Below are 55925 nucleotides of genomic sequence, written 5' to 3'. Positions count from 1 at the left end.
AGCGGGTGGTGACCGACGGCAAGTACGTCACCGCCGCCGGGGTCTCCGCCGGCATCGACATGGCGCTCACCCTGGCCGGACGGATCGCGGGCGACGACCACGCCCAGGCCGTCCAACTCGCCACCGAGTACGATCCGCGGCCGCCCTACGCCGCCGGGTCCCCGGACAAGGCTCCGGCCCACCTCGTGGAGCGGCTGCGCGCCCGGAGCCGCTTCATCCTGACGCAGACACGCTCCACGTGAACCTCGGATGCCGCCGCTCCAGGAACGCGGCGACCCCTTCCACGGTGTCGGGGTTGCCGCGGGCCCGCTCGGCCCAGTGGGCGTCCCGGTCGGTGCGGCCGGCCGCGAACTCCTTCGCCGCGGCCTGGGTGAGCTGCGAGCGCGAGACCAGCACCCCGGTCAACTCCGCGACCCGTTTGTCCAGTTCGTCCTCCGGCAGCACCTCGTCGACCAGCCCGCTGCGCAGCGCCCGCCCCGCGTCGATCAACTCGGCCGAGAACAACAGGTACTTGGCGGTGGCCGGACCCACCAGCGACACGAGGCGGCGGGTGGAGGAGGCAGGGTAGACGATCCCCAGCCTCGCCGGAGTCACCCCGAACAGCGCGCCCTCCTCCGCCAGCCGCAGATCGCAGGCGGCGGCGAGCTGCGCCCCGCCGCCGACGCAGTGCCCGCGCACGGCGGCCACGGTCGGCCTGGGGAACGCGGCGAGCGCCTCCTCGGCCGCCACGGCGAGTGCCTGCGCCTGCTCCGGCGAGCCCTGCAGCGTGCTGATGTCCGCCCCCGCGCAGAAGGTCCCGCCCGCGCCGGTGAGCACCAGCACCCGCACCGCCGGGTCGCGCGCGAGCGCGTCCAGGAGTGCCGGGAGCCGCCGCCACATCGCGGCGGTCATGGCGTTGCGCTTGGCCGGGTGGTCGATGACGACGGTGGCGACGGCGCCGGAGACATGGTGGGACAGCTGGGGCTCCATGGCCCGGATGCTATGCGCCGGGTCCCTGCCCACCAAGGTCGGGGCCCACGGCCCGGGAGTGTTACGGGTCTCATCCAGCGGGGACAAAACAGGTGAGAACCAGACAAATCCAAGAGGGCCGAGGTGGCGGTGATGGCCAAGTCCGGCAGACGCAGGGACAGTGCGAGCAGACTCCACCGCGGCTTCGGCCTGCTCGCCGTCCTCGGTGTGATCCTCGTCATCGGCGGACTCGTCGGACTCCTCTACACCGCCGTGGCCACGCTGACCTCCATGCTGCTGTTCGGCTGGCTGCTGCTGATCGGCGGGATCGTCGGGCTGCTGCACGCGATCCAGGCTCGCGGCACCAGCTTCTTCTGGCTCGGCGCCGTCGTCGCCGCCCTGAACATCGCGGCCGGTGTCGTCGTCATCCGACTGCCGCACGCAACGGCCGCCGCGCTCACCATGTTCGCCGCTCTGCTGTTCCTCTCCGCGGGCCTGTTCCGGCTGGCCGGCGGCCTGGTCGTGCGCGGACCCCAGCTCGGCTGGACGCTGCTCCTCGGCGCCTTCGACCTGCTGCTCGGCGTCCTCGTCCTCGGCTCGTGGCCGAGCAGTAGCCAGTACGTCATCGGGGCCTTCTTCTCACTCGCCCTGCTCTTCGACGGCCTCGGCCTCGTGGCCACCGGCTACGGCGGCCGCCGTGTGGTCGGGCTCGTCTCCGACCAGGAGCAGCCCAAACGCGTACGACCCGATTAGTTCGCGAACCGGCGTCCGGGCGGCCGGAACCAGTCCCACACGTGACTGTGTCATACGCACTCGGTCAGAAACCGTTCGATAGACGCTGACTTGTGTTCAGGGCCGCGGAGCGCAGCGCATCGTTACCAACACTCGACGTGTGGTGACAATCGAGCGCGAGGGTGGCGACCGGACGATGGACGACCACGGGCGCGGGGACGGCCCGCGCCCAGCGGGGGGCGCCGAGCGGCCGCCCGATCCGCTGCCCTACGAGGGCATCTGGCGCTTCACCGCCCCCGCGGTGGACGCCTCGGTTCCGCAGGCCCGGCACGCCGTTCGGGACCTGCTGCTGCGCCAGGGCGTGCCGGTCTCCGACGACCTGGTGCACGGCCTGCTGCTGATCGTCTCCGAGCTGGTCACCAACGCGGTCCGGCACGCGGCGCTGCTGTCGCCGACGCTGGCCGTGGAGGTCGCCGTCGGAGCCGAGTGGGTGCGGGTGTCCGTGGAGGACAACCACCCGTACCGCCCGACCGCGCTGGAGGCCGATCACGGCCGGACCGGCGGCCGGGGCCTGCTACTGGTCCGCGAGGTGGCCCGGGAGGCGGGCGGGACGGTCGACGTGGAGCACACCGCGAGCGGCGGCAAGGTCATCTGGGCCGCCCTGCCGCTCAAGCCCCCGGCGTTCCTGTAACGGCGCGGGCCCGCGCCTCCGCCCCGACGGTGCGGAGACACAGGCCCGCGGCCCTGCTCCCGTCACCAGCCCGCGGACGAACCCGTCAGCTCCCTGATCGCCGGACGGGCCGCGTCCAGGACGGTCATGAACCAGGCCGAGAACGGGTCGCGGGTGTGCCGCTCCGCCAGCTCCGCCGCCGTCACGAACGCGGTCCCGGCGACCTCCTGCGCGTCGGGCGAGAGCGGCGCCTGCACCAGGCCGACGAACAGGTGGTTGTACTCCTGCTCGACCAGGCCCGAGGCGGGGTCCGGGTGGTGGTAGCGGACCGTGCCCGCCTCCGCAAGCAGCGAGGGCGACACACCCAGCTCCTCGAACGTGCGCCGGGCCGCGGCGGCGAACGGCGCCTCGCCCGGGTACGGGTGGCCGCAGCAGGTGTTGGACCACACACCGGGGGAGTGGTACTTGCCGAGTGCCCGCTGTTGGAGCAGCAGCCGACCGTGCTCGTCGAAGAGGAACACCGAGAACGCGCGGTGCAGCTGCCCCGGCGGCTGGTGGGCGGCGAGCTTCTCCGCCGTACCGATCGTCACACCCTTCTCGTCGACCAGTTCCAGCAAAATCGCCTCTGCGGTGCCATTGGACGAGCTGTGCGTCGCGGTGGCAGGTGTGATCGGCATACCCATCCTTCGCCTCGGTCTTCGCACCCCAAGTCTGCCGTACGAATCCGGCACTCCCGGCACTTCCCGGCACGTCCGCGCGCGGCGCGGCACCGGAAGTCGGACCCGGTAGATCATCGTGCCCGGCCGGTGGGGCGCGGAACCGCCCCCCACCCCCGAACACCCGAGCGGGGTGTCAGTGGCACAGCCGCGCCTCGTGTTCCGCGTGGCCGCCCGGCTCCAGCTGGAAGGTGCAGTGCTCGACGTCGAAGTGGTCGCCGAGGCAGCCCTGCAGCTCGTGCAGCAGCTTCTCGTGGCCCACGGCGCTCAGCACGTCCGAGCCGACCACCACGTGCGCCGACAGGACCGGCATCCCGGAGGTGATCGTCCATGCGTGCAGATCGTGCACGTCCTCCACGCCGTCCAGCGCCAGGATGTGCGCCCGTACCTCGGCCATGTCGACGCCCTTCGGGGCCGCCTCCAGCAGCACGTCCAGCGTCTCGCGCAGCAGCTTCAGCGTCCTCGGCACGATCATCAGGCCGATGGCGAGCGAGGCGACCGGGTCCGCGCGCTGCCAGCCGGTGGTCAGGATCACCACCGCCGAGACCAGCACCGCGAACGAGCCGAGCGCGTCCGCCGCCACCTCCAGGAAGGCACCGCGCACGTTCAGGCTCTCCTTCTGTCCGTGCATCAGCACGGACAGCGACACCGAGTTCGCGACGAGCCCGATCAGGCCGAAGACGACCATCAGACCGCCGTGGGTCTCCGCGGGCGTCACGAACCGCTGGGCGGCCTCGTACAGGACGTATCCGCCGACCCCGAGCAGCAGCAGGCAGTTGGCCAGGGCGGCGAGGATCTCCGCGCGGGCGTAGCCGAAGGTGCGGTTGGCGCTGGGCGGGCGATTGGCGAAGTGGATCGCGAGCAGCGCCATGCCGAGGCCCACCGCGTCGGTCGCCATGTGCGCCGCGTCCGCGATCAGCGCGAGCGAGTCGGCCACCACACCGCCGACGAGCTCCACCACCATGATCGTGAGCGAGATGCCCAGCGCGATACGCAGACGGCCGCGGTACGCGGCCGCGGCCGTACCCGTGGCCGGCGCATGGTGGTGCGCGTGCCCGTGGTCGTGCCCTGCCCCCATGGAAACCGCCCTTCCGTGCTCCGTCCGGCACGCCCCAGTGAACTACGGGTGGGGGGTATCGGGCAACGCGGCATTGAACACCGTTGTCATGTGCCCTGACCTGCGGAAACGTTCCGCAGGTCACGGTGGGTGCGACCCTACTTCACGGCCGTTCCGGTACGGCTCGAGCGCGGCCTCACCGGCGGTGGTGCAGTTGCCAGCCACGCCAGGCCGACTCCACCATCTCGCGCACCCCGCGCCCGGCCCGCCAGCCCAGCCGCTCGGCGGCCCGCTCGGCCGAGGCGACCGCACGCGGCGCGTCCCCCGGCCGGCGCGGCTCCACCACGGGCTCCCGGCGGTCGCCGCTGACCTCCCCGATGACCGTGATCAGCTCGCGCACCGAGACGCCCTCGCCCCGCCCGATGTTCAGCGTGAGATCGCCGGACAGGTCTCCGTCGGCGAGCCGCAGCGCCGCCGCGAGGTGCGCCTCGGCGAGGTCGGCCACGTGCACGTAGTCCCGGATACAGGTGCCGTCCGGCGTCGGATGGTCGTCGCCGAAGATCCGCGGGGCCTCGTCGCGGGTGAGCCGGTCGAACACCATCGGGACGATGTTGAACACGCCCGTGTCCGCGAGTTCCGGCGCCGCCGCGCCCGCCACGTTGAAGTACCGCAGGCACACCGTGGAGATCCCGTGCGCCCGACCCGCCGCCCGCACCAGCCATTCGCCGGCCAGCTTGGTCTCGCCGTAGGGGTTCACCGGCGCGCACGGGGTGTCCTCGGTGATCAGCTCCACGTCCGGGTTGCCGTACACCGCCGCCGACGAGGAGAACACCAGCCGGCGGATGCCGGCCCCGGCGACCGCGTCCAGCAGCGTGGCAAGCCCGCCGACGTTCTCCCGGTAGTAGTGGGTCGGCCGCGCCACCGACTCGGCGACCTGCTTGCGCGCCGCGAGGTGGACGACGCCGGTCACGCCGCACTCCTGGAGGACGTCCTTCAGCCGGTCCCCGTCCAGCGTCGAGCCCTCGACCAGCGGAACGTCCGCGGGCAGCCGCGCGGGCACCGCCGCCGACAGGTCGTCCAGCGCCACCACGCGCTCCCCGGCGGCGGCCATGGCCCGCGCCACGTGCGCCCCGATGTATCCGGCCCCGCCGGTGATCAGCCAGGTCATGGTCGTCCACCTTATGCGTCCCGTGCACCTGTCCCGGTTGCCCGGTTCTGCGCCGACGGGTTTGTGAGGCGGGCCCCGGATCCCCGATGATGATCGCGGCGAAGGCCGGGGCAGCCCCCGTGGGCCGGGCCGTGAACGGCCGGTGAACACGGGCTTCCGGCCATCCGATAGCCTCTGCCGACATGCCCGCCGGGGTGCCGTCGGCAGGGCGCCCCACCATGCGAGAGACCGGTGCCCCCGCGCCGGCACCCAGGGAGTGAGTTCGGTTGTCGACCGCCATCGTCACCGGTCAGCCGGTCCCCGGATCGTCCCTCGAGAACGATCTGCGGTCCCTCGGCTTCGACGTCCGGGTGGCAGCGGACGGCGCCGAGGCCGCGACCCTGCTGGCCACCGCTCCGGCCGGCGACCGCGTGGCCCTGGTCGACGCCCGCTTCGTCGGCCACCGGCACGCCCTGCGCCTCGGCCTGACCGACCCGCGCTTCCCGCTGTCCGCGGTCCCCGGCGCCGTCACGGCCCAGTCGGCCGCCCGGCAGGTGCTGACCCGGGCCGTGGCCCGCGAGACCACCGTCGGCAGCGTCACCGCGCAGGCAGGTGCCCCCGCGCGAGCGGAGACGAGCGGGGGGGAGGCGGACGGCCTCGCCGACCGTGTCGTCACCACCCTCGACGCCGAGGGCTGCGAGGTGCACCGGCCGGAGCTGGGCAGCCTGGTCGCCGCCGTCCCCGACGACCCGCAGGCCCGCAACGAGGCACGGCAGGCGCTCGCCGCCGTCGACGACGAGGCCGTACGCCTCCGGTCAGCCGTGAAGTCCCGCGACGGCTTCTTCACCACCTTCTTCATCAGCCCTTACTCGCGCTACATCGCCCGCTGGTGCGCCCGCCGGGGTCTCACCCCCAACCAGGTCACCACCGCCTCGCTGCTCACCGCCCTGATCGCGGCCGGCTGCGCGGCGACGGGCACGCGCGTGGGGTTCGTCGCGGCCGGCGTGCTGTTGATCGCGTCCTTCGTGCTGGACTGCACCGACGGCCAGCTCGCCCGCTACGCCCTGAAGTACTCCACGCTCGGTGCCTGGCTCGACGCCACCTTCGACCGGGCCAAGGAGTACGCCTACTACGCCGGCCTCGCGCTGGGAGCGGCCCGCGGCGGCGACGACGTGTGGGCCCTCGCGCTCGGCGCGATGGTCCTGCAGAGCTGCCGGCACGTGGTCGACTTCTCCTTCAACGAGGCCAACCACGATGCCACCGCCAACACCAGCCCCACCGCCGCCCTCTCCGACAAGCTGGACAGCGTGGGCTGGACGGTGTGGGTACGCAGGATGATCGTCCTGCCCATCGGCGAGCGCTGGGCGCTGATAGCGGTCCTCACCGCGGCCACCACCCCGCGGATCACCTTCTACGTCCTGCTCGTCGGCTGCGCCTTCGCGGCGACGTACACCACGGCCGGTCGCATTCTGCGTTCGCTGACCCGCAAGGCGCAGCGGACGGACCGGGCGGCTGGGGCCCTGTACGACCTCACGGACTCCGGGCCGCTCGCCGTGCTGTGGTCCAAGCCGCTCAGGCCCCGGGGCGGAGTCCGCGCCTACACGCCGCTCGTCCTCGCCCTGTTCGGAGTCGCGCTCCTCGCCGTGGGGGTGCTGTGCTTCGGTCCGCCGGGCGCTGTCGCGGGGGGCTGGGCCTACGTGCTGTTCTCCGGCGGTGCGATCACGCAGCCCCTCAATGGCCCGCTCGACTGGCTCGTCCCCCCGCTCTTCCGGGCCGCCGAATACGGCACCGTCCTGGCACTGGCGGCCGAAGCGCACGTGAACGGAGCCCTTCCCGCGGCTTTCGGCCTGGTGGCGGCCGTCGCCTACCATCACTACGACACGGTGTACCGCATCCGCGGCAACGCCGGAGCGCCCCCGGCCTGGCTGGTGCGCTCCATCGGGGGGCACGAGGGGCGGACGCTGCTCGTCACCGTCCTGGCCGCGGTGCTCACCGCCCCGCAGTTCACGGTCGCGCTCACGGTCCTCGCCGTGGCCGTCGCCCTCGTGGTGCTCGTCGAGAGCATCCGTTTCTGGGTCTCCGCAGGAGCCCCAGCCGTACACGACGAAGGAGAACCCGCATGATCGGCCTCGTGCTGGCGGCCGGCGCCGGACGGCGTCTGCGCCCCTACACCGACACCCTGCCCAAGGCGCTGGTGCCGGTGGGGCCCGCGGGCATAGAGGGCGAACCGACCGTGCTGGACCTCACCCTCGCCAACTTCGCCGAGGTCGGCCTGACCGAGGCCGCGATCATCGTGGGCTACCGCAAGGAGGCCGTCTACGAGCGCAGGGCGGCCCTGGAGCGGAAGTACGGCCTCAAGCTCACCCTCATCGACAACGACAAGGCCGAGGAGTGGAACAACGCCTACTCGCTGTGGTGCGGCCGTGACGCCCTGAAGGACGGCGTGATCCTCGCCAACGGCGACACCGTCCACCCGGTCTCCGTCGAGCGGACGCTGCTCGCCGCGCGCGGCGAGGGCAAGAAGATCATCCTCGCCCTCGACACCGTGAAGTCCCTCGCGGACGAGGAGATGAAGGTCGTCGTCGACCCCGAGAAGGGCATGACGAGGATCACCAAGCTGATGGACCCCGCCGAGGCGACCGGCGAGTACATCGGCGTCACCCTGATCGAGGGCGACGCCGCCCCCGAGCTGGCCGACGCGCTGAAGACGGTCTGGGAGACCGACCCGCAGCAGTTCTACGAGCACGGATACCAGGAGCTGGTCAACCGCGGCTTCCGGATCGACGTGGCCCCGATCGGCGACGTCAGCTGGGTCGAGATCGACAACCACGACGACCTCGCCAGGGGACGGGAGATCGCGTGCCGCTACTGACCCGGCTGATTCCCTCGCCGGTCGTCGTGGACATCCGTCCGGGTGCCCTGGACGACCTGGCCTGCGTCCTCGCCGACGAGCGCATCGCGCAGTCCGGACGGCTCGCCGTCGCCGTCAGCGGCGGCTCCGGCGCGAAGCTGCGCGAGCGGATCGCTCCCTCGCTGCCGGGCGCCACCTGGTACGAGGTCGGCGGCGGCACCCTCGACGACGCGATCCGGCTGGCCGGCGAGATGAAGTCCGGCCACTACGACGCGGTCGTCGGTCTCGGCGGCGGCAAGATCATCGACTGCGCCAAGTTCGCCGCGGCCCGCGTCGGCCTGCCCCTGGTGGCCGTACCGACGAACCTCGCGCACGACGGCCTGTGTTCGCCGGTCGCCACGCTCGACAACGACGCCGGACGCGGTTCCTACGGTGTGCCGAACCCGATCGGGGTCGTCATCGACCTGGATGTGATCCGCGAGGCTCCGGCCCGCTTCGTCCGGGCCGGCATCGGCGACGCGATCTCCAACATCAACGCGGTCGCGGACTGGGAGCTGTCCAACCGCGTCAACGGGGAGAAGATCGACGGTCTCGCCGCGGCCATGGCCCGCCAGGCCGGCGAGGCGGTGCTGCGGCACCCCGGGGGCATCGGCGACAACGACTTCCTCCAGGTGCTCGCCGAGGCGCTGGTCCTCACCGGGATCTCGATGTCGATCTCCGGCGATTCCCGGCCCGCCTCCGGCTCCTGCCACGAGATCAACCACGCCTTCGACCTGCTCTTCCCCAAGCGGGCGGCCGCCCACGGCGAGCAGTGCGGGCTCGGCGCGGCCTTCGCGATGTACCTGCGCGGGGCGCACGAGGAGGCGGTCCACACGGCCGGGGTGCTGCACCGGCACGGGCTTCCGGTGCTGCCGGAGGAGATCGGCTTCACCGTGGACGAGTTCGTCCGCGCCGTGGAGTTCGCCCCGGAGACCCGCCCCGGCCGTTACACGATCCTCGAACACCTCGACCTCAAGACGAACCAGATCAAGGACATCTACGCCGACTATGTCAAGGCCATCGGTAGCTGAACTCCGTCCGGTCGTCCACCCCGCGGGGGTGAAGGACCGGCGCAGCGGTGAGCACTGGATGGGACGCCTCTACATGCGCGAGGTGTCCCTGCGGGTCGACCGCTACCTGGTGGGCACCAGGGTCACGCCCAACCAGCTCACGTACCTGATGACCGTCTTCGGCGTGCTCGCGGCCCCGGCCCTGCTGGTGCCGGGGATCTGGGGCGCCGTGCTCGGTGTGGTGTGCGTCCAGATGTACCTGCTGCTGGACTGCGTCGACGGCGAGATCGCGCGCTGGAAGAAGCAGTACTCGCTCAGCGGCGTCTACCTGGACCGGGTCGGCGCCTATCTCACGGACGCCGCGGTGCTCACGGGCTTCGGGCTGCGCGCCGCCGACCTGTGGGGGAGCGGCCGTATCGACTGGCTGTGGGCCTTCCTCGGCACCCTGGCCGCGCTCGGCGCCGTCCTCATCAAGGCCGAGACCGACCTGGTGGGCGTCGCCCGCCACCAGGCCGGCAAGCCGCCGGTCAAGGAGGCCGCCGCCGAGATGCGCTCCTCCGGCATGGCGCTGGCCCGCCGTGCCGCCGCGGCCCTGAAGTTCCACCGGCTGATCCTCGGCATCGAGGCGTCCCTGCTGATCCTGGTCCTCGCGATCGTCGACCACGCGCGCGGCGACCTGTTCTTCTCCCGGCTGGGTGTGGCGGTGCTGGCCGGCATCGCGCTGCTGCAGACCCTGCTGCACCTGGTGTCCATCCTCGCGTCCAGCAGGCTGAAGTGAGTGGCGTGAAGGTCGGCGCCGTCGTCATCACGATGGGCAACCGGCCCGGGGAACTGCGGGCCCTGCTCGACTCGGTCGCGGCGCAGGCCGGCGACCCGGTCGAGGTGGTCGTCGTCGGCAACGGCTCGCCGGTCCCGGAGGTGCCCGAGGGCGTGCGGACGATCGAGCTGCCCGAGAACCTGGGCATCCCCGGCGGTCGCAATGTCGGCATGGAGGCCTTCGGGCCCCGCGGCCAAGATGTCGACATATTGCTCTTCCTCGACGACGACGGGCTGCTCGCCCGGCACGACACCGCCCAGCTGTGCCGTGAGGCCTTCGAGGCCGACCCGAAGCTCGGCATCATCAGCTTCCGCATCGCCGACCCGGAGACCGGCGAGACCCAGCGCCGCCACGTGCCCCGGCTGCGCGCCTCCGATCCGATGCGCTCCTCGAGGGTCACCACCTTCCTCGGCGGCGCGAACGCCGTCCGCACCCGCGTCTTCGCCGAGGTCGGCGGCCTGCCGGACGAGTTCTTCTACGCCCACGAGGAGACCGACCTGGCCTGGCGGGCACTGGACGCCGGCTGGATGATCGACTACCGCTCCGACATGGTGCTGTACCACCCGACGACCGCGCCCTCGCGGCACGCGGTCTACCACCGCATGGTCGCCCGCAACCGCGTCTGGCTGGCCCGGCGCAACCTCCCCGCGCCTCTGGTGCCCGTCTATCTCGGCGTGTGGCTGCTGCTCACCCTGGTCCGCCGTCCCTCCCGCCCGGCCCTGCGGGCGTGGTTCGGCGGCTTCCGGGAGGGCTGGACCACGCCGTGCGGCCCGCGCCGCCCCATGAAGTGGCGCACGGTGTGGCGGCTGACCCGACTGGGCCGTCCGCCGGTGATCTGACCGACCCGGCTGGGCCGGCTCCGGGCGATCTGAGAAGCTTCTCTTACCGAAGAGAGCAAGCTTCTTACCCGAGAGAGTCCGGATTTCCACTCGTGAGTCACACAACGCATGACGGCGGAGTCGCGGTGAGTGCGATACCGACGCCCGACGAGGGGCTGACGGCTGCGGAGCTCGCCGCCAAGTACGGGCTCGCCGTGAGCGGCGCCCGCCCCTCCCTGCCCGAGTACGTCCGCCAGCTGTGGGGGCGGCGCCACTTCATCCTGGCCTTCTCCCAGGCGAAGCTGACGGCGCAGTACAGCGAGGCCAAGCTCGGCCAGCTGTGGCAGGTGGCGACGCCGCTGCTGAACGCGGGCGTGTACTACTTCATCTTCGGCGTGATCCTGCACGCGAGCCGTGGCCTGTCCCAGGACGTGTACATCCCGTTCCTGGTCACAGGCGTGTTCGTGTTCACGTTCACGCAGAGCTCGGTCATGTCCGGCGTCCGCGCGATCTCGGGCAACCTGGGGCTGGTGCGGGCCCTGCACTTCCCGCGCGCCTCACTGCCCGTCTCGTTCTCGCTGCAGCAGCTCCAGCAGCTGCTGTTCTCGATGATCGTGATGTTCGTCGTCGCGATCGGCTTCGGCAGCTACCCGAGCCTCGCCTGGCTGCTGATCGTGCCGGTCCTGCTGCTGCAGTTCCTGTTCAACACCGGGCTCGCGCTGATCGTGGCCCGGATGGGCGCCAAGACGCCGGACCTCGCACAGCTGATGCCGTTCATCCTGCGTACCTGGATGTACACCTCCGGTGTCATGTTCTCCATCAGCAAGATGATGGAGGGCCGCTCCGAGATCGCGGTCCGGCTGCTCCAGGTCAATCCGGCCGCGGTCTACATGGACCTGATGCGCTACGCGCTGATCGACGGCTACGGCGCCTCGAACCTGCCGCCGCACGTGTGGGCCATCGCGCTGTTCTGGGCGGTGGTCGTCTTCGCCGGCGGCTTCGTGTACTTCTGGAAGGCGGAGGAGCGGTACGGGCGTGGCTGAGCAGCACACCGGGGACCGCCGCCCCACCGTCATCGCGGACGACCTGCACATCGTCTACCGCGTCAACGGCGCCAGGACCGGCAAGGGCAGCGCGACGGCGGCCCTCAGCCGCATCGTCGGACGGGGCTCGGACGACGCGGCGCGCGGGGTCCGCAGGGTCCACGCCGTGCGCGGCGTGTCCTTCGTCGCCCACCGCGGCGAGGCCATCGGCCTGATCGGCTCCAACGGCTCCGGCAAGTCCACGCTGCTGCGGGCCGTAGCCGGCCTGCTGCCGGCCGAGAAGGGGAGGGTCTACACCGACGGCCAGCCCTCGCTGCTCGGTGTCAACGCGGCCCTGATGAACGACCTCACCGGCGAGCGCAACGTCGTCCTCGGCGGGCTCGCCATGGGGATGTCCCGGGAGCAGATCAGGGAGCGCTACCAGGAGATCGTGGACTTCTCGGGTATCAACGAGAAGGGGGACTTCATCACCCTGCCGATGCGCACGTACTCCTCCGGCATGGCCGCCCGGCTGCGGTTCTCCATCGCCGCCGCCAAGGACCACGACGTCCTCATGATCGACGAGGCGCTGGCCACCGGTGACCGCAAGTTCCAGAAGCGCTCGGAGGAACGCATCCGGGAACTGCGCAAGGAGGCCGGCACGGTCTTTCTGGTCAGCCACAACAACAAGTCCATCCGCGACACCTGTGACCGCGTCCTGTGGCTGGAACGCGGCGAACTGCGCATGGACGGGCCGACCGAAGAGGTTCTGAAGGAGTACGAGAAGTTCACGGGCAAGTGACCCGTTTCGGCCAGGGCCCCGCCGGAATCCGTCCGGCGGGGCCCCGCGTCCGCAACGGAATCGTCAACTCCGTTTGATGTCAGGAATCTTGGAGCCAATCGGTGTGTTGTTGTGATGTGCAGGACACCCCGACGGACCTTGCTGCGTTGTACAACGTAAGCTGTACCGGTGCCGGAAAGCGGCAAGTGGGGCCATAATGCGCGACACCCCACGCCGGGGCGACCCCGCGAATTGCCGGGCGGCGTGTCCGAAATAGTGTGTATTGGGTCGGCAGTGTAGAACGGGAGATGTGACGGCAATGGCTACGGAAACTCCCCAGCTCAACGCAGCATGTGCCGTCCCCGCGCCGGGCAGCGTCCGATGACGGCGACCGAGACGGCGCAAGACCCGGAGCGCGCCACCCTCGACAAGGCCACGAGTGAGAACTTCCCCGTGGCCCCCTTCTTCCTGCCCAGGTCCTGGCGCGCCGACCTCATGGCCGTCTACGGCTTCGCCCGCCTCGTCGACGACATCGGCGACGGTGACCTCGCGCCCGGCGGCGCCGACGCCCGCCTCCTCGGCGTGTCGGCCACGGAGGCCGAGGACCGCCTGGTCCTTCTCGACGCCTTCGAGGCCGACCTGCGCCGCGTCTTCGACGGCACCCCGCGCCATCCGCTGCTGCGCCGGCTGCAGCCCACCGTCCGCCGCCGCTCCCTCACCCCCGAGCCCTTCCTCGGACTGATCGCCGCCAACCGTCAGGACCAGCTCGTCTCCCGTTACGAGACCTACGACGACCTCCTCGCCTACTGCGAACTGTCCGCCAACCCCGTCGGCCGCCTGGTCCTCGCCGTCACCGGCACCTCCACCCCCGAGCGGGTCCGGCACTCCGACGCGGTCTGCACCGCGCTGCAGATCGTGGAGCACCTCCAGGACGTCGCCGAGGACCTGCGCCGTGACCGGATCTACCTCCCGGCCGCGGACATGAAGCGCTTTCACGTGCAGGAATCCGATCTTGGCGCGAAAACCACGGGCGCATCGGTGCGCGCCCTGGTTGCATACGAGGCACAACGCGCCCGTGATCTGCTGAATGAAGGCGCCCCCCTGGTGGGTAGCGTCCACGGCAGGTTGAAGCTGCTGCTCGCAGGGTTCGTGGCGGGGGGGAGGGCGGCGATCCGGGCGATCGCCGCCGCCGATTACGACGTACTTCCCGGCCCGCCTCGACCCGGCAAGATCCAGTTGCTGCGTGAGGCGGGCGTGATCCTGCGAGGAGAGGGGTGATCCGGACCGTGGATTCTCCGTCGCACGTGTCCGCACCGGTACTCGCCGCCTACAGCTACTGCGAGACCGTCACCGGGCAGCAGGCGCGCAACTTCGCCTACGGCATCCGCTTGCTGCCCACGCCCAAGCGCCGCGCCATGTCGGCGCTGTACGCGTTCTCCCGGCGCGTGGACGACATCGGCGACGGCGACCTGGCCGACGCGGTGAAGCTGAAGCGGCTCGAGGACACCAGGGCGCTGCTCGCCCGGGTCCGCGCGGACGAGGTCGAGGAGGACGACACCGATCCGGTCGCCGTCGCCCTCGCCCATGCGGCACGCGCTTTCCCGATCCCGCTCGGCGGCCTCGACGAGCTGATCGACGGCGTCCAGATGGACGTGCGCGGCGAGACCTACGAGACCTGGGACGACCTGAAGGTCTACTGCCGGTGCGTCGCCGGTGCCATCGGCCGCCTCTCGCTCGGCGTCTTCGGCACCGAACCGGGAACGCGCGGCACCGAACGGGCAGCCGAGTACGCCGACACGCTCGGCCTCGCCCTGCAGCTGACCAACATCCTCAGAGACGTCCGCGAGGACGCGGCCGGCGGCCGTACCTACCTGCCGGCCGACGACCTCGCCAAATTCGGCTGTTCGGCCGGATTCGACGGGCCGACCCCACCGGAGGGCTCCGACTTCGCGGGCCTCGTGCACTTCGAAGTGCGACGGGCCCGCGCCCTTTTCGCCGAGGGCTACCAGCTGCTGCCCATGCTCGACCGGCGCAGCGGCGCCTGTGTGGCCGCCATGGCCGGCATCTACCGCCGGCTGCTGGACCGCATCGAGCGCGACCCGGAGGCGGTGCTGCGCGGCCGGGTCTCGCTGCCCGGACGCGAGAAGGCGTACGTCGCGGTACGCGGTCTGTCGGGTCTGGACACCCGGCATGTGACCCGCCATGTCTCCCCCCGTTCCGTCAGGAGGCGCGCCTGATGGAACGCACCGGACCGGGAGACACGCGGCAGGCAACCCTCCGCTGCGGCGTGGCGTCCCTGACTGCGACGGCCGAGCGTGCACCGTTCACTGTGCACGCTCGGACCCCGAAGGGGCGCGGGGCCGTCCCGGACACGTGGCTGCGGCCGCGCGGCCGCGACCAGCCACGCCGGCCCGCCGGGCGGCCGACAGCGCCGCACGGCACGGCCCGCGGAGCGCTCGCGCTCGTACGGAAGGACGCACCATGAGCGACGGCTCACGCCTCGCACAGCCGCACGGCACCGCGGGAGCGGACCGCGCGGCGGCCCGTAGCGCCGTCGTGGTCGGCGGCGGGCTCGCCGGGATCACCGCGGCGCTCGCGCTCGCCGACGCGGGCGTCCGTGTCACCCTGCTCGAAGGCAGGCCCCGGCTGGGCGGGCTCGCCTTCTCCTTCCAGCGCGGCGACCTGACCGTCGACAACGGCCAGCACGTGTACCTGCGCTGCTGCTCCGCCTACCGCTGGTTCCTCGAGCGGATCGAGGGCGCGGAACTGGCACCGCTGCAGGACCGCCTGGACGTGCCCGTCGTCGACGTCGCCAAGCCCGAGGGCAGGCGGCTCGGCCGGCTGCGGCGCGACCCGCTGCCCGTCCCCCTCCACCTGGGACGAAGCCTGGCCGCCTATCCGCATCTCTCGCTCGCCGAGCGCGCCGCGGTCGGGCGGGCCGCACTCGCGCTGAAGGGGCTCGACCTCACCGATCCCGCCCTGGACACCCAGGACTTCGGCAGCTGGCTGACCGCGCACGGCCAGTCGGCGCGCGCCGTCGAGGCCCTGTGGGACCTGGTCGGGGTCGCCACCCTCAACGCGGTCGCGGGCGACGCCTCGCTGGGGCTCGCCGCGATGGTGTTCAAGACCGGTCTGCTGTCCGACCCGGGCGCGGCCGACATCGGCTGGGCCCGCGTCCCGCTGGGCGAACTGCACGACCGGCTGGCGCGCAAGGCGCTCGACTCCGCGGGCGTCCGTACCGAGGTCCGTACACGCGTCACCTCCGTCTCCACCAACGAAAACGGCACCTGGAGCGTTCAGGTTCCCGGCGAGCGCCTGGAAACGGACGCCGTCGTCCTCGCCGTTCCCCAGCGCGAGGCCCACGGCCTGCTGCCGCCCGGCGCCCTCGACGTCCCCGAGCAGTTGCTCGCGATCGGCACCGCGCCGATCCTCAACGTCCATGTCGTCTACGACCGCAAGGTGCTCGCGCGGCCCTTCTTCGCCGCCCTCGGCACCCCCGTGCAGTGGGTCTTCGACCGCACCGACGCCTCCGGACTGACCGAAGGTCAGTATCTGGCGCTGTCCCAGTCGGCCGCGCAGGCGGAGATCGACCTGCCCGTCGCCGATCTGCGCGAGCGCTATCTGCCGGAGCTTGAACGGCTCATTCCGGGTACCCGGGGCGCCGTGGTGAGGGACTTCTTCGTGACCCGGGAGCGCACGGCCACGTTCGCGCCCACCCCCGGCGTCGGGCGGCTGCGGCCCGGCGCGCGCACCAAGGCCCCCGGCCTGTACCTGGCCGGAGCGTGGACCGCCACCGGGTGGCCCGCGACCATGGAGAGTGCGGTCCGCAGTGGAGTGAACGCGGCCGACGCCGCGCTCAGCGCCCTCGGCCGGCCCCGCCCCCGCCACCTCTTCGAGTTCGAGGAGGCGGCCTGATGCCTGATCAGGAGCCCGCGGCAGGCCCCCGCACCCCCGGTACCGCAACAAGAGGAGAGACTGTGCCCACTGTGCCCCCGGCCTCGACGCCCGCCCCGCGGGCCGCGGTGGACGTGACCGCGCTGCTGGAGCGCGGCCGGACCCTGGCCACTCCGGTCCTGCGTGCGGCCGTCGACCGGCTGGCGTCTCCGATGGACACCGTCGCCGCCTACCACTTCGGCTGGATCGACGCCGCCGGCAACCCTGCCGACGGCGACGGCGGCAAGGCCGTGCGCCCCGCGCTCGCCGTGCTCTCCGCCGAGGTCACCGGCGCCGCGCCCGAGGTGGGAATCCCCGGCGCCGTCGCCGTCGAACTCGTCCACAACTTCTCGCTGCTGCACGACGACCTGATGGACGGCGACGAGCAGCGCCGGCACCGCGACACCGTCTGGAAGGTGCACGGCCCCGCCCAGGCCATCCTGGTCGGCGACGCCCTGTTCGCCCTTGCCAACGAGGTTCTGCTGGAGCTCGGCACCGTCGAGGCGGGCCGCGCCACCCGCCGGCTCACCACCGCCACCCGCGCCCTGATCGACGGTCAGGCGCAGGACATCTCCTACGAGCACCGGGACCGCGTCAGCGTCGAGGAGTGTCTGGAGATGGAGGGCAACAAGACCGGCGCGCTGCTCGCCGCGTCCAGCTCCATCGGCGCGGTCCTCGGCGGTGCGGACGACGCCACCGCCGACGCGCTGGAACGCTACGGCTACCACCTGGGCCTCGCCTTCCAGGCCGTCGACGACCTGCTCGGCATCTGGGGCGACCCGGAGGCCACCGGCAAGCAGACGTGGAGCGACCTGCGCCAGCGCAAGAAGTCCCTGCCGGTCGTGGCCGCCCTCGCGGCCGGCGGCCCCGCCTCCGAGCAGCTCGGCGAGATCCTTGCCGCGGACGCCAAGAGCAGCGACTTCGAGAACTTCTCCGAGAAGGAGTTCGCGGCCCGCGCGGCTCTCATCGAGCAGGCCGGCGGCCGCGACTGGACGGCCGGGGAAGCGCGCCGTCAGCACACCGTCGCCATCGAAGCCCTCGACGCCGTCGACATGCCCGACCGGGTGCGGGAGTCCTTCACGGCGCTGGCTGACTTCGTCGTCGTACGAAAGAGATGATCACTATCGGTCGAACACGCCTCGCGTAGTCGCCGGCCGGTGTCCGAGGATCTACCCGAGGACACCGGCCGACGGCGGACCCACAGCAGCACGACTCGCACGACTGCACGAAGGGGAAGCCATGACAGCGACGACCGACGGAAGTACCGGGGCGACTGTGCCGTCCCGCGCTGCCGCGGCCAGCGACACCACCCTCATCACCCCCGAGACGGCCGGGGTACAAGAAGCCGCCGCCCGCGCCGCACGGCGTGCCACCGACTTCCTGCTCGCGCGGCAGGACGCCCAGGGCTGGTGGAAGGGCGACCTGGAGACCAACGTCACCATGGACGCCGAGGACCTGCTGCTCCGCCAGTTCCTGGGGATCCGCGACGAGCTGACCACGCAGGCCACCGCGAAGTTCATCCGCGGCGAGCAGCGTGAGGACGGCACCTGGGCCACCTTCTACGGCGGGCCCGGAGAGCTGTCCACCACCATCGAGGCCTACGTCGCCCTGCGCCTGGCCGGCGACGCGCCCGACGAGCCGCACATGGCGAAGGCGTCGGCCTGGATCCGCGAGCGCGGCGGCATCGCCGCCTCCCGGGTCTTCACCCGGATCTGGCTCGCCCTGTTCGGCTGGTGGAAGTGGGAGGACCTGCCCGAACTCCCGCCGGAGCTCATCTACTTCCCCACCTGGTTCCCGCTCAACATCTACGACTTCGGCTGCTGGGCGCGGCAGACGATCGTGCCGCTGACCATCGTCTCCGCCAAGCGCCCGGTGCGCCCCGCGCCGTTCCCGCTGGACGAGCTGCACACCGACCCGGCCAACCCCAACCCGCCGCAGCCGCTCGCCCCGGTGACGAGCTGGGACGGGCTGTTCCAGCGGCTCGACAAGGTTGTCCGCGGCTACCGCAAGGTGGCCGTGCGCAGACTCCGCAGGGCCGCGCTGAACTCCGCCGCCCGCTGGATCGTCGAGCGGCAGGAGAACGACGGCTGCTGGGGCGGCATCCAGCCTCCGGCGGTGTACTCGGTCATCGCCCTGCACCTGCTCGGCTACGACCTCCAGCATCCGGTGCTGCGCGAGGGACTCGCCTCGCTGGACCGTTTCGCCGTCTGGCGCGAGGACGGCGCCCGGATGATCGAGGCCTGCCAGTCGCCGGTGTGGGACACCTGCCTCGCCACCATCGCGCTCGTCGACGCCGGGCTGCCCGCCGACCATCCGCAGCTGGTCAAGGCGGCCGACTGGATGCTCGGCGAGGAGATCGTCCGGCCCGGCGACTGGTCCGTGCGTCGGCCGGGGCTTCCGCCGGGCGGCTGGGCGTTCGAGTTCCACAACGACAACTACCCCGACATCGACGACACGGCCGAGGTCTCCCTCGCGCTGCGCCGGGTCAGGCACCACGACCCCGAGCGCGTGGAGAAGGCCATCGGGCGGGCGGTGCGCTGGAACCTGGGGATGCAGTCGAAGAACGGCGCGTGGGGCGCCTTCGACGTCGACAACACCAGCCCGTTCCCGAACCGGCTGCCGTTCTGCGACTTCGGCGAGGTCATCGACCCCCCGTCCGCCGACGTCACCGCGCACGTGGTGGAGATGCTCGCCGCCGAGGGGCTCGCGCACGACCCGCGCACCCGGCGCGGCATCGACTGGCTGCTCGCCGAACAGGAGCCGGACGGCTCGTGGTTCGGACGCTGGGGCGTCAACTACATCTACGGCACCGGCTCGGTGGTGCCCGCGCTGACCGCGGCCGGGCTGCCCGGCTCGCACCCGGCGATCCGGCGGGCGGTGGCCTGGCTCGAGAGGGTGCAGAACGACGACGGCGGCTGGGGCGAGGACCTGCGCTCCTACAAGTACGTCAAGGAGTGGAGCGGCCGGGGCGCCTCCACCGCCTCGCAGACCGCGTGGGCACTGATGGCGCTGCTCGCGGCGGGGGAGAAGGACTCCAAGGCCGTCGAGCGCGGCATCCAGTGGCTCGCCGGCACCCAGCGCGAGGACGGCACCTGGGACGAGCCGTACTTCACCGGCACCGGCTTCCCGTGGGACTTCTCCATCAACTACCACCTGTACCGGCAGGTCTTCCCGCTCACCGCGCTCGGCCGGTACCTGCACGGCGACCCCTTCGAACGCGGCGTCCTCGTCCGCACGCCACTGCCCGAGGCGAAGGGGAGCTGACGTGACCACCCGGCCCGCCTCCGTCCCGCTGCTGGTCGCCTGCGCGCTCGGCATCGAGCACCTCGCCCTGCGCACCGGGGACAGGAGCGGGGCGGACGGGCCGGTCACCTTCCTCCGTACGGGCATGGGCCCCCGCGCGGCGGAACGCTCCGTCGTCCGGCAGCTCGCGGACCCGGCACTCGCCGACGCGGCCGTACTGGCCACCGGTTTCTGCGCCGGTCTTGCCCCCGGCATGCACCCCGGCGACCTGGTGGTCGCCGAGCAGACCCGGGACCCGCGCGGCAGCGTGGCCTGTGTGGGCACCGAACTGCTGGTCAAGGAACTCGTGCGCCTCCTGCCCGGACGCACGGTCCACACCGGCCCGCTCACCGGCTCCGACCACGTCGTGCGGGGACACGAGCGGTCCGACCTGCTCGCGACCGGTGCGATCGCGGTCGACATGGAGTCCGCGGCCACGCTCCGTACGGCCGTGCGCGACGGTGAGCGCCCCGTCGCCGCCGTCCGGGTGGTCGTGGACGCTCCCGAACATGAACTCGTCCGGATCGGCACCGTACGCGGCGGAATATCGGCTTTCCGCGTTCTTCGATCTGTTCTTCCCGCATTTTTCGAATGGCACCGTTCTTTGCCGCTCCCCCGGAGGTGAGCCAGATGGCCATGCCGTTGCGTCAGTCCATCAAGGTCGCTACATACCTGGCCGAACAGAAGCTGCGCAAGCGGGACAAGTTTCCGCTCATCGTCGAGCTGGAGCCGCTCTTCGCCTGCAACCTCAAGTGCGAGGGCTGTGGCAAGATCCAGCACCCGGCGGGCGTGCTCAAGCAGCGCATGCCGGTCGCCCAGGCCGTGGGTGCGGTGCTGGAGTCCGGTGCGCCGATGGTCTCCATCGCCGGTGGCGAACCCTTGATGCATCCTCAGATCGACGAGATCGTCCGCCAGCTGGTGGCCAAGCGGAAGTACGTCTTCCTGTGCACCAACGCGATGCTGCTGCGCAAGAAGATCGACGAATTCAAGCCCTCTCCCTACTTCGCCTTCGCCGTGCACATCGACGGGCTGCGCGAGCGGCACGACGAGTCCGTCGCGAAGGAGGGTGTGTTCGACGAGGCGGTGGAGGCCATCAAGGAGGCCAAGCGGCGTGGCTTCCGGGTGACCACCAACTCGACGTTCTTCAACACCGACACCCCGCAGACGATCATCGAGGTGCTGAACTTCCTCAACGACGAGCTGAAGGTGGACGAGATGATGATCTCGCCCGCCTACGCCTACGAGAAGGCTCCGGACCAGGAGCACTTCCTCGGCGTCGAGCAGACCCGCGAGCTGTTCAAGAAGGCGTTCTCCGGCGGCAACCGCAGGCGCTGGCGGCTCAACCACTCCCCGCTCTTCCTGGACTTCCTGGAGGGCAAGGTCGACTTCCCGTGCACCGCGTGGGCGATCCCGAACTACTCGCTCTTCGGCTGGCAGCGCCCCTGCTACCTGATGAGCGACGGGTACGTGCCGACGTACCGCGAACTCATCGAGGAGACCGACTGGGACAAGTACGGCCGCGGCAAGGATCCGCGCTGCGCCAACTGCATGGCGCACTGCGGCTACGAGCCCACCGCCGTCCTCGCCACCATGGGTTCGCTGAAGGAGTCGCTGCGGGCCATGCGCGAGACCGTCTCCGGAAACCGGGAGTGACGCGATGACCGCCGTCCCCCTGGGCGTTCCCGAGGTCCCGGCCCGGCCGGTCGCACCGCGCCGGCCGTCGCGGCAGATCCATGTCGGGCCGGTGGCGGTCGGGGGCGGAGCCCCGGTGTCGGTGCAGTCGATGACGACGACCCGGACGTCGGACGTCGGCGCCACCCTGCAGCAGATCGCGGAACTCACCGCGTCCGGCTGCCAGATCGTCCGCGTGGCCTGCCCCACGCAGGACGACGCGGACGCCCTCGCGACCATCGCCAGGAAGTCGCAGATCCCGGTGATCGCGGACATCCACTTCCAGCCGAAGTACGTGTTCGCGGCGATCGAGGCCGGGTGTGCGGCCGTACGCGTCAATCCCGGCAACATCAAGAAGTTCGACGACCAGGTGAAGGAGATCGCGCGCGCCGCCAAGGACCACGGCACACCGATCCGGATCGGGGTCAACGCGGGCTCGCTGGACAGGCGCCTGTTCCAGAAGCACGGCAGGGCGACGCCGGAGGCGCTCGTCGAGTCCGCGCTGTGGGAGGCGTCCCTCTTCGAGGAGTACGACTTCCGGGACATCAAGATCTCGGTCAAGCACAACGACCCGGTCGTGATGATCGAGGCCTACCGTCAGCTCGCCGAACAGTGCGACTATCCGCTGCACTTGGGCGTGACCGAGGCCGGCCCGGCCTTTCAGGGCACGATCAAGTCGGCCGTCGCCTTCGGGGCGTTGCTCTCCCAGGGCATCGGCGACACGATCCGCGTCTCGCTGAGCGCGCCTCCGGCCGAGGAGGTCAAGGTCGGCATCCAGATCCTGGAGTCGCTCGGCCTCAGGCAGCGGCGGCTGGAGATCGTCTCCTGCCCGTCCTGCGGCCGTGCCCAGGTCGACGTCTACAAACTCGCCGAGGAGGTCACCGCGGGCCTCGACGGGATGGAGGTGCCGCTCAGGGTCGCGGTGATGGGGTGTGTGGTGAACGGTCCGGGCGAGGCCCGCGAGGCCGACCTCGGAGTTGCCTCGGGCAACGGGAAGGGGCAGATCTTCGTCAAGGGCGAGGTCGTCAAGACCGTTCCCGAGTCGAAGATCGTGGAGACCCTCATCGAGGAGGCCATGAAGCTCGCCGAGCCGACGAGCCCCGCAGACGAATGAGTTGAGCACACACGGCACGGACCGAGAGGGGGCCCAGCGTGACCATTCTGGAGAACATCCGGGGACCACGCGACCTGAAGGCGCTGTCCGAGGCGGAACTCGGCGCACTGTCCGAGGAGATACGCGAGTTCCTGGTGCAAGCGGTGTCGAGGACCGGCGGTCACCTCGGGCCCAATCTGGGGGTGGTGGAACTGACCGTCGCCCTGCACCGGGTCTTCGAGTCACCGGTCGACCGCATCCTGTGGGACACCGGCCATCAGTCCTATGTACACAAGCTACTGACGGGACGTCAGGACTTTTCCAAGCTGCGCGGCAAGGGCGGACTGTCCGGCTATCCCTCGCGCGAGGAGTCCGAGCACGACGTCATCGAGAACAGCCACGCCTCCACCGCGCTCGGCTGGGCCGACGGCCTGGCCAAGGCCAACCAGGTGCAGGGGGAGAAGGGGCATGTGGTCGCCGTCATCGGCGACGGCGCGCTGACCGGCGGCATGGCCTGGGAGGCGCTGAACAACATCGCGGCCGCCAAGGACCGCCCGCTGATCATCGTCGTCAACGACAACGAACGCTCCTACGCCCCGACCATCGGCGGCCTCGCCAACCACCTGGCCACCCTGCGCACCACCGACAGCTACGAGAAGATCCTCGCCTGGGGCAAGGAGGTCCTGCTGCGCACCCCGATCGTCGGGAACACCGTCTACGAGTCCCTGCACGGCGCGAAGAAGGGCTTCAAGGACGCCTTCGCCCCACAGGGCATGTTCGAGGACCTGGGCCTGAAGTACGTCGGCCCGATCGACGGCCACGACGTCAAGGCCGTCGAGTCGGCGCTGCGCCGCGCGAAACGCTTCCACGGCCCGGTCCTGGTCCACTGCCTCACCGTCAAGGGCCGCGGCTACGAACCCGCCCTCGCCCACGAGGAGGACCACTTCCACACCGTCGGCGTGATGGACCCGCTCACGTGCGAACCCCTCGTGCCCTCGGGCGGCCCGTCCTGGACCTCGGTGTTCGGCGACGAGATCGTCCGCATCGGTGAGGAACGGGACGACGTCGTCGCCATCACCGCGGCCATGCTGCACCCGGTCGGGCTCGCCAGGTTCGCCGAGCGCTTCCCCGACCGCGTGTGGGACGTGGGCATCGCCGAGCAGCACGCGGCCGTCTCGGCGGCCGGCCTCGCCACCGGCGGGCTGCACCCGGTCGTCGCCGTCTACGCCACCTTCCTCAACCGCGCCTTCGACCAGCTGCTCATGGACGTCGCCCTGCACCGCTGCGGCGTCACCTTCGTGCTCGACCGGGCCGGCGTCACCGGTGCCGACGGGCCCTCCCACAACGGCATGTGGGACATGTCGATCCTCCAGGTCGTGCCCGGCCTGAGGATCGCCGCACCGCGCGACGCGGGCCAGCTGCGCGCCCAGTTGCGGGAGGCCGTCGCCGTGGACGACGCGCCCACCCTGGTCCGTTTCCCGAAGGAGTCGGTCGGCCCGGACATCCCGGCGGTCGGCCGGGTCGGCGGGATGGACGTGCTGTACCGCGCCGAGCGCGCCGAGGTACTGCTGGTGGCCGTCGGCGTGATGGCCCCGGTGTGTCTCCAGACGGCCGATCTGCTCGCCGCGCGCGGCATCGACTGCACGGTGGTGGATCCGCGCTGGGCCAAGCCCGTGGACCCCGCGCTGCCGGGGCTCGCCGCCGAACACCGACTGGTGGCCGTGGTGGAGGACAACAGCCGGTCCGCGGGCGTCGGTTCGGCCGTGGCCCTTGCCCTCGGCGACGCCGACGTGGACGTGCCGGTGCGGCGCTTCGGCATCCCGGAGCAGTTCCTCGCGCACGCCAAGCGGGGCGAGGTGCTCGCCGACATCGGCCTCACGCCCGTCGAGATCGCCGGGCGGATCAGTGCGAGCCTGGCCGTCAAGGACGCGGACGGCGCAGCCAAGGAGAGTGAATGAGCACGGAGTTCGACCTCGGCGCGCTGCTCGGCGAGCGCGGAGCCGAACGCTACGAGCTGCACACCAAGTACCTGAACCCGCAGCTCCCGCGCATGCTGCACACCATCGGTTTCGACAAGGTCTACGAGCGGGCCGAGGGCGCCCACTTCTTCGACGCGGACGGCAACGACCACCTGGACATGCTCGCCGGGTTCGGGGTGATGGGCCTCGGCCGCCATCACCCGGTCGTCCGCAAGGCGCTGCACGACGTGCTCGACCTGGACCTCGCCGACCTCACCCGGTTCGACTGCCAGCCGCTGCCCGGCCTGCTCGCCGAGCGCCTCCTCACCCACAGCCCGCACCTGGACCGGGTGTTCTTCGGCAACAGCGGCACCGAGGCCGTCGAGACGGCCCTGAAGTTCGCCCGGTACGCCACCGGCAAGCCCCGCGTCCTCTACTGCGACCACGCCTTCCACGGTCTGACCACCGGCTCCCTGTCGGTCAACGGCGAGCGCGGCTTCCGTGACGGCTTCGCCCCGCTGCTGCCCGACACCGCCGTACCCCTCGGCGATCTCGACGCACTGGCGCGGGAGCTGAAGAAGGGCGACGTGGCCGCGCTGATCGTGGAGCCGATCCAGGGCAAGGGTGTGCACGAGGCCCCGCCCGGCTATCTGCGCGCCGCCCAGGAACTCCTGCACCGGCACAAGGCGCTGCTCATCGCCGACGAGGTGCAGACCGGGCTCGGCCGTACCGGCGACTTCTACGCCTACCAGCACGAGGACGGCGTCGAACCCGACCTGGTGTGCGTGGCCAAGGCCCTGTCCGGGGGGTACGTCCCGGTCGGTGCCACGCTCGGCAAGGACTGGATCTTCAAGAAGGTCTACTCGTCCATGGACCGGGTCCTCGTCCACTCGGCGAGCTTCGGGTCCAACGCCCAGGCCATGGCATGCGGCCTCGCGGTGCTGTCCGTCATGGAGAACGAGCAGATCGTCGCGGGCGTACGCCGGACCGGCGAGCTGCTGAAGTCCCGGCTGACGGCGCTGGTCGACACGTACGAGCTGCTCGCCGACGTGCGCGGCCGGGGCCTGATGATCGGCATCGAGTTCGGCCGGCCCGCCTCGCTGAAGCTGCGCAGCCGCTGGACCATGCTCCAGGCGGCCCGCAAGGGCCTGTTCGCGCAGATGGTGGTCGTACCGCTGCTGCAGCGGCACCGGATCCTCACCCAGGTCTCCGGCGACCATCTGGAGGTGATCAAGCTGATCCCGCCGCTGATCATCGACGAGGCGGACGTCGACCGCTTCGTGGACGCCTTCACGGCCGTGATGGACGACGCCCACAGCGGCGGCGGCCTGATGTGGGACTTCGGCAAGACCCTGATCAAGCAGGCCGTGGCCAACCGCTGACGGCTCCGCCAGGCTTTTGCCCCTGAGGCAAGAAAATTGCCCCACGGGCAAGGCTGGGGCTGAATGGAGGCATGAACGCCTCAGACGCCGGGCCACCGGCGGGTCCGGGCGACGAGCTGTCCGCCGTCGCACCGCAGCTGCGCGGACTGCGTCGGCGCGCCGGTCTGACCCTGGAGGCCGCGGCCCGCGCAGCGGGACTCTCGCCGGCGCATCTGTCCCGGCTGGAGACCGGACAGCGGCAGCCGTCGCTGCCGATGCTGCTGGCCCTCGCCCGCATCTACGGTACGACCGTCGCAGAACTGCTCGGCGAGAGGGTCGCCGACCGGGACGCGATCGTGCGGGCCGGGGACATGGAGCCGACCCGGGCGGGCGGCTGGACGTACTTCCAGGCCGGTGCGCCGGGCCGCGCCATGCAGGCCCTGCGGGTGCGCGTGCCGTACGGCTCGCAGGGCGACATCGTGCGCGTCCATCCCGGCGAGGAGTGGCTCCACGTCCTGCGGGGCCGGCTGCGGCTGCGCCTCGGTGACACCACGCACCTGCTCGCGCCCGGCGACAGCGCGCACTTCGACTCCCTCACCCCGCACCGGCTCGCCGCCGAGGACCACGACGGCGTCGAGCTGCTGTTCGTCCACACCCTGCTGCAGAGCCCCACGGCCACGCTGTGCCTCGGGGCGTCGACCGGAGACCTGTCATGAGCAACTTCGAGACGAAGTTCCCCCGTTCCCTGTGGATCCGCCTGATCATCTACATCGCCGCCGGCCACCTTCTGGCCGCGTTCCTCTTCCTGCTGTTCTCCCTGGGGGCGAAGAACTGACTCGGCGGCGCCGTGTGCGGTTCAGTCCAGCAGGCGTTCGCGCAGGCGGTCGCGGGACGCCGGGGTGAGGCCGAGGCCCTGCTCCAGGTAGACGCCCACCCCGCCCCAGCTCTCCTCGATGGTCTCGAACGCCGCCTCGAGGTACTCGGTGCGGGCGTCGAAGAGTGGACTGAGCAGCTCCATGACCTCAGGGGTGTACGCGGTGTCCGCGCTGCCGCTGCGGTGGACCTTGTAGCGCCGGTGCTTGGCGTTGGACTCCAGATAGTCCGCGACGATCGCATCGCGCTCCACCCCCAGGGCGAGGAGTGTCACGGCCATGGAGATGCCCGCGCGGTCCTTGCCCGCCGCGCAGTGCATCAGGGCGGGCACGCTGTCCTCGCAGAGCGCGCCCAGTACCCGGGAGTGCTCGGCGGTGCGCTCCTTGACGATCGTCCGGTACGAGGCGATCATCCGGGCCGCGCCCTTGCCCTCGGCCAGGATCCCGCGCAGCTGGTCCACGTCGCCGTCGCGGACCATCTTCCAGAACTCGGCGCCGTCCGCCGGGTCGCTCAGCGGCAGGTTCACGTTCCGCACGCCGGGCAGTTCGACGTCCGGGCCCTCCAGCTTCTGGTCGGCCGCGTTGCGGAAGTCGAAGATCGTGTGCAGGCCCAGCGAGGCGAGGAAGGCCGAGTCCTCCTCGGTCGCGTGCGCCAGGTGGCCGCTGCGGAACAGCACGCCGTACCGCACCCGGCGCCCGTCCACGGTCGGCAGGCCGCCCACGTCACGGAAATTGCGCACTCCGGCCAGCTCCGGCTCGGTCGACGGGACGTGCTGTGTCACGGGGGCTCCTCCCGGCTCGGGGCCCGCCGTCGCGTCTCGCCGACGGGCGCTCCGACGACCATACGACATCGGTTTCCTCGGGCAAGGAGTTGTCCACAGGCATTGTCACCGGGGGCTCCGGGGCCTGATGATGTTGGCACTTGAGCGGATCTGTTGGCACCTGTGAGGTCTTACGTGGTGGACATCGCCGAAGACGGTCGTACCTGGCTCCTCTCGGGGCCCACCAGCAGCTACGCGCTGCATCTCACCGATGCGGACGAACTGCTCCACCTGCACTGGGGGCCACGCATTGCGCTCGCGGACGCCGAGGCCCTCGCCGCGGACCCGCTGCCGGGCTACTGGCCCTTCGAGTCCCCGCTCGACGGCCGCGAGGAGTACCCCGTCGAGGGCGGCCCGCGCTTCGTCCGCCCCGCCCTGTCCGTGCGCACCGACGACCGCCGCGGCACCGAGTGGCGTTTCGTGACGTACGACACGGAGGGCGGGGAGTTGCGGCTGCGCTTCGACGACGACGGTCTCGCCGTCACCCTGCACTACCGGATGCGCGGCGACGTCGTCGAACGCCGGGTCACCGTGGCCAACGGCACGGACGCGCGTGCGGAGCTGCTGCGCGCCGACGCGGCCACCTGGACCCTGCCCGACCGTGACGGCTGGCGCCTCTCCCAGCTGCACGGCCGCTGGGCCGCCGAGTCCCGGCTCGCCAGCGCGCCGCTCACCTACGGCGAGAAGGTCATCGGCAGCCGCCGCGGCCACACCGGGCACCAGCACCTGCCCTGGGTGGCGCTCGACACCGACGCCACCGAGGAACACGGCGAGGTCTACGGCTGCGCGCTGGGCTGGTCCGGCTCCTGGCGCATCGCGGTCGCCCAGCTTCCGGACGCGCGCGTGCAGATCACCGGCGGAGCCGGCCACGACGACTCGGGGCTGCTGCTCCTTCAGCCGGGGGAGTCGTACACCACTCCGGTCTTCGCGGGCCTGTGGAGCGCCGGCGGCTTCGGCGGCGCGAGCCGCACGTGGCACGCGTACCAGCGCGCGTACGTCATCCCGGACGCCGGGCGGGACCGGCCGGTGCTCTTCAACTCCTGGGAGGCGACCTACTTCGACATCTCCGAGGAGCAGCAGCTCGCCCTCGCCCGGCGGGCCGCCGAGATCGGGGTCGAGCTGTTCGTCGTGGACGACGGCTGGTTCGGTGCCCGCACCAGCGACCGTGCGGGCCTCGGCGACTGGACGCCCAACCCCGACCGCTTCCCGCACGGCCTGAAGCCCCTCGCCGACCAGGTGCACGGCCTCGGCATGCAGTTCGGCATCTGGGTCGAGCCCGAGATGGTCAACCCGGACAGCGAGCTGTACCGCGCCCACCCCGACTGGGTGCAGTACCAGCCGGGACGCAAGCGGACGGAACTGCGCAACCAGCTCGTCCTCAACCTCGCCCGCGAGGACGTCCAGGAGTACCTGTGGGAGCAGCTGGACACCCTGCTCTCCAGCGCGCCGATCGACTATGTCAAGTGGGACTTCAACCGCTGCTTCACCGACGCCGGCTGGCCGGGCGAGCGGTACCCGCAGCGCCTGTGGGTGGACCACGTCCGCGCGCTGTACGCCCTGCTGGACCGGCTGCGCGCGGCCCACCCCCGGGTCGCCTTCGAGTCCTGCTCGGGCGGCGGCGGCCGGATCGACCTCGGGGTGCTGAGCCGTACCGACCAGGTGTGGACCTCCGACAACACCGACCCGCTCGACCGCCTGGCCATCCAGCACGGCTTCAGCCAGATCCATCCCGCCCGGGTGATGGCCGCCTGGGTCACCGACAGCCCGAACACCCAGCTCAACGGTCGGTTCAGCTCCCTGCGCTTTCGCTTCGTGAGCGCCATGGCGGGCGTCCTCGGGGTCGGCGGCGACCTGACCGAGTGGACGGCCGAGGAGCTGGCCGAGGCCCGGCGGTGGGTCGAGCTCTACAAGGAGATCCGCCCGGTCGTGCAGCAGGGCGAGCTGTACCGGCTGCGGCCGCCGGGCGGCGGTCTGAGCGCCGTGCAGTACGTCCTCGGGGAGGAGACGGTGGTCCTCGCGTGGCTCCAGGCGCAGAGCTACGGCGAGCCGGTGCCGGCGCTGCGGCTGCGCGGACTCGACCCCACCGCATCGTACGAATGCCGGGAAACGGGCGAGGTCCACCGGGGTGCCGTGCTGCTGCACCACGGGCTGCGGACCGGACTGAAGGGCGATCTGGATGCCGCGGTTCTCCGATTTCGCCGCATCTGAGCCTTCCGCCGCAATTGTTGCTTTCGATGGAACATGCCCTGAATCGGCGGGTGATGGCGGGGCGGCGTGCGGAGGGCGCCATGGCCGTCTGTCACCCGGCATCGCAACCACCTGGCCGTATTCCTGGATCGCACATGATTTAAGGGTGTCTCATCTCACGGTTCGTCAACCCTTCCTTACGGTCGCGTAGGTCACATCCGAAGGTGAATCATGGTCCGATGTGGCAGACGATTCGAAGAATGACAACAGATCAGTGATCGGGTCGTACGTGGCGGTGGGGGACAGCTTCACCGAGGGCGTCGGCGACCCCGGGCCCGACGGGGCGTTCGTGGGCTGGGCCGACCGGTTCGCGGTACTGCTCGCCGACCGGCGGCCCGAGGGCGACTTCACCTACTCCAATCTCGCGGTGCGCGGGAAACTCCTCGACCAGATCGTGCAGGACCAGGTCCCCAAGGCCGTCGAAATGGCCCCCGACCTGGTCTCCTTCTGCGCCGGCGGCAACGACATCATCCGCCCCGGCACCGATCCGGACGAGGTGGCCGAGCGCTTCGAACGAGCCGTGGCCCGGCTCACCGGCGTGGCCGGCACGGTCATGGTGACGACCGGCTTCGACACCCGTGGTGTCCCCGTGCTCAAGCATCTGCGCGGCAAGATCGCCACGTACAACGGGCACGTACGGGCCATCGCCGACCGGTACGGCTGCCCCGTGCTCGACCTGTGGTCCCTGAAGTCGGTGCAGGACCGCAGAGCCTGGGACAGCGACCGGCTGCACCTCTCACCCGAGGGGCACACGCGCGTGGCGCTGCGCGCCGGCCAGGTCCTCGGCCTGGAGGTCCCGGCCGACCCCGAGCAGCCGTGGCCTCCGCTGCCGCCCCGGGGCACCCTGGAGATCCGCCGCGACGACGTCCACTGGGCCCGCGAGTACCTCGTCCCCTGGATCGGCCGCCGTCTGCGCGGCGAGTCCTCCGGCGACCACGTCACGGCGAAGGGCACCCTGTCGCCCGACGACATCAAGATGCGCATCGCGTCGGTGGCCTGACCGGCACCGACCCCGCCCCGCACCGCACGCGCGCGGGGCAGGGTCGTCACCGGCAGGCCCTGGGCCCCGTCGTCGAAGTCCCGCCTGCCCCGCGACGCCGGGCACGCTCCGCCACTGCCTCAAGGGCGTGGGAGGTGCTCCCTCTCGCCGTACCGACCGAAAGCCCGAGTACGTCCACTACGAGGGCTTCCGAACCGGCACGCCGACAGCACGCACCGGACGCCGCTCCTTGACGGACAGACGTCGCCTGCCGGGGCACTAGGGCGTGTTTCGAAAGTCCCGTCTGGTCCGCGACGCCTGGCCAGGCACCTCGCCGCGTTGTCGGGATCGTCCACGTACGCCCGGTACGAGGGCGACCCTCCGGCTTGCGATGCACCGCACCAGACGCCGCGGACCCCGCCCTCCGGGCGGACGACGCCACTTTCGAAACACGCCCTAGCGTTCTGGCGACACGGCTCGGTCCAGTCCCAGTTCCCGCGCGAGTGCGCCGTCCACCCATTCCTGCGCGCGCCTGCGTGGCACCGCCCCGGAATACGACGTCAGTTGGACCGCGAGGCCGTCGAGCAGTGCGGTCAGTCGGAGAGCGGTGCCGGGCGGGTCGGCGCAGGTGAACTCGCCCGCCGCCACACCCTCGGCGATGACCTCCGCGATCGCCGCCTTCCACTGCCGGTCCAGGTCCCGGGTGACCTCCCGCAGCGCCGGCTCACGCAGGGCCGCCGCCCAGCCCTCGATCCACAGCCGCCAGCCCTTGGCCTGCCCGGTCGGCGCGTACCAGCGCACCGCGGCCCGCAACCGGCGCAACGCGGACGTCCGCCGGCCCAGCAGCCTGCGCAACTGCGCGAGATCGTCCTTGGCCGCATGCCCGAACGCGGCCGCGACCAGCTTCTCCTTCGTCGAGAAGTGGTACAGCACCAGCGCGTTGCTCACCCCGAGCGCCGCGGCCACGTCGGAGATCCTGACCGCCGCCACGCCCCGCGCCTCGATCTGACCGACGGCGGCCCGCAGCAGCTCCTTCCGCCGCTCGGCCACGCTCAACCGCACTCTCGCCACGCGGTCACCCTAATCCGTCGCCAAGGGCAGCGCCGAAGACCCCGTCCCCACCCCACGCGCCGCGCGGGCCCGAGGGTCGGTCACGGAACCGCCGGGGACCGGTGCTCGCTGTGCCGCGCGTCGCAGACATCCGGTGGGCTGTCTCGCGGCGTGGCCGCCGATGCCGGCCCGTCGGCCGGCCCGTGGCCTTCCGGGCCGCGCCGAGACGCCGACGACGGGGACCGGTCAGTACCGGCCGAAGCGGTCCGCGATCACCGGCAGCCGGTCGGCCACCTGGGCGTGGGCGGCCGCGCGGGGGGTCGTGCCGTCGGCGTCCGCACGGTCGGGTGGGCGGGGCGCGGTCCGGGGCTTGGACGAGGGCGCCCGCCGCCGGTGCGGCCGCGTGCGGCCGTCTCGGTGTCCCGCCCCCGCGCAGGGCGTCCGGCCCGGCGGCCACGCGTGCGTGCCCGCCCCGCGTGCCGTCGGGAAGGGCGGCCACGCGCGTGCGCGGCGCCTTCTCCGGGTACGCACGTGTGCCGGGCGTCCGGTGGCATGGTGCCTCCAGGGCGGTCGTGGACGGTGGCCGGAGAGGGGGCCGGACGGAGACCGTACGGCATCACGGGTCGGGGTCCGGAGCCAGTCCCGGCTCTGTGGCAGGGTACTGAACGGTTGTTCAGTAATTCCCGGGTGTCCGGCCGCACGGCACTCCGGCGCGGCCCGGTCGTCACGGGGGCCGACCATAATGGGGACCCTCACCCACTCCACCGGGAGGTACCGTGACCGGACTGCGTTCCTCGAGCTCCGCGCTCCGTGCGCTGCGGCCCGCGGCCTTCGGCGCGGATCCGGGCGGTGAGCGTCTGGCGCGCATCCGCCGGTCCCCCCACTTCAAGGACGGCGTCTTCCAGAACCCGGGCGGCGCCGCACGCACCCGGCCCTCCGGCTCCGCTCTGGACTTCGCGAAAGTCTTCTTCGACAAGGAGATCCGGCCGCTGCGCGCCCCGAGGGGTACCGTCCCGGTGCATCCCACCACCTTCGCCGACCTGGCCAAGCCGCCCGCCACGGGACTGCGGCTGACCTGGATGGGCCACTCCAGCGTGCTCGCGGAGATCGACGGCCACCGGGTCCTGTTCGACCCGGTCTGGGGCGAGCGCTGCTCCCCGTTCCCCTTCGCCGGACCCAAGCGGCTGCACCCCGTGCCGCTGCCGCTGGCCGCGCTCGGTGAGGTCGACGTGGTCGTCATCTCCCACGACCACTACGACCACCTGGACCTGCCCACCATCAAGGCGCTGTCCGGCACGGACACCCTGTTCGCCGTGCCGCTCGGCGTCGGCGCCCATCTCGAGCACTGGGGCGTCTCCCCCGACCGGCTGCGCGAGCTGGACTGGCACGAGTCGACCCGGGTCGGCGGCCTCACCCTCACCGCGACGCCCGCCCGCCACTTCTGCGGCCGCGGCCTGCGCAACATCCAGCACACACTGTGGGCGTCATGGGTGGTCGCCGGCGAGGAGAACCGGATCTACCACAGCGGGGACACGGGCTACTTCGAGGGCTTCCAGGGCATCGGCGCGGCCCACGGCCCGTTCGACGCCACGATGATCCAGATCGGCGCCTACAGCGAGTTCTGGCCGGACATCCACATGACGCCCGAGGAGGGCCTGCGCGCCCACCTCGACCTGCAGGGCGGAGCGCCGCACGGCGTGCTGCTGCCGATCCACTGGGGCACCTTCAACCTGGCCCCGCACCCCTGGGCGGAACCCGGCGAATGGACGAAGGAGACGGCCGAGGAGGCCGGGCAGGCGGTGGCCCTGCCCCGGCCGGGCGAGCCCTTCGAGCCGGCGGGCAAGCTGCCGGCGGAGGCGTGGTGGCGCGGCGCATCGGGGGAGATCCGGCGCACCTGGCGCTCGGTCGGCGCGTTGGTCGCGGAGCCGCCGGTGCGCAGCTGACGTCTCCTCACCCGCCACCGAACCGGTCCGACGCCACAACCAGCACGCTCCGTGATTGCCGACTGTCGACTGCTGGCTGCCGACTGCCGGCTGTTGGTGGACAGTTGATGTCGGAAGGGAGGGCAGAGGGCCCCGCGGCGGCCCGAGTTCCGCCCGATACGGCGCAGTAGCGGCGGAGAGGGTCGGCGCGCGAGGACCTCACCGGGCACCTGAAGCTGCGGCTGGCCGAACTCCCCGGCTACCGCGAGGCGTCACGGCGCCGGGCGCACCACGCCGGCCCGCACGATCGCCGCCACGCTGACGCAGGACCCCGGGACCGCGCGGGAATGTCCCCGCGAAGGCGCAGTTGCGCGCCCTCCAGCACAGGGGACTGATCCGCCAGGAGGTCGACTCCCGCCGCTTCGCACCGACTCCCAAGGGCGAATGGGTGGCGAGTTCCGCGCAGCGGAACGGGAAGCTGCCCAAACGGATCTGCCTCTACGACGGTTGGTGCATCTACTGCTCAGCGTGCTGAGGAGGAACGGGAGTTCCTGACCGTGGGTGACGGGATGCGGGCGGGACGACGGGCCGCGGCGCACGGCGGAAACCGCCGAGGCACGGTGCGCCGAAATGCGGGAGCCGGGTGTCCCCGGCCGGCTTCCGGCGCATTCCCGGGCCGCGGGGCGGCCGGCAGGAGCGTGCATGCCTACGCCGTCGGACGCCGGGGCAGCCATGGAGTTTCCGACCGTTCCTGATCGATTCGAACCGACTCTTATTTCAATTGTTTCGGAAATCCAACACGGTTATCGGTCCGTCGTACGAGGCTTCATACCAGAGCGGGACGCTCCCCGGGGGACTTTGTCAACTGCCCCCCGCACATGATGCTCAGGCGACTACTGTGAGTGTCCGTCGCGTCGCGAGGCCGGGTCCGCCGGCCGCGGGCCGACACCGCGATGACCCATGCCCGCCTCGCGCACCGCGCGAGGAACAGGCCCGACGGACCGTGCGAGGACGCAGATGGCTGACCTGCGAGCACCGGCCACCCCTGCCGACCGCCGAGAGGGCGGCCGGCACGGGCGACCGGTCGCCCGACCCGTTCCCGCACTGCCCGAGACGCCCATACGGCCCCAGCTCATGCGGCTCGCCCTGCTGCCGCCCCTCGCGGTGGCGCTCAGCGCCACCGCCGCGGTCCTCTTCAGCATCCGCTCCACCGGCGCCCGCACCGGCCCGACGCTCTGGGCCGTCCTCGCCGGGGCGGCCACCGTGGCCGTCGCCGGCATCCTCATCGCCGTCGTGGCCGCCGACCGGGCCACCCGCTCGGTCTCCGACCGCGTCACCGCGCTGCGCCGTACTGCCGCACGCGGCGAGGCCGACCTGCACGCCCTGGTCGACGCGCTGCGCCAGGGCGAGGCCCCGCCCCCGCGGGCACCGCGCCGCCGGCCGCCCGCGGACGCCGACGACTTCGACCTGCTCGCCGCCGACCTGGCCCGCGCGCACGACGGCGCCGTCACCGCCGTCGTGCGTGCCGCCCAGCTCTCCAGCCAGGCGGGCAGCGAGCAGAAACTGGAGGTGTTCGTCAACCTCGCGCGCCGGCTCCAGTCCCTCGTGCACCGGGAGATCTCGATCCTCGACGAGCTGGAGAACGAGATCGAGGACCCCGACCTGCTCAAGGGCCTCTTCCACGTGGACCACCTGGCCACCCGCATCCGGCGGCACGCCGAGAACCTCGCCGTGCTCGGCGGCGCCGTCTCCCGGCGCCAGTGGAGCAACCCCGTCAGCATGACCGAGGTGCTGCGCTCCGCCATCGCCGAGGTCGAGCAGTACTCCAGGGTCAAGCTGGTGCCCCCCATCGACGGCGAACTGCGCGGCCACGCCGTCGCCGATGTCATCCATCTGCTCGCCGAACTCATCGAGAACGCCTCCGTGTTCTCCGCCCCGCACACACAAGTGCTGCTCCGCGCGGGCCTCGTCACCTCCGGGCTCGCCGTGGAGGTCGAGGACCGCGGCCTGGGCATGCCCGTCGGCGAACAGAACCGGATGAACGCCCTGCTCGCCGACCCCGACCAGGTCAACGTCGCCAGCCTGCTGGCCGACGGGCGCATCGGTCTCTACGTCGTCTCCCAGCTCGCCCGGCGGCACGGCATCCACGTCCGGCTGCAGACCAACATCTACGGCGGCGTACAGGCCGTACTCGTCGTACCGCAGGCGTTGTTGGGTACGGCATCCGGGGCGGTCGGCACGGTCGCCGGGGCGGGCGTGCACCGGCCGCAGGGACCGGCGGACACCGGTGCCTCGCCGCAGGTGCGGATGCAGGTGCCTGCGGGCGGGCACGGGCACGGACAGGACCGGGCCGGTGGGCGAGGGACCGTGCAGGATCTGCTTCCTTCGCCCGCCACGGGAGCGCGGTCCGCAGACGTGAGGCCCCCGTACGGCGGTACCGGCCCCGATGCCGAGGTCCTGGCGCAATCGGGGTCCGAGGCCGGGGGAGGGGCCGTGGCGGTCTCATGGGATCGGACCGACCCCGGCGCAGAGACCGGCGCGGACGGCGGGCGGACACGGGCGACCGGGCGGCGGCGGCACGCCCAGCGGGGGAGCGGAGGCGACGTCGAGAGCGGGGCCGGGGGGCAGGGTGCGCACAGCGGTGACGGCGGGCGGAGCGGAGGTGACCTCGCGCCGCTTCCCGTGCGGGGAGCCCGGCAGGACCGGCCCACCCCCGCCGAGGCCCCGCCCGGCATAAGTGCCGAGGACCGGGCGGCGGTCGAGGCGCACGCGGGCATCCTGCCCGCGCCGCGCTCCGGCACCGTGCGCGGCACCATGGACAAGCCCCGGCTGCCCCGCCGCCGTGCCCAGGAGCACATCGTTCCCCAGTTGCGCGGCGGACCTCTGCCCCGGCACGACGGCGACGGCATCCCGGGCCACGACCCCGGCCTGATGGCGGCGTTCCAGCGCGGGATCGGACTTGCCGAGGCGCAGCAGCACACGGAGAACCAGGAGCCCACCGCCCACCGGGACCCCGGGCAGCCGGAGTCGGGTCACTCGGGTCCCGACGGTCCCCTGGGTTCCGGACACCTGGACGCGACGCATACGGGGCCGGGCCACACGGAGCCCGCGCACCTGGTCGCCACCCCCATGGAGTCCGTCCCCATGGAGTCCGTCCCCATGGAGTCCGTCCTCATGGAGTCCGCCGCCATGGACTCGCCCCACATGAACTCAGCCCACCACCTCGACGCGCCCCCCATGCAGTCCGCACCGTCGGACACCGCCCACGCCAGCTTCGTGCCGAGCCATCAGCTCGGTTCGGAGGGCTCAGAGTTCACCGACCAGGTGCCCGTACGGCCGGATCACATGGGTTCCGAGCACATGGACCCCGCCCCCATGTTCCAGGGGCGTCCGTACGCGCCCGCCTCCGACGGCGCCCGTGGCTCCGGCCGGCCCGACGGGAGCGCCCCGGCCGGCTGACGCCCGCACCGCGTCCCCCCACCGACGACCACCCACCCCAATCCCCCGACCCAGCGCTCCCGCAGACCTTCGTACCCCAAGGAGTCGATCCACCATGGCGAGCGATGCGCCGACCACCGCCCACGCCGACCTCGACTGGCTGCTCAGCGGCCTAGTGCAGCGCGTACCGCACACCTCCAGCGCGGTGCTGCTGTCCTGCGACGGGCTGGTGAAGTCCGTGCACGGCCTGGACATCGACAGCGCCGACCACATGGCGGCGCTGGCCTCAGGCCTGTACTCCCTCGGCCGCAGCGCGGGCGTCCGGTTCGGCGACGGCGGGGAGGTCCGCCAGGTCGTCGTCGAACTCGACTCGACCCTGCTGTTCGTCACCACTGCCGGCTCCGGCACCTGTCTCGCCGTGCTCGCCGGGCGAGAGGCCGACGCCGCCGTGCTCGGCTACGAGATGGCGATGCTCGTCAAGAGCGTCCGGCCGTATCTGGTGACCGCGCCCCGGCAGCACGCCGTCGAACCCACGGCGACGAGGCCTTGAGCGTGCCCGCAGCCGGCGACGGGCCCTGGCTGGACGACGCGGCCGGACGGCTGGTGCGCCCGTTCACGGTCAGCAACGGACGCACCGAGCCCAGCGTCGCCCTGGACCTGATGTCGCAGGTGATGGCCACCGGCGTCACCCCACTCGGCTATCTCGGCCCCGAGCACGCCCAGGCGCTCGACCTGTGCCGGTCCCCGGTCCCGGTCGCCGAGGTCGCCGCGCATCTGAAACTGCCCGCGGTCGTCACCAAGGTGCTGCTCTCGGACCTCGTCGACTGCGGGGTACTGACCACCAAACCCCCCGCCTTCCACCACACACCCACTGACCGGTCTCTGCTGGAGGCAGTGCTCGATGGACTACGACGACAGCTCTGACCCGTTCCCGACCGCGCTGAAGATCCTGGTGGCGGGCGGGTTCGGGGTCGGCAAGACGACCTTCGTGGGCGCGGTCAGCGAGATCGCGCCGCTCAGCACGGAGGAGCTGCTCACCACCGTCAGCGTCGGCACGGACAGTCTCGACGGCGTCGAGAACAAGATGGAGACGACGGTCGCCATGGACTTCGGCCGGATCACCCTCGACGCGGACCATGTGCTGTACCTGTTCGGCACCCCGGGGCAGGAGCGGTTCTGGTTCATGTGGGACGAGTTGTCCGAGGGCGCGCTCGGCGCGGTGATCCTCGCCGACACCCGCCGGCTGCAGGACTGCTTCGCGGCCGTGGACTTCTTCGAGGAGCGCGGACTCGGGTTCATCGTCGCCGTCAACGAGTTCGACGGCGGATACCGCTACGACACCGAGGAGGTGCGCGCCGCCATCGACCTCGACCCCGCGATCCCCGTGGTGCGCTGCGACGCCCGGATCTCCAGCTCCGGAGTCCAGACCCTGCTCACCCTCGTACGCCATCTGCTCGCCCACGCCCCGGCGCCCGCGCCGAGCCACGGCGCTCACATGTGAAATCGCCCTACCGCCCACGGAGTTCCCCTATGAGATACGCCCACAGCGACGCAGCCCGGCCAGGAGCGAGGCCATGACCTACGAGCCGCCCCGGCCCGTGCGGGGTCTGCTGCTCACCCCCGAGGACAAGGAGGCCCCCGCCCGCGTCCACCGACTGCGCCTGCTCGGCCTGGCAGACCACCCCGATCCGGCGCTGGACGCCTTCGCGGACCATCTCGCCCGGCTCACCGGCGCGCCCTACGCCATGGTCAACTTCGTCGGCGAGGAGCAGCAGTTCTTCGCGGGCCTGTGCGCCCCCGCCGTACCGCCGTTCCTCAGACCGGACGGTACCCGGCCGGAGTTCGGCCGGACCCTGCCCCGCCAGCACGGGTTCTGCCCCCATGTGGTGGTCCGCCGCAAGGCACTCGTGCTCGAGGACGTCCGCGACTATCCGCGGTTCGCCGGGAACCCGGTCGTGGACGAGTACGGCATTCACTCCTACCTCGGCGCCCCGCTCGTCGACGGCTCCGGCATGGTGCTGGGCACCGTGTGCGCCGCCGACACCGAACCGCGGGCCTGGGGCCGGTCGGGTCTGGAGACCGTCAAGGCGCTGGCCGCCGATCTCGCCGTACGCCTCGAACGGAGCGCCGGGGACGGGCTGCCCCTGTGACGGCGGGGGCCTGTCCCCGCCCCCGGCAGCCACGGCGTGAAGGAAAGCTGAGGCGGCGGTTAAGAAAAGCTCGATGGACCCGTGCCCCGCGCATACGGCAGATTGCGGGGTGATTCCACCCCTCTGACCCGGTGCGGGCTCCTTACGTCTGCCCGCGGGCCGGGACCTCACCCACAGGAGCCGTAGCGTTGAAGGCGCTGGTCAAGGAGAAGGCGGAGCCGGGACTCCGGCTGACGGACGTCCCGGAGCCCGAGGTCGGTCCGGGTGACGTACTGATCAAGGTCATGCGGACCGGTATATGCGGCACCGACCTGCACATCCGGGCCTGGGACGGCTGGGCGCAGCAGGCCATCCGCACCCCGCTCGTGCTCGGGCACGAGTTCGTCGGGCAGGTCGTCGAGGTCGGCCGGGACGTGACGGACATCCGCATCGGGGACCGGGTCAGCGGCGAGGGGCATCTGGTGTGCGGCAAGTGCCGCAACTGCCTGGCCGGCCGCCGGCACCTGTGCCGGTCCACCGTCGGCCTCGGCGTCGGCCGGGACGGCGCGTTCGCCGAGTACGTCGCCCTGCCCGCGTCCAACGTCTGGGTGCACCGCGTGCCCGTCGACCTCGACGTCGCCGCGATCTTCGACCCGTTCGGCAACGCCGTGCACACCGCGCTCTCCTTCCCTCTGGTCGGCGAGGACGTGCTGATCACCGGCGCCGGACCCATCGGGCTGATGGCCGCCGCGGTGGCCCGGCACGCGGGCGCCCGCAACGTCGTCATCACCGACGTCAGCGAGGAGCGGCTCGAGCTGGCCCGCAAGATCGGCGTGAGCCTCGCCCTGAACGTCGCCGGGACCACCATCGCCGAGGGGCAGCGCGAACTGGGGCTGCGCGAGGGCTTCGACGTCGGCCTGGAGATGTCCGGCCGCCCCGAGGCCATGCGCGACATGATCGCCAACATGACGCACGGCGGGCGCATCGCCATGCTCGGCCTGCCCGCGCAGGAGTTCCCGGTCGACTGGGCCCGGATCGTCACCTCGATGATCACCATCAAGGGCATCTACGGCCGCGAGATGTTCGAGACCTGGTACGCGATGTCGGTGCTGCTGGAGGGCGGCCTGGACCTCGCCCCCGTGATCACCGGCCGGTACGGCTACCGCGACTTCGAGGCGGCCTTCGCCGACGCCGCGAGCGGCAGGGGCGGCAAGGTCATCCTCGACTGGACTGTTTGATCTCGTTCCGGTTCGTCTCCGGGCGCCGCTTCGGCTCACTCGCCCTCTGCACTTGATGGAGTTCCTCATGTTCAACTCTGTGCGCGACGACCTGCGCGCCACCCTCGACGAGATCCGCGCCGCCGGACTGCACAAGCCCGAGCGGGTCATCGGCAGCCCGCAGTCCGCGACCGTCGACGTCACCGCCGGCGGCCGCCCCGGCGAGGTCCTCAACTTCTGCGCCAACAACTACCTGGGCCTCGCCGACCATCCCGAGGTGATCGCCGCCGCCCACGAGGCCCTGGACCGCTGGGGCTACGGCATGGCCTCCGTCCGCTTCATCTGCGGCACCCAGGAGGTCCACAAGGAGCTGGAGGCGCGCCTGTCGGCGTTCCTCGGCCAGGAGGACACGATCCTGTACTCCTCCTGTTTCGACGCCAACGGCGGTGTCTTCGAGACTCTGCTCGGCGAGGAGGACGCGGTGATCTCCGACGCCCTCAACCACGCCTCCATCATCGACGGCATCCGCCTGTCCAAGGCCCGCCGCCACCGTTACGCCAACCGCGACCTCGCCGACCTGGAGGCGAAGCTGAAGGAGGCGTCCGGTGCCCGGCGCCGCCTGATCGTCACCGACGGCGTCTTCTCCATGGACGGCTATGTGGCCCCGCTGCGCGAGATCTGCGACCTCGCCGACCGCCACGACGCGATGGTCATGGTCGACGACTCGCACGCCGTCGGCTTCGTCGGTCCCACCGGCCGCGGCACCCCCGAGCTCCACGGGGTCATGGACCGTGTCGACATCGTCACCGGCACCCTCGGCAAGGCGCTCGGCGGCGCCTCCGGCGGCTATGTCGCCGCCCGCGCCGAGATCGTCGCTCTGCTGCGCCAGCGCTCCCGCCCGTACCTGTTCTCCAACACCCTCGCCCCGGTGATCGCCGCCGCCTCCCTGAAGGTCCTCGACCTGCTGGAGTCCGCCGACGACCTGCGCGTCCGCCTCACCGAGAACACGGCCCACTTCCGCCGCCGGATGACCGAGGAGGGCTTCGACGTCCTCCCCGGCGACCACGCCATCGCGCCCGTGATGATCGGCGACGCGGCCAAGGCGAGCCGCATGGCCGAGCTCCTGCTGGAGCGCGGCGTGTACGTGGTCGGCTTCTCCTACCCGGTCGTCCCGCAGGGTCAGGCCCGCATCCGCGTCCAGCTGTCCGCCGCGCACTCCGCCGGGGACGTCGACCGCGCGGTGGACGCGTTCGTCGCCGCCCGCGCCGAGCTGGAGGGCTGAGCCACCCGCGTCCCCGGGGATAATCGAGGACATGATCGAGGCACGGCGGCTCCACATCCTCCGTGCGGTGGCCGACCACCGCACAGTCACCGCGGCGGCCGCCGCGCTCTACCTCACCCCCTCGGCCGTCTCCCAGCAGCTGGCGGCCCTGGAGCAGGAGACCGGCCACCGCCTGGTCGAGCGCAGCGCCAAGGGTGTACGGCTCACCCCGGCCGGTGAGATCCTGCTCAGTCACACCAACGCCGTCCTCGCCCAGCTGGAGCGGGCCGAGGCCGAGCTGGCCGCGTACGGCTCCGGCGAGGCGGGCACGGTCACCGTGGCCGCCTTCGCCACCGGCATCGCCCAGGTCGTCGCCCCCGCCGTGACCCGGCTCGCCCACACCGCGCCCGGCATCCGGATCCGGGTCCAGGACGCCGAGGGGGACGCGAGCCTGCCCATGGTCCTGGACCGGCAGGTCGACGTGGCCGTCGCCGTGGAGTACCGGGGCGCCCCGCCCGCCGACGACCCCCGGCTCACCCATGTACCGCTCTACGCCGAGCCGTTCGACGCGGTCGTCCCCGTCGGCCACCGCCTCGCGGACACCGCCGAGGTCCCTCTCGCCGAGTTGGCCAAGGACCCCTGGATCGGCCCGTACCCCGGCAACCCCTGCCACGACGTGGTCGTCCTCGCCTGCGAGACCGCCGGCTTCCAGCCCCGCCTGGAGCACTCCTCCGACGACTTCCGCGCCGTCGTCGCCCTCGCCTCGGCCGGCGCGGGCGTGGCCCTCGTACCGCGCTCCGCGCTGAACGGCATGGACCTCACCGGCGTCGTCGTACACCCCGTCGACGGCGTGGCCCCCACCCGCCGCGTCTTCGCCGCGGTACGACGCGGAGCCGAGGGACATCCGCTGATCCGTCCGGTGCTGGAGGCGCTGGGGCAGGCAGCTCAGGAGGCGTGACGCCCACGGCGCCGCGGAAGTGAGGCGTCCGTAACATGCGTGTCTCATACCCGGGATAGCGTCCCGTATATGAGAAGCGACGAGGATGCCCTCGACTCCCGGCTCGGCGCCCGGCTCGCCGAGCTGCGCACCCGGCACGGATGGTCCCTGGGCGAGCTGGCCGAACGCAGCGGAGTGAGCCGGTCGACCCTGTCACGGGCCGAACGCGCCGAGACCAGCCCGACCGCCGCCCAGCTGAACCGGCTCTGCCAGGTCTACGGCCGCACGATGTCCCAGCTGCTCAGCGAGGTCGAGGCGGCACCCGCGGCGCTGGTCCGGTCCGACGACCAGCAGGTCTGGCAGGACCGGGGGTCCGGGTTCGTCCGGCGGTCCGTGTCCCCGCCGCACGCCGGACTGCGCGGCGAACTGGTCGAGGCCCGGCTGTCGCCGGGCGCCGACATCGCCTACGACCGCCCTCCCGTGGCCGGTCTGGAACAGCATCTGTGGGTGCTCGACGGCGCCCTGGAGGTGACGGACGCGGACCAGGTGCACCACCTCGGCACCGGCGACTGCCTGCGGATGCGGGTCTTCGGCCCGACCCGGTTCCGCTGCGCCGGCCCCGTCGGGACGCGGTACGTGCTGGCGGTGGTGCGACCGTGAGGGTGGAACGCTGGGACGGCACACGGGTACGGCAGCGGGCGGCCGAGCTGGCGGAGCTGCTGGCCGACACCGTGGCCGGTGGTGCCTCGATCGGTTTCCTCGCCCCGCTCGGCCAGGAGGAGGCCGCCGCCTGGTGGCGGGAGCGCGCGGAGGCGACGGCGGCGGGCCGGCTCGCCGTCTGGGTCGCTCTCGACGACACGGGGCGCCCGGCCGGCACGGTGAGTCTGGCCCACCCCGACAAGCCGAACAGCCGCCACCGCGCGGAACTGGTCAAGCTGATGGTGCACCCCTCTGCGCGTGGGCGGGGACTCGGCCGCCGCCTCCTCACCACCGCCGAGGACGCTGCCGGTGCCGCCGGCATCACCCTGCTCCACCTCGACACCGAGACCGGCAGCCCGGCCGAGCGTCTGTACCGCTCGGCCGGCTGGACGCGGGCCGGCGTCATTCCCGACTACGCGGCCTCTCCCACGGGCGAGTTGCGGCCGACGACGCTGTACTTCAAGCGGCTCGGCGAGTGATTGTCAGTGGCAGCAGCTACGGTGCGTGGCATGCCGGACGCCGAAGACGTACGCCGTATCGCCCTGTCCCTGCCGGACACCACGGAGAAGATCGCCTGGAGCATGCCCACGTTCCGGGTGGCCGGGAAGATGTTCGCGACCCTGCCCGAGGACGAGACGTCCATCGCCGTGCGCTGCCCCAAGGAGGAGCGCGACGAACTGGTGCTGGCCGAACCGGAGAAGTTCTGGATCGCCGACCACGAGGCCCAGTTCGCCTGGGTGAGAGCAAGACTCGTCGCGCTGGAGGACGAGGAGGAACTGCGGGACATCCTCGCCGACTCGTGGAGGCAGGCCGCCCCGCCCCGGCTCCTCGACGCCCACCCCGAGTCGGGGCTGCCGCCCGGGGAGTGAAAATGCCCCGTGCGCGGACGCCGGGCGTGGCATGATCCCGCGCGGCGCGGACGGGGACGGCACCGCGGGGGCGGCGGGGAGGGAGCATCCGATGACGGGAACGGACGCATCGTACGACATCACCACGCGCGGGGCGCGCAGCGCAGGAGCGGCCCGCCGAGCCGTCCGGTCCCGGGACTTCGCCCTCTTCTTCGTCGCCCGGGCCGTCGCCCGCCTCGGCGACACCGTGCACCGCGCCCGCCACGCCGTTGACGAGGATCGTCGCGCACGCCGCCCAGCCCGGCGCCGGGCACGTGCTGCTGATCTCCGCCGTGGCCAGCGTGGCGGTGGCGGCGGCGCTGCTCGGGGTTCCGGCGATACGGGACCTGGTCCGGGCCGACCCGGGGGCGCCCGCGCGATGACGGCAGGGCGTGCGCAGATGCCCTGCTCCGGCGCCGGGCGATGACGCTCGCCGCCGCGGCCACCCGTGGGAGGGGTGCGGGAAACCGCCCGACCCACCCCACGCCCCCGTGGTCGCGCGCGGCGCTCGAGCGGCCCGGTCCGTGGGCGTCGTCCTCGGGCTCACGGAGCGGGACAGGTAGCCGTAGCCGCGTGCACGGCGTGCGTTCGCTGCGATCCTCATGCTTCCGAGCGGGTGACCTCAACCAGGCTTGAGGTCCACCCGAAAGCGATGCGCGACCACAGAGCCGAGTGCGGTATTGTTTCCCTGCGCGTTTCGACCGGGGAAACCCCAGGTCAAACGGCACCGGGACGTGGCGCAGCTTGGTAGCGCACTTGACTGGGGGTCAAGGGGTCGCAGGTTCAAATCCTGTCGTCCCGACCAGCTTCATGCGGTCGGAGGTCTTCTTCTCAGGGTTGGGGAGAAGACCTCTTTCGTGTCCGCGGGGGGTCCGGCCTCCTGTTCGACGAGCACGAGGAACTCGACGAGCACGAGGAAGCGGACCGGCCGCCGTGCCGCGGGCCGGGACCGATGCCCCACCGGGTCCGCCCCGAGCCCGGTCGTTCCCGGGAAGCGGCCACGGCAGCCATGGCACGGTGGATCCCCGGAGGTGCCGCACAGCGGCGGACAGGGATACGGTGCGGAAGGTTGCCGGTCCGCCGGCGCCGGCCGACGCCTCCCGCTCAGGAGCGCCGATGAGCCGGTGCGCCGTGAGGACCGGCTCCCTTGCACGCGGACCGGCCGGGTCAGAGCGCGGGCTCCGTGTCCCGCCGCGACATCGCCAGGAACGCCACGAACCCGACGATCGCCACCGTCCAGGACAGGGTCACCGGGCCCAGGCCCCAGCCCAGGCCGCCGCGCCCGCCCGGCAGGGCCATCCAGTCGGCGAGGGACGCGCCCAGCGGGCGCGTGATGACGTAGGCCGTCCAGAACGCGGTCACCGCGCCCAGCAGGCCGGCGCGGTGGGCGACGGCCGGGACGCAGATCGCCACGGCGAACAGGGCGACCGAGCCCAGGTAGCCGAGGCCGATCGTCGCGGTGAGGTCGCCCGCGGCGGTGCCCAGCGCGAAGGTGGCGAGGACGGCTGCCCAGTAGAAGAACTCGCGGCGCCGGGTGCGGATGGAGTGGATGGACAGGGTGCGCTCGGTGGCGTACCAGAGGGCGAAGACGGCGGTCAGGACGATCAGGAACAACGGGGTGGACAGGGTGTACGGAACGCCGAGGCCCACATGCAGCACGTCCGCGGCCATCGTGCCGAACACGCTGACCATGACGATCGCCGTCCAGTAGATCCAGGCCACGTACCGGCGGACCGCGAACTGGAGCACGAGCGACGCCGCGAACGCGAGACCACCGAGGCCGACCGCCGGGATCGGGCCCAGCAGACGGGCGAGGAAGTCGGAGGCGGTCTCGCCCATGCCGGTGGTGAGGACCTTGATGATCCAGAAGTAGACGGTGACCTCCGGCACCTTGTTCGCGCTCTCGCGCATACGCGCGCGTGCGGGACCGCTCGGCCGGTGGTCGAGGACGTGCTCTGTGCTCATGGTCCGCACCCTCGCACGCCCAACTGCCTTTTCCCTAGATCTCTTTGCCAGAGTTTTGGGGCTTCTGGTGCTGCTGTTGCCACGGGCGCCGGGAAACCTGAACGCAACCTGAACGCCGCGGGGAAACCCCTGGTCGGCGGCCTGACCAGCCTGGTGGACAGGCGGGTCGGGCGCCGCCCGGATCAGTACGCCAGGCCCACGTGCGCGAGCCCCTGCTTCAGCAGCACCCCGTGCCCGCCCGGCATCTCGCTCTGCAGGGCCGGGGAGGCCGCCTCCTGGGGGCTGAACCAGACCAGGTCCAGCGCGTCCTGCCGGGGGCGGCAGTCACCGGTGACGGGGACGATGTAGGCGAGGGACACCGCGTGCTGGCGCGGGTCGTGGTACGGCGTGATGCCCGCCGTCGGGAAGTACTCCGCGACGGTGAAGGGCTGCAGCGAGGTGGGGATGCGGGGGAGCGCGACCGGGCCGAGGTCCTTCTCCAGATGGCGCAGCAGGGCGTCGCGGACCCGCTCGTGGTGCAGCACGCGGCCGGAGACCAGGGTCCGGCTGACCGTACCGTCCGGACCGATGCGCAGCAGCAGTCCGATGCTGGTCACCTCACCGCTGTCGTCCACGCGCACGGGCACGGCCTCGACGTACAGGATCGGCATCCGGGCCCTGGCCATTTCCAGCTCGTCAGTGGTCAGCCAGCCGGGCGTCGTCTCGGTCATGTCAGACATTGCTTGATCATACTTTCCACGTGGGGCGCCCGCTGGGATCGCGGGACGGATCGGATACGGGCGGTCCGTACAGACGCAGGGCGTTGTCGCGACCGGTCCAGGCCGCGATCCGCAGCGCGTCGGGCAGGCTCAGCTCGTCGGCGTCGACGCGGGCCTGGAGCAGACCGGCCAGCCCCTGCCGGAAGCACAGGGCGCCGAGGTGATGGAATTCGGCCACCCCGTACGCGTCGGAGCTGTAGAGCAGCTTCCGGAACGGCGTGATCTCCAGCGCCTCCTCCAGCACCGCCCCGCACCGGGCCGGACCCGTGTGGTGCAGGGCGAGACCGACGTCCAGGTACACCCGCTCGAACACCGCGGCCAGATAGGCGGCCTGGCGGTGGTACGGCCAGCAGTGCAGCAGCAGCACCGGGATCGTGCCGGAGACCAGGCGCAGCCAGTCCGTCAGCAGGGCCGGGTCGGCGTGGTGCAGCCGCAGGTCGGCGTCCCCGAAACCGGTGTGGAGCTGAAGGGGCAGGCCGAGGTCCACGGCGGTCCACAGCAGGTGCCGTACCAGGACCGGGTCGGCAAGCCGCCCGCCGTCCGCGAGCCAGCGCCCGGCGGCCTCGGTCACCTCCGCGTCCGCCGGACGTGCCGGGTCCAGGACGAAGCCGGTGCGGTAGGCGGCCACCGACTTCACCGCCACCACGCCCGGCCGGCGTACGGCCTCCTCGGCGGCCGCGCGGAAGCGTGCGGCGTACTCGCCCGGTTCGACGCCCCGCCGGGCCACCGTCTGAGCCACCTGCTCCAGCCGTACGACCTCGTACGCCGCGGCGTCGGCGGCCTCGGCCAGCTCGGCGGGGGAGGTGAGCGGGTGCGGGGCGTAGCCGGTGTCCACGAGGAACGCCCCGGCGCGCGCGGCCCGCAGGAAGCGCCGGTTGACCTCCCGCCAGCCCAGGGCCGCGCGGCGGGCCGCGTAGTCGGCCGGGGCGGCGTGCCGGGGAAGGTCCAGCAGGGGTGCGCAGTGCCGGCGTACGGCGATGCCGGCGGGGGTGTCGAAGGGCGAGACGCCGGGCCAGGCCTCGCCCTCGGTGAGCAGCGCGGCGAACCCCTCCGGCGCGAGGTCGGCCGTCACCGCGCCGTGGCAGTGGTGGTCCACCAACTCCAGCTCGGCGAGGGCCTCGTGGACCGGTCCCGGTGCGGACACGTCAGTAGACCCAGCGGTAGGCCGCCGCCACCCGCGCCTCGTCCAGGTCCCGCACGGCCGTCGCCTCTCCGAGCCGTACGGCGGTCACCGCGTCCGCGAGCACCGGGCCCAGCGCCTGGCGCAGCACCTGGTCCGCGCGGAACTCCCGGGCGGCCTCGGTCAGCGACCGCGGCAGCCGCCGCACCCCGAGGGCCGCCGCCTCGTCCTGGCCGTACCGGGCCGGGTCGCCGGTGATCTCCTCCGGGAGGAGCAGGGACGAGCCGATCCCGTCGAGGCCCGCGGCGATGACACAGCCGAGGGCGAGATACGGGTTGGCGGCCAGGTCGACCGGTTTCACCTCGAGGTTGGCCTCCTGCTCCCGGCGGCCCGCCGAGCCGGTGATCACCCGCAGCGCGCTCTCGCGGGTCTCCCGGCCCCACGCGGTGAACGCCCCCGCCCACTGGGAGGGCTGCAGCCTGAGATAGCTGGCCGGGCTCGGCGCGGTGACCGCCGTCAGCGCGGGGAGGCGGGCCAGGATCCCGGCCGCGAAGGACTCCGCCTCGGGTGTCATGCCGTAGCGGCGCTCGCCGCCCGCGTGCAGGTTCGCGCCGTCGCGCCAGCAGGACAGGTGAAGGTGCCCGCCGTTGCCGACGCCCTCGGCGGACACCGCGGGCGAGAACGACACCCGCAGGCCGTGCCGCTGCGCGACCGCCCGGATCGTCTGCCGTACCAGCACGCTGCGGTCGGCCGCCGCCACCGGGTCCAGCGCGCCCGTCGAGACCTCGAACTGCCCTGCCGCGTACTCGGGATGGAGCTGGTCGACAGGGACGCCCTGGGCGTCGAACGCGGCCAGCAGATCGGTGGTGTAGTCGCTCAGCTCGACCTGCCGGATCGCGCCGTACGCCGGACCGGACACCGCGGGCACGAACTCGCCGGGCGGTGCGGAGCCGAGCCCCACCGCCCACTCGACCTCGATCGCCGCCTTGAAGACGAGGCCGTGCCGCCGGGCCGCGCCGGCGACGGTCCGGCGCAGAAAGGTCCGGGCGCAGCCGGGGTGGCTCTCTCCCTCCTGGCTGATCCGGTCCACCGGCGCCCACGCCCAGCCGGGCTGCCCGGCCAGCGCCACCAGCTGGTCCAGGTCCGGGTAGAGCCTGAGGTCGCCGTCCGGGGAGCCGAGGACGTCGGTGGTGACGGTCGAGTCGTCGGCGAGGAAGGTGTCGAACACCGGGGACATGCCGACACCCCAGGACACGGCCGCCTCCAGCCGGGCCGTCGGGACCGTCTTCACCCGGCAGATTCCCGCGGTGTCCACATAGGCCAGCACGATCCCGCGCACGCCCCGCGCGGCGAGGTCGGCGGTGAGGCCGGCGACCCGGCGCAGATCCTCCGGTCGCCCGCCGGGCACGGGGTCGGCAAGGGTGGTCATACGTCCTCCTCGGCTCACGCGCCGTCCTCGGGGGCCTCGGGATCCGCCCGGTACCGGCGTCAGGGTTTCACGGCCACGGCGCCGTACTGCGGCACCGCGGCGGCGGACTCCGTCCCGGCACGCCACTGGGAGCAGGGCACCAGGCCCGGCTCGACCAGTTCGAGGCCGTCGAGGAGGCCGGCGATCTCCGCTCGGCCGCGGGCGGTGATCGGCGGGGTGGCGTTGGCGTTCCAGAACTCCATCGCGGCCCGGTTGCCCTCGCCGCCCACCTCCGGGTCGTGGGTCGGGTGGGTGAGGACCAGGTGGCTGCCCGGCGGCAGGGGCGCCATGAGCCGCCGCAGGATGTCCCCCGCCTCGTCGGTGTCCAGGACGAAGTTCAGGATGCCGAGCATCATCAGCGCGACCGGCCGGGTCAGGTCCAGGGTCTCGGCGGCGCGCCGCACGATGCCCTCCGGGTCGTGCACGTCGGCGTCGATGTAGTCGGTGACGCCCTCGGGTGAGCTGGTGAGCAGCGAACGGGCGTGCACGAGCACGATCGGGTCGTTGTCGACGTACACGATCCGTGACTCGGGGGCGATGCGCTGCGCGATCTCGTGGGTGTTCTCGACGGTCGGCAGGCCGGTCCCGACGTCCAGGAACTGGCGTACTCCGCGCTCGCCGGCCAGGAACCGCACCGCCCGGGACAGGAAGTCCCGGTCCGCGCGGGCCACCGTCCGGATCACCGGGAACATCCCGGCGACATGCTCGCCGACCCGCTGGTCGACCTCGTAGTGGTCCTTGCCGCCGATCCAGTAGTTCCATACCCGGGCGTTGTGCGCCACGGAGGTGTTCAGCTGCGCCGGTCCGGCTGCCGGGGAGTGGCCCTCGGTCACATCGCCGCCCTTCTCCGCTCGTGGTTGTCCGCCGTCATTGTGCCGTCCGTTGATCGCGCTGTCCCAGGAACCGCGTACCGTGGGCGGTTCAGGACCGCTTCGGGACGTTTCGGGACATGAGCAGCGGCGGAGCGGTGCGTCGGCGACGTCGCCGCGGTCATGAGGAACACTGGACCGGAACGCCGTCCCCGACCGGAAACAGGACATGCCCGCCGTACCCACCCCCCTGGCCGACACCTTCCACCTCCCCGCGGGCCCCGCCGACATCCGGCTGATCGTCACCGACATGGACGGCACCCTGCTGGACGACGCCAAGCGGATCCCCGGCGGGCTGTGGCCGACGCTCGCCGAACTGCGCCGCAGGGGTGTGCTGTTCAGCCCGGCGAGCGGTCGCCAGTACGCCACGCTGGCCCGGCAGTTCGCCCAGGTCGCCGACGGCATGGTGTTCATCGCGGAGAACGGCACGTATGTGGTCCGCGACGGCGTGGAACTGAGCTCGGACACGATGGACAGGACCGTGGCCGCGGGCGTGGCGCGTACGGTACGACGGCTGGTCGCGGACGGCGTGGACGTGGGCGCCGTGGTGTGCGGCAAGCGGGCCGCCCACGTCGAGCGGACCGACGAGGCTTTCCTGGCGGAGGTGCGCAAGTACTACGTCGAGCACCGGATCGTGGCGGACGTCACCGCCGTCGAGGACGACGTGATCAAGGTCGCCCTGTTCGACTTCGGATCCGCCGAGCGCTCCACCGCCCCGGCCCTCGCCGAGTTCACCGGCACGCATCAGGTCGTGGTCTCCGGCGAGCACTGGGTGGACGTCATGAACCGCACCGCCAACAAGGGCACCGCGCTGCGCGGCCTGCAGCGGGCGCTCGGCATCACACCGGCGCAGACCATGGTCTTCGGCGACTACCTCAACGACCTGGAGATGCTCGACGCGGCCGAGTGGTCCTTCGCCATGGCCAACGCCCACCCGGAGGTCGTCCGCCGGGCCCGGCACCTCGCCCCGTCCAACAACGACAACGGCGTGCTGCGCACCGTCTCCCGCGTCCTCGGCCTGTAGTGCGGGCCGGCCGGCCACGAACGGTTTCGCGCCGGCGTCACGGCTTGCGTCCCACCGCACCGTACAGCGAAACCGGTCCCGCCCCGTCCGGCGCCGTCTCGCGCCGCCACGCGTCCACCGGGACGACGCCCGGATCCAGCAGGTCGAGGCCCGCGAAGAAGGCGGCCACCTCGGCCCTGGACCGCGCGACCAGGGTCACTCCGCCGGCCGCGTACGCGGCGATGCCCTTGTCGACGTTCTCCGGCTCGAAGTCCGCCGTCATCATCGACAGCACCAGCAGGCTGCCCGGCGCCAGGGCGTCGACGAGGGCCGACACCACCTCGTGGGCGCCGTCCTCGTCGGTCACGAAGTGCAGCAGCGCGATCAGGGACAGGGCCACCGGCCGGCCGAGGTCCAGCACCCGGGAGGCCTGTTCGAGGATGGTACGTGGATCTCGGGCGTCGGCCCGTACGTACCGCGTCACGCCCTCGGGTGCGCCGCACAGCAGCGCGTCCGCGTGGGCCGGCACGATCGGGTCGTTGTCGACGTAGACCACTCGGGCGTGGGGTGCCACCGACTGGGCGATCCCGTGCAGGTTCGGCTCGGTCGGTATGCCGCTGCCGATGTCCAGGAACTGCCGTACGCCGTCCTCGGCGAGCGTCCGGGTGACCCGGTGCATGAAGGCCCGGTTGGCGCGCGCGGCGCGGACGGCTCCCTGGTCGATCGCCATGATGCAGCGGCCCAGTTCCCGGTCGACGGGGTAGTTGTCCTTGCCGCCGAGGAACCAGTCGTACACCCTGGCCGGATGCGGCCGTGTGGTGTCGATGCGCCGTGCGGCCGGCTCGGTCCCCGTCACGCGTGCGCTCCTCCGCTCGGCCGGCCCCGGCGGTCGCGCCGGCAGGTCCGGGGAGCAGTCTGGCACGGTCACGCCGCGCGGCGCAGACAGTCTCCGGCCACCTCCTTGTCGAGTGCGGCGCGCACCAACGCGGCGGCCAGGACGGCCGGTTCGGTGTCCTCGGCCAGCTCCGTCAGCTTCTGCGGGTCCTTCGGCAACCCGAGCCGCTGCGCCCCGGACAGCACCTTGCCGTCCAGGTACGGCGCGATCTGCGGCCACACGCGCTGGGCCTCGCGCAGGAAGATGTCGGCTCCGGCCGGGCCGATCCCCGGTTCCTCCTGGAGCAGCCGCCTGAGTTCACCCGTGTCGCCGTGCGCCTCCTCGTGCAGCCGGCGCAGGTCTCCGGCCCACCGGTCCAGCAACAGGTCGGCGCCCTCGCCGAGCTGGGTGGCGGTCCGCTCGTCGTAGCGCCGGTAGCCGCCGCGGCCGAGGGCGTCCACCCGCTGCTGCCAGTCGGCGTCGGCCATGCGGCGCGGGCTGTCGAGGTGGTCCTCGTGCAGTTCGCGCGCGGCGGCCACCGCGACCGACGCGCGGATCCTGGCGCTGAGCAGCAGGGCCAGTACGAGCAGCCGGTACAACGGCTGCGGTGTGTCCTTCAGCTTGATGCCCGCTTCCTCGGCGTACGTGCGTCCGTACTCCGACAGGAGCGCGCGCATGACTCGTTCGTCGCGGTTCATGCCGGCTTCCTCGGTCAGGGCTTGAGCGGGTCGTGACCCATCGACATCAACTGGTGCCGGCGGCGGGTGTCCTCCGCCTCGGGCTCGTCCTCGACGTCCACCAGCTCACCGACGGTGTCCACGACCTCCCGCATCACGCGCAGGTCGGCGTCGGTCAGATCGGTGCGGCGCTTCTGGAGGATCGCCAGGACGTGCTGCCCGGTCGACGAGCCGGCCTGGTCGGGCAGTGGCTCGGCCACCTCGCCGGAGTCCCGGACCCTCAGCCAGTCGGCGAGCTGGGCCGAGGTCATGTTCACCACGCGGTGGAAGTCCTCCCACAGCGCGTCGAGTTTCGGGTGCGTCGGCCATGGGTCTCCCCTTCTGTGTACGGCACATCCGGCACGGCCGCCGGGCAGCGCGTGGCCGCGGCGACGGTCCTGCCTGCCGTCCCGCGGGACGGCAGGCGCGGCGGCACGGTCGGCGACGGCGTGCGTGGGCACTCTCGGGCAGCGGGGCGCTCTCGGGCTGCGACGGTCGAGACCCTCGCCCCTCTCGTCGCCCGTCGGTGTCTCGTTCGGGTCCCGGGGCGCGGGTATCCACCGGGGCGGGGCGCAAACGTGGCTGATCAGCGTGGCAGCACCCGGTCCAGGAAGCCGGTCACCTCCGCGAAGACCTCCTCCTTGCACGTTTCATGGAAGACCTCGTGCCGCGCCCCGGCGAAGATCCGTTCGGTCGCGCGGGAGCCCGCGAGCCGCTCCACCCCGACCCGGCTGCCGGGCAGCGGCACCAGCCGGTCGTCGTCCCCGTGCAGCCACAGCACCGGCAGGGCGCCCACGCCGCCGCCCCTGGCCACGGTCTCCAGGGTCCGCGCGAACGCCTCCACCGTCGGCCGCTTCATCGGCCCGTGCCACACCAGCGGATCGGCGGCGTAGGCCGCGCCGACGGCCGGGTCCCGGGAGAGCGCGGCCGGGCTGACCGGGGTGTCCGGGATCTCGGGGAGGGCCAGCAGTCGTCCGGGCAGCTCCCAGGCCCCGATCACCGGCCCGGACAGGATCAGCGCGCTCAGCCCGGCGCCGTACCGCTGGGCATAGCGGGCCGCGATCAGCCCGCCCATCGAGTGGCCGATCAGCACGAGCGGCGCGCCGGGGTGCGCGGTGCGGGCCAGCTCCGCCACGCCGTGCAGATCGGTGACCACGTCCTCGAAGTCCTCGATCAGCACCCGCTCGCCTGCCGACCGGCCGTGGCCGACGTGGTCGGGGGCGTACACGGCCGCCCCGTGCGCGGTGAGGACGGCGGCGGGCTCGGCGTACCGGCCCGCATGCTCAGCGTAGCCGTGTGCCACCAGTGCCAGGTACCGCGGTGCCGGGTGCGGCCACTCGTGTACGCCGAGCGGGCCGTGGGTGCCGTCGAGGGTGTGCTCGCGGACGTGGCGCATGTCTCCTCCGATGCGTCGGTGAAGCCCCGGCGGGATCTTCTCAGCGGGCCGGTCGCAGGTCTATAGTCCAAAACTAGCAGTGCTAATTAACTTGTCCCGTGTGGTCCGCCGGACGACGGCGTCGTCGTCCGGTCGCAGGTCAGGAGTCGAAACCGTGCGTCCCGTCCACTTCGCGGCCGCCCGCCGCACCCCCATCGGCAAGCTGCGTGGAGCCCTTGCCTCCGTCCGGCCCGACGATCTGGCGGCGACCGTGATCCGCCACCTGGTGGCCGAGGTGCCCGCCCTGGACCCGGCCCGGATCGACGACGTCTACTGGGGCGCGGCCAACCAGGCCGGCGAGGACAACCGCAATGTCGCCCGCATGGCCGCCCTGCTCGCGGGGCTGCCGGAGTCCGTGCCCGGCGCCACCGTCAACCGGCTGTGCGCCTCCGGGCTCGAAGCGGTCACCACCGCCGCCCGCACCATCGCCGCCGGCGAGGCGGACATCGTGATCGCGGGCGGCTCCGAGTCCATGAGCCGCGCCCCCTTCGTGCTGCCCCGTCCCGACGAGGCCCTGCCGCACCGCATCGAGACCTACGACACCCGCCTCGGCTGGCGCCTGGTCAACCCGGCGATGAAGGACCTGCACGGCCTGCTGCCCATGGGGGAGACCGCCGAGGAGGTCGCCGGGCGCCACGGCATCTCCCGCGAGCGGCAGGACGAGTTCGCCCTGCGCAGCCACCGACTCGCCGCCGCCGCACGCAAGAACGGGCACTTCGACGACGAACTCCTGCCCGTGGAACGCCCGGACGGCATCGTGGTGGAGCACGACGAGGGCGTGCGCGAGGACACCTCGCCGGAGAAACTGTCGAGGTTGAAGCCGGTCTTCCGCCAGGGCGGGACGGTCACCGCGGGCAACTCCTCGCCGATGAACGACGGCGCGGCCGGGCTGCTCCTGGTCAGCGAGGAGGCCCTGAACGAGCTGGGCCTGGAGTCCCTCGGCCGCTATGTCGCGGGCGCCTCCGCGGGAGTTCACCCCGACGTCATGGGCATCGGCCCGGTCCCGGCCACCCGCAAGGCGCTGGCGCGGGCCGGCTGGGACATCGCCGATCTACAGGAGGCCGAGTTCAACGAGGCGTTCGCCGCGCAGGCCCTCGCCTGCGTCGACCAGCTGGGCATCGACCCCGACCTGGTCAACCCGACCGGCGGCGCCATCGCCCTCGGCCACCCCCTCGGCTGCTCGGGCGCCCGCATCCTGACCACGCTGCTGCACCGCATGCGGCGCACCGGCGCCGCGCGCGGGCTCGCGACCATGTGCGTCGGCGTGGGTCAGGGCAGCGCCGTGCTGGTCGAACGGCACTAGGGCGTGTTTCGAAAGTCCCGTCTGGTCCGCGACGCCTGGCACGGCACCT

The 55925-nt window shown here is 72.1% G+C and carries 54 protein-coding genes, 1 tRNA gene and 2 pseudogenes (1 of these 57 running past the window's edge); 42 read left to right on the top strand and 15 right to left on the bottom strand.

What is annotated here, in order from left to right:
- Positions 1 to 242 carry the 3' end of a DJ-1/PfpI family protein gene (locus AC5WRT_RS16975; RefSeq protein WP_496094315.1) on the top strand. The gene continues 409 nt to the left of window position 1, outside the view, so the window shows 242 of its 651 coding nt (coding positions 410-651); the start codon falls outside the window, past its left edge; its stop codon occupies positions 240 to 242.
- Here the strand turns inward: AC5WRT_RS16975 and AC5WRT_RS16970 are convergent.
- Positions 214 to 969 (bottom strand): enoyl-CoA hydratase/isomerase family protein, encoded by a 756-nt coding sequence (locus AC5WRT_RS16970; RefSeq protein ID WP_496094316.1) that lies wholly within the window; start codon positions 967 to 969, stop codon positions 214 to 216. The two genes, AC5WRT_RS16975 and AC5WRT_RS16970, sit on opposite strands and share 29 nt — an antisense overlap.
- 132 nt (positions 970 to 1101) lie before the next feature.
- On the opposite strand from AC5WRT_RS16970, the gene AC5WRT_RS16965 reads away from it, so the two are divergent.
- Together AC5WRT_RS16965 and AC5WRT_RS16960 are read left to right on the top strand one after the other, a co-directional pair.
- Complete coding sequence (locus tag AC5WRT_RS16965) at positions 1102 to 1701, top strand: HdeD family acid-resistance protein (protein ID WP_496100355.1); 600 nt, start codon at positions 1102 to 1104, stop codon at positions 1699 to 1701.
- Positions 1702 to 1876: 175 nt separating this feature from the next.
- A complete protein-coding gene (locus AC5WRT_RS16960) occupies positions 1877 to 2371 on the top strand; it encodes an ATP-binding protein (protein ID WP_496094365.1) in 495 nt (164 codons plus the stop codon).
- Between the two features lie 62 nt (positions 2372 to 2433).
- Here AC5WRT_RS16960 and idi read toward each other — a convergent pair whose 3' ends face one another.
- The 3 genes from idi to galE form a co-directional block, all read right to left on the bottom strand.
- A complete protein-coding gene (gene idi, locus AC5WRT_RS16955; RefSeq protein ID WP_496094318.1) occupies positions 2434 to 3027 on the bottom strand; it encodes an isopentenyl-diphosphate Delta-isomerase in 594 nt (197 codons plus the stop codon).
- A gap of 175 nt (positions 3028 to 3202) precedes the next feature.
- The gene (locus tag AC5WRT_RS16950) at positions 3203 to 4144 is read right to left on the bottom strand and encodes a cation diffusion facilitator family transporter (RefSeq protein WP_496094319.1); all 942 of its coding nucleotides are present in this window, start codon (positions 4142 to 4144) and stop codon (positions 3203 to 3205) included.
- A 175-nt stretch (positions 4145 to 4319) separates the two neighbouring features.
- The gene (gene galE / locus AC5WRT_RS16945) at positions 4320 to 5291 is read right to left on the bottom strand and encodes a UDP-glucose 4-epimerase GalE (protein WP_496094320.1); all 972 of its coding nucleotides are present in this window, start codon (positions 5289 to 5291) and stop codon (positions 4320 to 4322) included.
- 266 nt (positions 5292 to 5557) lie between these two features.
- Between galE and AC5WRT_RS16940 the strand changes: the two genes are divergently transcribed.
- The 20 genes from AC5WRT_RS16940 to AC5WRT_RS16845 all read left to right on the top strand — a co-directional run bounded on the left by AC5WRT_RS16940 (position 5558) and on the right by AC5WRT_RS16845 (position 26741).
- Entirely contained in the window at positions 5558 to 7393 is a 1836-nt protein-coding gene (locus AC5WRT_RS16940; protein ID WP_496094321.1) for a DUF5941 domain-containing protein, read from the top strand.
- The gene (locus tag AC5WRT_RS16935) at positions 7390 to 8142 is read left to right on the top strand and encodes a phosphocholine cytidylyltransferase family protein (protein ID WP_496094322.1); all 753 of its coding nucleotides are present in this window, start codon (positions 7390 to 7392) and stop codon (positions 8140 to 8142) included. The genes AC5WRT_RS16940 and AC5WRT_RS16935 overlap by 4 nt, the downstream gene beginning before the upstream one ends.
- Positions 8130 to 9191, top strand: a complete 1062-nt coding sequence (locus AC5WRT_RS16930) for an iron-containing alcohol dehydrogenase family protein (RefSeq protein WP_496094323.1) — start codon at positions 8130 to 8132, stop codon at positions 9189 to 9191. The genes AC5WRT_RS16935 and AC5WRT_RS16930 overlap by 13 nt, the downstream gene beginning before the upstream one ends.
- Positions 9169 to 9948 (top strand): CDP-alcohol phosphatidyltransferase family protein, encoded by a 780-nt coding sequence (locus tag AC5WRT_RS16925; RefSeq protein ID WP_496094324.1) that lies wholly within the window; start codon positions 9169 to 9171, stop codon positions 9946 to 9948. Before AC5WRT_RS16930 ends, AC5WRT_RS16925 begins: the two co-directional genes overlap by 23 nt.
- A gap of 5 nt (positions 9949 to 9953) precedes the next feature.
- On the top strand, positions 9954 to 10826 hold the full coding sequence (locus tag AC5WRT_RS16920; RefSeq protein WP_496094366.1) for a glycosyltransferase family 2 protein: 873 nt from the start codon (positions 9954 to 9956) through the stop codon (positions 10824 to 10826).
- Between the two features lie 92 nt (positions 10827 to 10918).
- Positions 10919 to 11848, top strand: a complete 930-nt coding sequence (locus AC5WRT_RS16915) for an ABC transporter permease (protein WP_496094325.1) — start codon at positions 10919 to 10921, stop codon at positions 11846 to 11848.
- Complete coding sequence (locus tag AC5WRT_RS16910) at positions 11841 to 12629, top strand: ABC transporter ATP-binding protein (protein ID WP_496094326.1); 789 nt, start codon at positions 11841 to 11843, stop codon at positions 12627 to 12629. Before AC5WRT_RS16915 ends, AC5WRT_RS16910 begins: the two co-directional genes overlap by 8 nt.
- A 360-nt stretch (positions 12630 to 12989) precedes the next feature.
- Entirely contained in the window at positions 12990 to 13886 is an 897-nt protein-coding gene (gene hpnC / locus AC5WRT_RS16905) for a squalene synthase HpnC (protein ID WP_496094327.1), read from the top strand.
- A complete protein-coding gene (gene hpnD / locus AC5WRT_RS16900) occupies positions 13883 to 14845 on the top strand; it encodes a presqualene diphosphate synthase HpnD (protein WP_496094328.1) in 963 nt (320 codons plus the stop codon). Before hpnC ends, hpnD begins: the two co-directional genes overlap by 4 nt.
- Positions 14845 to 15093 carry a DUF6380 family protein gene (locus tag AC5WRT_RS16895; protein ID WP_496094329.1) on the top strand — a complete coding sequence of 83 codons (249 nt, stop codon included), beginning with the start codon at positions 14845 to 14847 and terminating at the stop codon, positions 15091 to 15093. The genes hpnD and AC5WRT_RS16895 overlap by 1 nt, the downstream gene beginning before the upstream one ends.
- Positions 15090 to 16523, top strand: coding sequence for a hydroxysqualene dehydroxylase HpnE (gene hpnE / locus AC5WRT_RS16890; protein WP_496094330.1), 1434 nt, complete (start codon positions 15090 to 15092; stop codon positions 16521 to 16523). Before AC5WRT_RS16895 ends, hpnE begins: the two co-directional genes overlap by 4 nt.
- Complete coding sequence (locus tag AC5WRT_RS16885; protein ID WP_496100354.1) at positions 16523 to 17659, top strand: polyprenyl synthetase family protein; 1137 nt, start codon at positions 16523 to 16525, stop codon at positions 17657 to 17659. The genes hpnE and AC5WRT_RS16885 overlap by 1 nt, the downstream gene beginning before the upstream one ends.
- Positions 17660 to 17780: 121 nt before the next feature.
- The gene (gene shc / locus AC5WRT_RS16880; protein WP_496100353.1) at positions 17781 to 19805 is read left to right on the top strand and encodes a squalene--hopene cyclase; all 2025 of its coding nucleotides are present in this window, start codon (positions 17781 to 17783) and stop codon (positions 19803 to 19805) included.
- A 1-nt stretch (position 19806) separates the two neighbouring features.
- A complete protein-coding gene (locus tag AC5WRT_RS16875) occupies positions 19807 to 20448 on the top strand; it encodes a phosphorylase family protein (protein ID WP_496094333.1) in 642 nt (213 codons plus the stop codon).
- Between the two features lie 5 nt (positions 20449 to 20453).
- Positions 20454 to 21476, top strand: coding sequence for an adenosyl-hopene transferase HpnH (gene hpnH / locus AC5WRT_RS16870; RefSeq protein WP_496094334.1), 1023 nt, complete (start codon positions 20454 to 20456; stop codon positions 21474 to 21476).
- Positions 21477 to 21480: 4 nt separating this feature from the next.
- On the top strand, positions 21481 to 22608 hold the full coding sequence (gene ispG / locus AC5WRT_RS16865) for a flavodoxin-dependent (E)-4-hydroxy-3-methylbut-2-enyl-diphosphate synthase (RefSeq protein WP_496100352.1): 1128 nt from the start codon (positions 21481 to 21483) through the stop codon (positions 22606 to 22608).
- Between the two features lie 38 nt (positions 22609 to 22646).
- Entirely contained in the window at positions 22647 to 24545 is a 1899-nt protein-coding gene (gene dxs, locus AC5WRT_RS16860; RefSeq protein WP_496100351.1) for a 1-deoxy-D-xylulose-5-phosphate synthase, read from the top strand.
- On the top strand, positions 24542 to 25927 hold the full coding sequence (locus AC5WRT_RS16855) for an aspartate aminotransferase family protein (protein WP_496094337.1): 1386 nt from the start codon (positions 24542 to 24544) through the stop codon (positions 25925 to 25927). The genes dxs and AC5WRT_RS16855 overlap by 4 nt, the downstream gene beginning before the upstream one ends.
- A 71-nt stretch (positions 25928 to 25998) precedes the next feature.
- The gene (locus tag AC5WRT_RS16850) at positions 25999 to 26622 is read left to right on the top strand and encodes a helix-turn-helix domain-containing protein (RefSeq protein WP_496094338.1); all 624 of its coding nucleotides are present in this window, start codon (positions 25999 to 26001) and stop codon (positions 26620 to 26622) included.
- Positions 26619 to 26741: a DUF6126 family protein gene (locus tag AC5WRT_RS16845; protein WP_496094339.1), complete on the top strand. Its 123-nt coding sequence runs from the start codon at positions 26619 to 26621 to the stop codon at positions 26739 to 26741. The genes AC5WRT_RS16850 and AC5WRT_RS16845 overlap by 4 nt, the downstream gene beginning before the upstream one ends.
- Before the next feature lie 21 nt (positions 26742 to 26762).
- Here the strand turns inward: AC5WRT_RS16845 and AC5WRT_RS16840 are convergent, their stop codons facing one another.
- Positions 26763 to 27560, bottom strand: a complete 798-nt coding sequence (locus tag AC5WRT_RS16840; protein ID WP_496100350.1) for a tyrosine-protein phosphatase — start codon at positions 27558 to 27560, stop codon at positions 26763 to 26765.
- A gap of 174 nt (positions 27561 to 27734) precedes the next feature.
- Between AC5WRT_RS16840 and AC5WRT_RS16835 the strand changes: the two genes are divergently transcribed.
- Both AC5WRT_RS16835 and AC5WRT_RS16830 read left to right on the top strand, forming a co-directional pair.
- On the top strand, positions 27735 to 29807 hold the full coding sequence (locus AC5WRT_RS16835) for an alpha-galactosidase (RefSeq protein ID WP_496094367.1): 2073 nt from the start codon (positions 27735 to 27737) through the stop codon (positions 29805 to 29807).
- Between the two features lie 253 nt (positions 29808 to 30060).
- Positions 30061 to 30846 carry an SGNH/GDSL hydrolase family protein gene (locus AC5WRT_RS16830; RefSeq protein ID WP_496094341.1) on the top strand — a complete coding sequence of 262 codons (786 nt, stop codon included), beginning with the start codon at positions 30061 to 30063 and terminating at the stop codon, positions 30844 to 30846.
- 435 nt (positions 30847 to 31281) lie between these two features.
- On the opposite strand, the gene AC5WRT_RS16825 is transcribed toward AC5WRT_RS16830, so the two are convergent.
- On the bottom strand, positions 31282 to 31896 hold the full coding sequence (locus tag AC5WRT_RS16825) for a TetR/AcrR family transcriptional regulator (protein WP_496094342.1): 615 nt from the start codon (positions 31894 to 31896) through the stop codon (positions 31282 to 31284).
- 755 nt (positions 31897 to 32651) lie between these two features.
- On the opposite strand from AC5WRT_RS16825, the gene AC5WRT_RS16820 reads away from it, so the two are divergent.
- From AC5WRT_RS16820 to AC5WRT_RS16750, 15 genes and pseudogenes are all read left to right on the top strand, one after another.
- Positions 32652 to 33818, top strand: coding sequence for an MBL fold metallo-hydrolase (locus AC5WRT_RS16820; RefSeq protein ID WP_496094343.1), 1167 nt, complete (start codon positions 32652 to 32654; stop codon positions 33816 to 33818).
- A 996-nt stretch (positions 33819 to 34814) separates the two neighbouring features.
- A pseudogene (locus AC5WRT_RS16815) lies at positions 34815 to 37253 on the top strand (sensor histidine kinase); the annotation flags it as partial.
- 97 nt (positions 37254 to 37350) lie between these two features.
- Positions 37351 to 37785, top strand: a complete 435-nt coding sequence (locus tag AC5WRT_RS16810; RefSeq protein WP_496094344.1) for a roadblock/LC7 domain-containing protein — start codon at positions 37351 to 37353, stop codon at positions 37783 to 37785.
- 2 nt (positions 37786 to 37787) lie between these two features.
- The gene (locus AC5WRT_RS16805) at positions 37788 to 38159 is read left to right on the top strand and encodes a DUF742 domain-containing protein (protein WP_496094345.1); all 372 of its coding nucleotides are present in this window, start codon (positions 37788 to 37790) and stop codon (positions 38157 to 38159) included.
- Entirely contained in the window at positions 38137 to 38736 is a 600-nt protein-coding gene (locus AC5WRT_RS16800) for a GTP-binding protein (protein ID WP_496094346.1), read from the top strand. The genes AC5WRT_RS16805 and AC5WRT_RS16800 overlap by 23 nt, the downstream gene beginning before the upstream one ends.
- Positions 38737 to 38809: 73 nt before the next feature.
- Positions 38810 to 39385 carry a GAF domain-containing protein gene (locus tag AC5WRT_RS16795; RefSeq protein ID WP_496100349.1) on the top strand — a complete coding sequence of 192 codons (576 nt, stop codon included), beginning with the start codon at positions 38810 to 38812 and terminating at the stop codon, positions 39383 to 39385.
- A 188-nt stretch (positions 39386 to 39573) separates the two neighbouring features.
- A complete protein-coding gene (tdh, locus tag AC5WRT_RS16790) occupies positions 39574 to 40602 on the top strand; it encodes an L-threonine 3-dehydrogenase (protein WP_496094348.1) in 1029 nt (342 codons plus the stop codon).
- 67 nt (positions 40603 to 40669) lie between these two features.
- On the top strand, positions 40670 to 41863 hold the full coding sequence (locus tag AC5WRT_RS16785; protein WP_496094349.1) for a glycine C-acetyltransferase: 1194 nt from the start codon (positions 40670 to 40672) through the stop codon (positions 41861 to 41863).
- A gap of 31 nt (positions 41864 to 41894) precedes the next feature.
- Positions 41895 to 42800 (top strand): LysR family transcriptional regulator, encoded by a 906-nt coding sequence (locus tag AC5WRT_RS16780; protein ID WP_496094350.1) that lies wholly within the window; start codon positions 41895 to 41897, stop codon positions 42798 to 42800.
- 69 nt (positions 42801 to 42869) lie between these two features.
- Positions 42870 to 43439: a helix-turn-helix domain-containing protein gene (locus AC5WRT_RS16775; protein ID WP_496094351.1), complete on the top strand. Its 570-nt coding sequence runs from the start codon at positions 42870 to 42872 to the stop codon at positions 43437 to 43439.
- On the top strand, positions 43436 to 43957 hold the full coding sequence (locus AC5WRT_RS16770) for a GNAT family N-acetyltransferase (protein ID WP_496094352.1): 522 nt from the start codon (positions 43436 to 43438) through the stop codon (positions 43955 to 43957). Before AC5WRT_RS16775 ends, AC5WRT_RS16770 begins: the two co-directional genes overlap by 4 nt.
- 30 nt (positions 43958 to 43987) lie before the next feature.
- Positions 43988 to 44347: an MmcQ/YjbR family DNA-binding protein gene (locus AC5WRT_RS16765; protein ID WP_496094353.1), complete on the top strand. Its 360-nt coding sequence runs from the start codon at positions 43988 to 43990 to the stop codon at positions 44345 to 44347.
- Between the two features lie 91 nt (positions 44348 to 44438).
- Positions 44439 to 44576, top strand: a pseudogene (locus tag AC5WRT_RS16760) (MFS transporter); the annotation flags it as partial.
- Between the two features lie 19 nt (positions 44577 to 44595).
- Positions 44596 to 44748, top strand: coding sequence for a hypothetical protein (locus AC5WRT_RS16755; RefSeq protein WP_496100363.1), 153 nt, complete (start codon positions 44596 to 44598; stop codon positions 44746 to 44748).
- Between the two features lie 345 nt (positions 44749 to 45093).
- Positions 45094 to 45170: transfer RNA gene (locus AC5WRT_RS16750), tRNA-Pro, on the top strand.
- A gap of 362 nt (positions 45171 to 45532) precedes the next feature.
- Here AC5WRT_RS16750 and AC5WRT_RS16745 read toward each other — a convergent pair.
- The 5 genes from AC5WRT_RS16745 to AC5WRT_RS16725 all read right to left on the bottom strand — a co-directional run bounded on the left by AC5WRT_RS16745 (position 45533) and on the right by AC5WRT_RS16725 (position 50509).
- Positions 45533 to 46330, bottom strand: a complete 798-nt coding sequence (locus AC5WRT_RS16745; RefSeq protein WP_496094354.1) for a COG4705 family protein — start codon at positions 46328 to 46330, stop codon at positions 45533 to 45535.
- Positions 46331 to 46512: 182 nt separating this feature from the next.
- Entirely contained in the window at positions 46513 to 47040 is a 528-nt protein-coding gene (locus tag AC5WRT_RS16740) for an NUDIX hydrolase family protein (RefSeq protein WP_496094368.1), read from the bottom strand.
- A gap of 16 nt (positions 47041 to 47056) precedes the next feature.
- Entirely contained in the window at positions 47057 to 48232 is a 1176-nt protein-coding gene (locus AC5WRT_RS16735) for an amidohydrolase family protein (RefSeq protein WP_496094355.1), read from the bottom strand.
- Between the two features lies 1 nt (position 48233).
- Positions 48234 to 49637 carry a type I glutamate--ammonia ligase gene (locus AC5WRT_RS16730; protein WP_496094356.1) on the bottom strand — a complete coding sequence of 468 codons (1404 nt, stop codon included), beginning with the start codon at positions 49635 to 49637 and terminating at the stop codon, positions 48234 to 48236.
- A 59-nt stretch (positions 49638 to 49696) separates the two neighbouring features.
- Positions 49697 to 50509 carry an SAM-dependent methyltransferase gene (locus AC5WRT_RS16725; protein ID WP_496100348.1) on the bottom strand — a complete coding sequence of 271 codons (813 nt, stop codon included), beginning with the start codon at positions 50507 to 50509 and terminating at the stop codon, positions 49697 to 49699.
- Positions 50510 to 50714: 205 nt separating this feature from the next.
- On the opposite strand from AC5WRT_RS16725, the gene AC5WRT_RS16720 reads away from it, so the two are divergent.
- Positions 50715 to 51569: a Cof-type HAD-IIB family hydrolase gene (locus AC5WRT_RS16720; protein WP_496094358.1), complete on the top strand. Its 855-nt coding sequence runs from the start codon at positions 50715 to 50717 to the stop codon at positions 51567 to 51569.
- A 37-nt stretch (positions 51570 to 51606) separates the two neighbouring features.
- On the opposite strand, the gene AC5WRT_RS16715 is transcribed toward AC5WRT_RS16720, so the two are convergent.
- From AC5WRT_RS16715 to AC5WRT_RS16700, 4 genes are all read right to left on the bottom strand, one after another.
- Positions 51607 to 52404, bottom strand: coding sequence for an SAM-dependent methyltransferase (locus tag AC5WRT_RS16715; RefSeq protein ID WP_496094359.1), 798 nt, complete (start codon positions 52402 to 52404; stop codon positions 51607 to 51609).
- A 68-nt stretch (positions 52405 to 52472) separates the two neighbouring features.
- Positions 52473 to 53120: an HhH-GDP family DNA glycosylase gene (locus tag AC5WRT_RS16710; protein ID WP_496100347.1), complete on the bottom strand. Its 648-nt coding sequence runs from the start codon at positions 53118 to 53120 to the stop codon at positions 52473 to 52475.
- 14 nt (positions 53121 to 53134) lie between these two features.
- Complete coding sequence (locus AC5WRT_RS16705; protein ID WP_496100362.1) at positions 53135 to 53410, bottom strand: DUF3140 domain-containing protein; 276 nt, start codon at positions 53408 to 53410, stop codon at positions 53135 to 53137.
- A gap of 314 nt (positions 53411 to 53724) precedes the next feature.
- Complete coding sequence (locus tag AC5WRT_RS16700) at positions 53725 to 54534, bottom strand: alpha/beta hydrolase (RefSeq protein WP_496094362.1); 810 nt, start codon at positions 54532 to 54534, stop codon at positions 53725 to 53727.
- 154 nt (positions 54535 to 54688) lie between these two features.
- On the opposite strand from AC5WRT_RS16700, the gene AC5WRT_RS16695 reads away from it, so the two are divergent.
- Positions 54689 to 55876 (top strand): thiolase family protein, encoded by a 1188-nt coding sequence (locus AC5WRT_RS16695; protein WP_496100346.1) that lies wholly within the window; start codon positions 54689 to 54691, stop codon positions 55874 to 55876.
- Positions 55877 to 55925: the final 49 nt, after the last annotated feature.

The organism is Streptomyces sp. NTD91, from assembly GCF_059510455.1.
Note: the sequence above shows the minus strand (reverse complement) of the source record. Positions and strands in the feature narration are given on the sequence as shown.

What these genes read in the sequence shown, in the direction of transcription:
- AC5WRT_RS16970 (WP_496094316.1), bottom strand. Translation starts at nt 969, where the DNA reads ATGGAGCCCCAGCTGTCCCACCATGTCTCCGGCGCCGTCGCCACCGTC.
- AC5WRT_RS16965 (WP_496100355.1), top strand. Translation starts at nt 1,102, where the DNA reads ATGGCCAAGTCCGGCAGACGCAGGGACAGTGCGAGCAGACTCCACCGC.
- AC5WRT_RS16960 (WP_496094365.1), top strand. Translation starts at nt 1,877, where the DNA reads ATGGACGACCACGGGCGCGGGGACGGCCCGCGCCCAGCGGGGGGCGCC.
- idi (WP_496094318.1), bottom strand. Translation starts at nt 3,027, where the DNA reads ATGCCGATCACACCTGCCACCGCGACGCACAGCTCGTCCAATGGCACC.
- AC5WRT_RS16950 (WP_496094319.1), bottom strand. Translation starts at nt 4,144, where the DNA reads ATGGGGGCAGGGCACGACCACGGGCACGCGCACCACCATGCGCCGGCC.
- galE (WP_496094320.1), bottom strand. Translation starts at nt 5,291, where the DNA reads ATGACCTGGCTGATCACCGGCGGGGCCGGATACATCGGGGCGCACGTG.
- AC5WRT_RS16935 (WP_496094322.1), top strand. Translation starts at nt 7,390, where the DNA reads ATGATCGGCCTCGTGCTGGCGGCCGGCGCCGGACGGCGTCTGCGCCCC.
- AC5WRT_RS16925 (WP_496094324.1), top strand. Translation starts at nt 9,169, where the DNA reads ATGTCAAGGCCATCGGTAGCTGAACTCCGTCCGGTCGTCCACCCCGCG.
- hpnC (WP_496094327.1), top strand. Translation starts at nt 12,990, where the DNA reads ATGACGGCGACCGAGACGGCGCAAGACCCGGAGCGCGCCACCCTCGAC.
- AC5WRT_RS16895 (WP_496094329.1), top strand. Translation starts at nt 14,845, where the DNA reads ATGGAACGCACCGGACCGGGAGACACGCGGCAGGCAACCCTCCGCTGC.
- hpnE (WP_496094330.1), top strand. Translation starts at nt 15,090, where the DNA reads ATGAGCGACGGCTCACGCCTCGCACAGCCGCACGGCACCGCGGGAGCG.
- AC5WRT_RS16885 (WP_496100354.1), top strand. Translation starts at nt 16,523, where the DNA reads ATGCCTGATCAGGAGCCCGCGGCAGGCCCCCGCACCCCCGGTACCGCA.
- shc (WP_496100353.1), top strand. Translation starts at nt 17,781, where the DNA reads ATGACAGCGACGACCGACGGAAGTACCGGGGCGACTGTGCCGTCCCGC.
- hpnH (WP_496094334.1), top strand. Translation starts at nt 20,454, where the DNA reads ATGGCCATGCCGTTGCGTCAGTCCATCAAGGTCGCTACATACCTGGCC.
- ispG (WP_496100352.1), top strand. Translation starts at nt 21,481, where the DNA reads ATGACCGCCGTCCCCCTGGGCGTTCCCGAGGTCCCGGCCCGGCCGGTC.
- AC5WRT_RS16855 (WP_496094337.1), top strand. Translation starts at nt 24,542, where the DNA reads ATGAGCACGGAGTTCGACCTCGGCGCGCTGCTCGGCGAGCGCGGAGCC.
- AC5WRT_RS16850 (WP_496094338.1), top strand. Translation starts at nt 25,999, where the DNA reads ATGAACGCCTCAGACGCCGGGCCACCGGCGGGTCCGGGCGACGAGCTG.
- AC5WRT_RS16845 (WP_496094339.1), top strand. Translation starts at nt 26,619, where the DNA reads ATGAGCAACTTCGAGACGAAGTTCCCCCGTTCCCTGTGGATCCGCCTG.
- AC5WRT_RS16810 (WP_496094344.1), top strand. Translation starts at nt 37,351, where the DNA reads ATGGCGAGCGATGCGCCGACCACCGCCCACGCCGACCTCGACTGGCTG.
- AC5WRT_RS16800 (WP_496094346.1), top strand. Translation starts at nt 38,137, where the DNA reads ATGGACTACGACGACAGCTCTGACCCGTTCCCGACCGCGCTGAAGATC.
- AC5WRT_RS16795 (WP_496100349.1), top strand. Translation starts at nt 38,810, where the DNA reads ATGACCTACGAGCCGCCCCGGCCCGTGCGGGGTCTGCTGCTCACCCCC.
- AC5WRT_RS16785 (WP_496094349.1), top strand. Translation starts at nt 40,670, where the DNA reads ATGTTCAACTCTGTGCGCGACGACCTGCGCGCCACCCTCGACGAGATC.
- AC5WRT_RS16780 (WP_496094350.1), top strand. Translation starts at nt 41,895, where the DNA reads ATGATCGAGGCACGGCGGCTCCACATCCTCCGTGCGGTGGCCGACCAC.
- AC5WRT_RS16775 (WP_496094351.1), top strand. Translation starts at nt 42,870, where the DNA reads ATGAGAAGCGACGAGGATGCCCTCGACTCCCGGCTCGGCGCCCGGCTC.
- AC5WRT_RS16765 (WP_496094353.1), top strand. Translation starts at nt 43,988, where the DNA reads ATGCCGGACGCCGAAGACGTACGCCGTATCGCCCTGTCCCTGCCGGAC.
- AC5WRT_RS16745 (WP_496094354.1), bottom strand. Translation starts at nt 46,330, where the DNA reads ATGAGCACAGAGCACGTCCTCGACCACCGGCCGAGCGGTCCCGCACGC.
- AC5WRT_RS16740 (WP_496094368.1), bottom strand. Translation starts at nt 47,040, where the DNA reads ATGACCGAGACGACGCCCGGCTGGCTGACCACTGACGAGCTGGAAATG.
- AC5WRT_RS16730 (WP_496094356.1), bottom strand. Translation starts at nt 49,637, where the DNA reads ATGACCACCCTTGCCGACCCCGTGCCCGGCGGGCGACCGGAGGATCTG.
- AC5WRT_RS16720 (WP_496094358.1), top strand. Translation starts at nt 50,715, where the DNA reads ATGCCCGCCGTACCCACCCCCCTGGCCGACACCTTCCACCTCCCCGCG.
- AC5WRT_RS16710 (WP_496100347.1), bottom strand. Translation starts at nt 53,120, where the DNA reads ATGAACCGCGACGAACGAGTCATGCGCGCGCTCCTGTCGGAGTACGGA.
- AC5WRT_RS16705 (WP_496100362.1), bottom strand. Translation starts at nt 53,410, where the DNA reads ATGACCTCGGCCCAGCTCGCCGACTGGCTGAGGGTCCGGGACTCCGGC.
- AC5WRT_RS16700 (WP_496094362.1), bottom strand. Translation starts at nt 54,534, where the DNA reads ATGCGCCACGTCCGCGAGCACACCCTCGACGGCACCCACGGCCCGCTC.